This is a genomic window from Vibrio sp. K4 (assembly GCF_051122595.1).
In the GTDB taxonomy this organism is placed as follows: Bacteria; Pseudomonadota; Gammaproteobacteria; order Enterobacterales; family Vibrionaceae; genus Vibrio; species Vibrio owensii.
Genome location: NZ_CP178577.1, coordinates 346,030 through 403,700, shown reverse-complemented (window position 1 = coordinate 403,700; position 57,671 = coordinate 346,030). Strand labels below are relative to the sequence as shown.

48 protein-coding genes and 2 tRNA genes (2 of these 50 only partly in view) are annotated in these 57,671 nt (G+C 45.5%); 18 read left to right on the top strand and 32 right to left on the bottom strand.

Going from position 1 to position 57,671, the window contains the following annotated elements; genetic code table 11:
- The 7 genes from ACLIIY_RS01945 to ACLIIY_RS01915 form a co-directional block, all read right to left on the bottom strand.
- On the bottom strand, positions 1 to 450 hold the start of the coding sequence (locus ACLIIY_RS01945) for a NupC/NupG family nucleoside CNT transporter (protein WP_005431894.1). Its footprint begins 834 nt before the window's first position; the window shows 450 of its 1,284 coding nt (coding positions 1-450); its start codon is at positions 448 to 450; its stop codon lies beyond the left edge, outside the window.
- 204 nt (positions 451 to 654) lie between these two features.
- A complete protein-coding gene (locus tag ACLIIY_RS01940) occupies positions 655 to 1,428 on the bottom strand; it encodes a TatD family hydrolase (RefSeq protein ID WP_434528040.1) in 774 nt (257 codons plus the stop codon).
- Positions 1,415 to 1,582 (bottom strand): DUF5363 domain-containing protein, encoded by a 168-nt coding sequence (locus ACLIIY_RS01935; protein WP_264403653.1) that lies wholly within the window; start codon positions 1,580 to 1,582, stop codon positions 1,415 to 1,417. The genes ACLIIY_RS01940 and ACLIIY_RS01935 overlap by 14 nt, the downstream gene beginning before the upstream one ends.
- A 123-nt stretch (positions 1,583 to 1,705) precedes the next feature.
- Complete coding sequence (gene prfC, locus ACLIIY_RS01930; RefSeq protein WP_434528039.1) at positions 1,706 to 3,295, bottom strand: peptide chain release factor 3; 1,590 nt, start codon at positions 3,293 to 3,295, stop codon at positions 1,706 to 1,708.
- Between the two features lie 118 nt (positions 3,296 to 3,413).
- Positions 3,414 to 4,481, bottom strand: coding sequence for a GGDEF domain-containing protein (locus ACLIIY_RS01925; RefSeq protein ID WP_434528038.1), 1,068 nt, complete (start codon positions 4,479 to 4,481; stop codon positions 3,414 to 3,416).
- A gap of 231 nt (positions 4,482 to 4,712) precedes the next feature.
- Entirely contained in the window at positions 4,713 to 5,171 is a 459-nt protein-coding gene (gene rimI / locus ACLIIY_RS01920; protein WP_020193893.1) for a ribosomal protein S18-alanine N-acetyltransferase, read from the bottom strand.
- Positions 5,172 to 5,183: 12 nt separating this feature from the next.
- Entirely contained in the window at positions 5,184 to 5,582 is a 399-nt protein-coding gene (locus tag ACLIIY_RS01915; RefSeq protein WP_005431900.1) for a DNA polymerase III subunit psi, read from the bottom strand.
- Positions 5,583 to 5,645: 63 nt separating this feature from the next.
- On the opposite strand from ACLIIY_RS01915, the gene ACLIIY_RS01910 reads away from it, so the two are divergent.
- Positions 5,646 to 6,098: a hypothetical protein gene (locus ACLIIY_RS01910; RefSeq protein ID WP_334442276.1), complete on the top strand. Its 453-nt coding sequence runs from the start codon at positions 5,646 to 5,648 to the stop codon at positions 6,096 to 6,098.
- An 84-nt stretch (positions 6,099 to 6,182) separates the two neighbouring features.
- Here the strand turns inward: ACLIIY_RS01910 and ACLIIY_RS01905 are convergent, their stop codons facing one another.
- Together ACLIIY_RS01905 and ubiT are read right to left on the bottom strand one after the other, a co-directional pair.
- On the bottom strand, positions 6,183 to 6,686 hold the full coding sequence (locus ACLIIY_RS01905; RefSeq protein ID WP_009707522.1) for a GNAT family N-acetyltransferase: 504 nt from the start codon (positions 6,684 to 6,686) through the stop codon (positions 6,183 to 6,185).
- Positions 6,670 to 7,197, bottom strand: a complete 528-nt coding sequence (gene ubiT, locus ACLIIY_RS01900) for a ubiquinone anaerobic biosynthesis accessory factor UbiT (RefSeq protein WP_005431915.1) — start codon at positions 7,195 to 7,197, stop codon at positions 6,670 to 6,672. The genes ACLIIY_RS01905 and ubiT overlap by 17 nt, the downstream gene beginning before the upstream one ends.
- A 265-nt stretch (positions 7,198 to 7,462) precedes the next feature.
- Here ubiT and ACLIIY_RS01895 point away from each other — a divergent pair, with 265 nt between their 5' ends.
- From ACLIIY_RS01895 to ACLIIY_RS01885, 3 genes are all read left to right on the top strand, one after another.
- Positions 7,463 to 9,502: a sensor domain-containing protein gene (locus tag ACLIIY_RS01895; protein ID WP_005439475.1), complete on the top strand. Its 2,040-nt coding sequence runs from the start codon at positions 7,463 to 7,465 to the stop codon at positions 9,500 to 9,502.
- Positions 9,503 to 9,651: 149 nt separating this feature from the next.
- Positions 9,652 to 10,665 carry a ubiquinone anaerobic biosynthesis protein UbiU gene (ubiU, locus tag ACLIIY_RS01890; protein WP_005439474.1) on the top strand — a complete coding sequence of 338 codons (1,014 nt, stop codon included), beginning with the start codon at positions 9,652 to 9,654 and terminating at the stop codon, positions 10,663 to 10,665.
- Between the two features lie 20 nt (positions 10,666 to 10,685).
- Positions 10,686 to 11,564: a U32 family peptidase gene (locus ACLIIY_RS01885; protein ID WP_009707523.1), complete on the top strand. Its 879-nt coding sequence runs from the start codon at positions 10,686 to 10,688 to the stop codon at positions 11,562 to 11,564.
- Between the two features lie 69 nt (positions 11,565 to 11,633).
- On the opposite strand, the gene vmrA is transcribed toward ACLIIY_RS01885, so the two are convergent.
- From vmrA to rlmE, 17 genes are all read right to left on the bottom strand, one after another.
- Positions 11,634 to 12,980, bottom strand: coding sequence for a sodium-coupled multidrug efflux MATE transporter VmrA (gene vmrA, locus ACLIIY_RS01880; RefSeq protein ID WP_434528037.1), 1,347 nt, complete (start codon positions 12,978 to 12,980; stop codon positions 11,634 to 11,636).
- Between the two features lie 57 nt (positions 12,981 to 13,037).
- A complete protein-coding gene (locus tag ACLIIY_RS01875) occupies positions 13,038 to 13,451 on the bottom strand; it encodes a MarR family winged helix-turn-helix transcriptional regulator (protein ID WP_005439471.1) in 414 nt (137 codons plus the stop codon).
- Positions 13,452 to 13,548: 97 nt separating this feature from the next.
- Positions 13,549 to 14,472, bottom strand: coding sequence for a lipoprotein NlpI (gene nlpI, locus ACLIIY_RS01870; RefSeq protein WP_005439469.1), 924 nt, complete (start codon positions 14,470 to 14,472; stop codon positions 13,549 to 13,551).
- A 184-nt stretch (positions 14,473 to 14,656) separates the two neighbouring features.
- The gene (gene pnp / locus ACLIIY_RS01865) at positions 14,657 to 16,789 is read right to left on the bottom strand and encodes a polyribonucleotide nucleotidyltransferase (protein WP_009707524.1); all 2,133 of its coding nucleotides are present in this window, start codon (positions 16,787 to 16,789) and stop codon (positions 14,657 to 14,659) included.
- A 314-nt stretch (positions 16,790 to 17,103) separates the two neighbouring features.
- Positions 17,104 to 17,373 (bottom strand): 30S ribosomal protein S15, encoded by a 270-nt coding sequence (rpsO, locus tag ACLIIY_RS01860; protein ID WP_005380094.1) that lies wholly within the window; start codon positions 17,371 to 17,373, stop codon positions 17,104 to 17,106.
- 150 nt (positions 17,374 to 17,523) lie between these two features.
- Positions 17,524 to 18,468 (bottom strand): tRNA pseudouridine(55) synthase TruB, encoded by a 945-nt coding sequence (truB, locus tag ACLIIY_RS01855; protein ID WP_020193888.1) that lies wholly within the window; start codon positions 18,466 to 18,468, stop codon positions 17,524 to 17,526.
- Entirely contained in the window at positions 18,468 to 18,875 is a 408-nt protein-coding gene (rbfA, locus tag ACLIIY_RS01850) for a 30S ribosome-binding factor RbfA (RefSeq protein WP_005431935.1), read from the bottom strand. The genes truB and rbfA overlap by 1 nt, the downstream gene beginning before the upstream one ends.
- A 109-nt stretch (positions 18,876 to 18,984) precedes the next feature.
- Positions 18,985 to 21,669, bottom strand: coding sequence for a translation initiation factor IF-2 (gene infB, locus ACLIIY_RS01845; RefSeq protein ID WP_009707526.1), 2,685 nt, complete (start codon positions 21,667 to 21,669; stop codon positions 18,985 to 18,987).
- A 21-nt stretch (positions 21,670 to 21,690) separates the two neighbouring features.
- Positions 21,691 to 23,178: a transcription termination factor NusA gene (nusA, locus tag ACLIIY_RS01840; RefSeq protein WP_434528036.1), complete on the bottom strand. Its 1,488-nt coding sequence runs from the start codon at positions 23,176 to 23,178 to the stop codon at positions 21,691 to 21,693.
- A 36-nt stretch (positions 23,179 to 23,214) separates the two neighbouring features.
- Positions 23,215 to 23,670 carry a ribosome maturation factor RimP gene (gene rimP, locus ACLIIY_RS01835; RefSeq protein ID WP_005439455.1) on the bottom strand — a complete coding sequence of 152 codons (456 nt, stop codon included), beginning with the start codon at positions 23,668 to 23,670 and terminating at the stop codon, positions 23,215 to 23,217.
- A 232-nt stretch (positions 23,671 to 23,902) separates the two neighbouring features.
- Positions 23,903 to 23,979 (bottom strand) — tRNA-Met (locus tag ACLIIY_RS01830).
- A 56-nt stretch (positions 23,980 to 24,035) separates the two neighbouring features.
- A tRNA-Leu gene (locus tag ACLIIY_RS01825) sits at positions 24,036 to 24,119 on the bottom strand.
- 18 nt (positions 24,120 to 24,137) lie between these two features.
- A complete protein-coding gene (secG, locus tag ACLIIY_RS01820; protein ID WP_005439454.1) occupies positions 24,138 to 24,476 on the bottom strand; it encodes a preprotein translocase subunit SecG in 339 nt (112 codons plus the stop codon).
- A 225-nt stretch (positions 24,477 to 24,701) separates the two neighbouring features.
- On the bottom strand, positions 24,702 to 26,042 hold the full coding sequence (gene glmM, locus ACLIIY_RS01815; protein ID WP_122067033.1) for a phosphoglucosamine mutase: 1,341 nt from the start codon (positions 26,040 to 26,042) through the stop codon (positions 24,702 to 24,704).
- A 10-nt stretch (positions 26,043 to 26,052) separates the two neighbouring features.
- Positions 26,053 to 26,892, bottom strand: coding sequence for a dihydropteroate synthase (gene folP / locus ACLIIY_RS01810; RefSeq protein WP_054824029.1), 840 nt, complete (start codon positions 26,890 to 26,892; stop codon positions 26,053 to 26,055).
- A gap of 69 nt (positions 26,893 to 26,961) precedes the next feature.
- A complete protein-coding gene (ftsH, locus tag ACLIIY_RS01805; protein ID WP_009707529.1) occupies positions 26,962 to 28,941 on the bottom strand; it encodes an ATP-dependent zinc metalloprotease FtsH in 1,980 nt (659 codons plus the stop codon).
- A gap of 108 nt (positions 28,942 to 29,049) precedes the next feature.
- Positions 29,050 to 29,679: a 23S rRNA (uridine(2552)-2'-O)-methyltransferase RlmE gene (gene rlmE, locus ACLIIY_RS01800; RefSeq protein ID WP_005439450.1), complete on the bottom strand. Its 630-nt coding sequence runs from the start codon at positions 29,677 to 29,679 to the stop codon at positions 29,050 to 29,052.
- A 138-nt stretch (positions 29,680 to 29,817) separates the two neighbouring features.
- Here rlmE and yhbY point away from each other — a divergent pair, with 138 nt between their 5' ends.
- A complete protein-coding gene (gene yhbY / locus ACLIIY_RS01795) occupies positions 29,818 to 30,114 on the top strand; it encodes a ribosome assembly RNA-binding protein YhbY (protein WP_005425257.1) in 297 nt (98 codons plus the stop codon).
- 92 nt (positions 30,115 to 30,206) lie between these two features.
- On the opposite strand, the gene greA is transcribed toward yhbY, so the two are convergent.
- A complete protein-coding gene (gene greA, locus ACLIIY_RS01790; RefSeq protein ID WP_005439449.1) occupies positions 30,207 to 30,680 on the bottom strand; it encodes a transcription elongation factor GreA in 474 nt (157 codons plus the stop codon).
- 537 nt (positions 30,681 to 31,217) lie between these two features.
- Here greA and ACLIIY_RS01785 point away from each other — a divergent pair.
- Both ACLIIY_RS01785 and dacB read left to right on the top strand, forming a co-directional pair.
- Complete coding sequence (locus ACLIIY_RS01785) at positions 31,218 to 32,222, top strand: porin (protein ID WP_009707530.1); 1,005 nt, start codon at positions 31,218 to 31,220, stop codon at positions 32,220 to 32,222.
- A 117-nt stretch (positions 32,223 to 32,339) separates the two neighbouring features.
- Entirely contained in the window at positions 32,340 to 33,764 is a 1,425-nt protein-coding gene (dacB, locus tag ACLIIY_RS01780; RefSeq protein ID WP_045418513.1) for a serine-type D-Ala-D-Ala carboxypeptidase, read from the top strand.
- Here the strand turns inward: dacB and ACLIIY_RS01775 are convergent.
- Both ACLIIY_RS01775 and tyrS read right to left on the bottom strand, forming a co-directional pair.
- Positions 33,743 to 34,588 (bottom strand): magnesium transporter, encoded by an 846-nt coding sequence (locus ACLIIY_RS01775; RefSeq protein ID WP_041058704.1) that lies wholly within the window; start codon positions 34,586 to 34,588, stop codon positions 33,743 to 33,745. The two genes, dacB and ACLIIY_RS01775, sit on opposite strands and share 22 nt — an antisense overlap.
- 423 nt (positions 34,589 to 35,011) lie before the next feature.
- Entirely contained in the window at positions 35,012 to 36,199 is a 1,188-nt protein-coding gene (gene tyrS, locus ACLIIY_RS01770; protein WP_005439437.1) for a tyrosine--tRNA ligase, read from the bottom strand.
- Positions 36,200 to 36,329: 130 nt separating this feature from the next.
- Here tyrS and ACLIIY_RS01765 point away from each other — a divergent pair, with 130 nt between their 5' ends.
- Positions 36,330 to 37,619 (top strand): peptidoglycan DD-metalloendopeptidase family protein, encoded by a 1,290-nt coding sequence (locus ACLIIY_RS01765; RefSeq protein WP_180824590.1) that lies wholly within the window; start codon positions 36,330 to 36,332, stop codon positions 37,617 to 37,619.
- A gap of 38 nt (positions 37,620 to 37,657) precedes the next feature.
- On the opposite strand, the gene ACLIIY_RS01760 is transcribed toward ACLIIY_RS01765, so the two are convergent.
- From ACLIIY_RS01760 to erpA, 3 genes are all read right to left on the bottom strand, one after another.
- A complete protein-coding gene (locus ACLIIY_RS01760) occupies positions 37,658 to 40,792 on the bottom strand; it encodes an efflux RND transporter permease subunit (RefSeq protein ID WP_434528035.1) in 3,135 nt (1,044 codons plus the stop codon).
- 9 nt (positions 40,793 to 40,801) lie between these two features.
- Positions 40,802 to 41,917: an efflux RND transporter periplasmic adaptor subunit gene (locus ACLIIY_RS01755; protein WP_434528034.1), complete on the bottom strand. Its 1,116-nt coding sequence runs from the start codon at positions 41,915 to 41,917 to the stop codon at positions 40,802 to 40,804.
- Between the two features lie 114 nt (positions 41,918 to 42,031).
- Positions 42,032 to 42,373 (bottom strand): iron-sulfur cluster insertion protein ErpA, encoded by a 342-nt coding sequence (erpA, locus tag ACLIIY_RS01750; protein ID WP_005439421.1) that lies wholly within the window; start codon positions 42,371 to 42,373, stop codon positions 42,032 to 42,034.
- Between the two features lie 246 nt (positions 42,374 to 42,619).
- On the opposite strand from erpA, the gene hemL reads away from it, so the two are divergent.
- From hemL to ACLIIY_RS01700, 10 genes are all read left to right on the top strand, one after another.
- Positions 42,620 to 43,915: a glutamate-1-semialdehyde 2,1-aminomutase gene (hemL, locus tag ACLIIY_RS01745; protein WP_009707535.1), complete on the top strand. Its 1,296-nt coding sequence runs from the start codon at positions 42,620 to 42,622 to the stop codon at positions 43,913 to 43,915.
- Between the two features lie 358 nt (positions 43,916 to 44,273).
- Complete coding sequence (locus tag ACLIIY_RS01740) at positions 44,274 to 45,359, top strand: AI-2E family transporter (RefSeq protein WP_009707537.1); 1,086 nt, start codon at positions 44,274 to 44,276, stop codon at positions 45,357 to 45,359.
- Positions 45,360 to 45,435: 76 nt separating this feature from the next.
- A complete protein-coding gene (gene rsmC, locus ACLIIY_RS01735) occupies positions 45,436 to 46,461 on the top strand; it encodes a 16S rRNA (guanine(1207)-N(2))-methyltransferase RsmC (RefSeq protein ID WP_434528033.1) in 1,026 nt (341 codons plus the stop codon).
- Between the two features lie 228 nt (positions 46,462 to 46,689).
- Positions 46,690 to 50,076, top strand: a complete 3,387-nt coding sequence (locus ACLIIY_RS01730; RefSeq protein ID WP_434528032.1) for a response regulator — start codon at positions 46,690 to 46,692, stop codon at positions 50,074 to 50,076.
- 835 nt (positions 50,077 to 50,911) lie between these two features.
- Positions 50,912 to 52,594, top strand: coding sequence for an ABC transporter substrate-binding protein (locus ACLIIY_RS01725; RefSeq protein WP_009707539.1), 1,683 nt, complete (start codon positions 50,912 to 50,914; stop codon positions 52,592 to 52,594).
- A 170-nt stretch (positions 52,595 to 52,764) separates the two neighbouring features.
- Complete coding sequence (locus tag ACLIIY_RS01720; protein WP_005425282.1) at positions 52,765 to 53,751, top strand: ABC transporter permease; 987 nt, start codon at positions 52,765 to 52,767, stop codon at positions 53,749 to 53,751.
- Between the two features lie 2 nt (positions 53,752 to 53,753).
- A complete protein-coding gene (locus ACLIIY_RS01715; RefSeq protein ID WP_409378867.1) occupies positions 53,754 to 54,779 on the top strand; it encodes an ABC transporter permease in 1,026 nt (341 codons plus the stop codon).
- A gap of 2 nt (positions 54,780 to 54,781) precedes the next feature.
- On the top strand, positions 54,782 to 55,765 hold the full coding sequence (locus ACLIIY_RS01710; protein ID WP_005439411.1) for an ABC transporter ATP-binding protein: 984 nt from the start codon (positions 54,782 to 54,784) through the stop codon (positions 55,763 to 55,765).
- 48 nt (positions 55,766 to 55,813) lie between these two features.
- Positions 55,814 to 56,809, top strand: a complete 996-nt coding sequence (locus ACLIIY_RS01705) for an ABC transporter ATP-binding protein (protein WP_005439409.1) — start codon at positions 55,814 to 55,816, stop codon at positions 56,807 to 56,809.
- Positions 56,810 to 56,880: 71 nt separating this feature from the next.
- A protein-coding gene (locus tag ACLIIY_RS01700; RefSeq protein WP_434528031.1) for a glycoside hydrolase family 9 protein crosses the window boundary here: on the top strand, positions 56,881 to 57,671 show its 5' portion. 949 nt of this gene lie beyond the right edge of the window; the window shows 791 of its 1,740 coding nt (coding positions 1-791); it begins with the start codon at positions 56,881 to 56,883; its stop codon lies beyond the right edge, outside the window.

Here is a 57,671-nt window from a genome sequence, read left to right as displayed (position 1 = left end):
AATGTTAGCTGCTGCAGACATTGATTCCGCACGAGAAGTGCCAAGCGCTTTTTGTAGTGCACCACCAAGAATCTTGATAACCCACTGCATTACGCCAATGTAGTAAAGAACTGAAATCAGTGCAGAGAAGAAGATCAGTGTAGGAAGAACGCGGAATGCGAAGATGAAGCCGCCGCCGCCGAATACTTCGAACATCTTGTCAGAAACAAGACCACCGAATAGGAAAGATGAACCATCGTTACCGTAGTTGATAACGTTAGAAACACCAGTAGAGAAACCGTTTAGTAGATCACGGCCCCAAGGTACGTAAAGAACAAATGCACCAAGGATGAATTGGATAGCAAATGCGCCACCCACAGTTCTAAAGTTGATAGCTTTGCGGTTAGATGAGAATGCAAATGCAATAGCAAGAAGCACTACCATACCGACTAGGCTCATAAACAGGCTCATAGTTTATGACTTCCTTATAAGTTATTTATTGGCGTGTTACAAAATGGAGCTATAAAGCGGGGGCAATTATACTCATGCAGAATCAATTAAAGTAATGCCACCCTCACACTTTCTTATAAGATTCATCATTGATTCACTCCCGTTTGTGAGTTATCTCACAATAAGAAGGAAAACGTTTTCGCTTTTAAACACCATCTTTAGATTTTATTCACATATAAAGAAGGCCGAATTGCTATTTTCCCATAGCTGAGAGGCAATCGATTGCTTACTTTCTGTGCGCAACAGATCCAGCTCATTCAATACATGAATCAGTTTTGAAGGGTGATTGGGCTCGCCCTGATAGCCAATTATAGGCATATCCGGAGCGTCCGTTTCTAAAACGATATTCTCAAGTGATATTCTTTGAATCGCGTCGCGAGTTTTATTAGCTCGTGGGTAAGTAATTGTGCCCCCGACTCCGATAAGAAAACCTAATCGAATCCATTCCATTGCTTGCTGATAACTGCCAGAGAACGCGTGCAATACGCCACCTTTAGGAAGCTTGGCAGCTTTGACCAGTTGGATGAGACGATTATGTGCTTTTCGGCTGTGTAAAATAACAGGCAGTTCGAACCGTCTTGCCAGTTCGAATTGCAACTCAAGCGCCTGCTCTTGAAGCTCGACAGGCACATCTATTGCGAAGTCCAAACCGCACTCTCCTATCGCAACGCATTGTCGCTTGGACGAGGAAAGTAATGCTTCCAGCTCGGGAGAAAACTGCTCAAACTCTGGTTGCAGAAAATAGGGATGAAAGCCCAGCGCGTAATAAAGGTGAGAGTATTGATTGGCCAGCGCTTGAATACGAGCCCAGTTACTCGGCCCGACAGAAGGAATCAAGATACGCTCTACTCCTTGGTCACGCGCAAGCTCAACTTGATGTGCAAAGTCATCCTGGAAGACATCGAAGTCAAAATGGCAGTGGGTATCAAATAGCTTCATTGTTTGGCTTCTCTTGCTCTGCTTTTTTAGCAGGCTCGTCTTCATGAACTGGGTCTTGTTTATACGGCACACAACTGCGCTTTTGATCAGGCGTCAGCCCCATCTCTTTACACCAATCGTCGTAACGCTTGAGTCCTTTCTTAAACCAGTTCATTGCAACCTCTTCTGTTTAACAAACAAAAACCGAGTTTCACCAAATAAAAAACCGCCGTTAGCTAAGTGTATAGCTAACGGCGGCTTATGATCTAGTACGCGATATAAAGCGAGTTAGATTCGATTAGTGCTCACGAGTCGCACGGAAATCGATATCAGGGAAACGCTCTTGCGCTAGGTTTAGGTTAACCATAGTTGGCGCGATGTACGTTAGGTTATCACCACCATCCAATGCTAGGTTAGTTTGGTTCTTACGTTGGAACTCATCCAGTTTCTTCGCATCGCCACACTCAACCCAACGCGCAGTTGCTACGTTAACGCCTTCGTAAATCGCTTCAACGTTGTATTCTGACTTCAAGCGAGCCACAACCACGTCAAACTGAAGCACACCAACCGCACCAACGATCAGGTCGTTGTTTTGCAGTGGACGGAATACCTGTACCGCACCTTCTTCAGAAAGCTGAACCAGACCTTTCAGTAGCTGTTTCTGTTTCAATGGATCTTTTAGACGAATACGACGGAACAGTTCCGGAGCGAAGTTTGGAATACCCGAGAACTTCAGCGCTTCACCTTGAGTGAAGGTATCGCCAATTTGGATAGTACCGTGGTTGTGTAGACCAATGATGTCACCCGCGTAAGCGTGTTCTGCACGAGAACGGTCACCCGCCATAAAGGTAACCGCATCTGAGATACTTACTTGCTTGCCAAGACGAACGTGGTTCATCTTCATGCCTTGTGTGTAAGTACCCGATACGATACGCATGAATGCGATACGGTCACGGTGTTTTGGATCCATGTTTGCTTGGATCTTAAATACGAAGCCAGAGAACTTGTCTTCTGTCGCTTCCACATCACGCTCTACCGCTTGACGAGTTTTCGGCGCTGGCGCCCACTCAGTCAGACCGTCTAACATGTGGTCAACACCAAAGTTACCCAATGCAGTACCGAAGTAAACTGGCGTTAGTTCACCAGTAAGAAAAGCGTCATGATCAAATTCAGGACAAGCGCCCATCACAAGTTCAAGCTCTTCACGAACGCAGGCTGCTAGGCTCTCACCTACTTTCTCATCAAGCTCTGGGTTGTCTAGACCTTTGATGATGCGAACTTCTTGAATCTCATGACCGTGGCCTGATTCGTACAGAATCGTTTCGTCGCGGTGGATGTGGTAAACACCTTTAAACTCTTTACCACACCCAATTGGCCATGTGATTGGCGCACACATCATGCCTAACTCGTTTTCTACTTCGTCCAACACTTCCATTGGATCACGAACGTCACGGTCAAGTTTGTTCATGAAGGTTACGATTGGCGTGTCACGCAGACGCGTTACTTCCATCAGCTTACGAGTACGGTCCTCAACACCTTTCGCCGCATCGATAACCATCAGACAAGAGTCAACTGCCGTTAGAGTACGGTAAGTATCTTCCGAGAAGTCTTCGTGTCCAGGAGTATCAAGTAGGTTTACCAGACAATTGTTGTAAGGGAACTGCATTACAGAAGTAGTAACCGAGATACCACGTTCCTTTTCCATTTCCATCCAGTCTGATTTTGCGTGCTGTGCGTTACCACGACCTTTAACCGTACCTGCTTTTTGGATCGCGTTTCCGAATAACAGTACTTTTTCAGTAATGGTGGTTTTACCCGCATCCGGGTGAGAAATAATAGCGAACGTTCTGCGCTTAGAAACTTCGCCTAGAAAAGGTGTATTTGACATGAAACTGGTCTTCTTTGATGTCTGATCGCTTGCTCAAAATTCAAACAAGCTTTATTCGATTCAATATTGCGCGGTATTCTCGCTTATTATTGCTTTAGGGGCAACTTTCCTAGCATGTTTAAAGGAAGTGACCTTGCTGAACTTCATCTTGCCAATCCAACACTTCTGGCTCAACAGTAGTCGTTGACGCCACCACAACTTGGTCGCGCCCGTTTTGCTTTGCATCGTACAAAGCAATATCCGCACGTTTCAACCACAGATCGGGCGTATCGCCTTCCAATAAACACTCCGCCACACCTACGCTTAGCGAGACATGTGCATGACGCACAAAGTGCTTCGAACGAACCTTGTCGCTGATGCTGCTCATCATAAAGTGCGCCGTTTGTTCAGAAAGCCCTTCAAACAGGAGTAGAAATTCATCCCCGCCTAAGCGAAACACTAAATCGTATTCTCGCGAATAGTCATTAAGAATGGTCACGGTTTGGTTGATCACCTCGTCGCCTACATCATGCCCGTACAAATCATTGACCTGCTTGAAGTGATCGATGTCGATCACGGCGATCGTCGACGCTTTCCCTAGTCGTTTGTCATCCAATGCTCGATGTAAAAACGCTTCTAGTTGACCACGATTCAGCGCTCCGGTCATGGAGTCCCGTGTGGACAGGAACGTCAATTTATCTTGCAGCTCTAGGATTTTATGTACGGCGACATGCGCGACGATCGCGCAGCAAATCACAGCAAGAACAAAACGCAAAGTCACGTTCCATTCAAGTTGGTGCCAAGCAGAAATCGTACAACCAACAATGATCCAACCATTAGTGACCAAGGCATCTTTAGTCGGAATAATAAATACCAGCGCGACAATCACAGGGAACACCCAATACGTCGCAATGATGCCAAAGATGTGCACACTCAGAACCACCGACAACCAGAGCAAAAACAATGGAATGCGATAGCCTATCTTGCTTTCTCCCAGAATAAAGAGCGCCGCCAGTTCAATAATGAAGCTGAGTTGGAAGGTAAGCAGAACAACACCAAGGAAAGTCTCCCCGATGATTAGATTCTTGATACCAAGTGGCACAAACGTTGCCAAGGTGACCAACATTAAAACTTTAAGAACGGTTCCCCTGCTTTGCTCATCGAACAGTTGAGCGACAGGAGTGTCGAATTTTTGCGGATACGGCATCGTAAATCCTTCCTCCTGTTCAGATCTTGTTTCATATAATTTATAAACTTATAACTTGTATGGTAATAAAGCGAACAAAAATAAGCTCAACAAATATGTCAAAAGAATGAATTCGGAAGAGAGAAAGCCATGTTTTCAGATGGGAAAAAGTAAAAAGCCCCGGAAATTCCGAGGCTTGTTGATTTTGCTTAACGTCCTGAGAGCGATGCACTTTGTTGGTCACAAAGCACTTTATTCGTTAAAGAACAGATAGCTCATAATAATGGCGTCTTCCTTACCATTACCGGTTTTCGCTGGGTAATAGTTGTAACGACGATCCACTTCATTAAAACCCGCTTGTTCATAAATATGGATAGCGGGATGGTTGCTTTCACGCACTTCCAACCAAGCACTCTCAGCTTTGGCTTGTTCACAATGCTCGATGAATGCATCCAGTAATTTTTGCCCTAACCCTTTGCCCTGTTGAGAAGGCGATATGGCAATATTCAATAGCGTCACTTCTCCGACAATATTCTGTCCATAGAAGTAACCAACCACTTGAGCGTCTTCAAGCATCACATGATGACAAGCGCCGCGACTGGATAAGTCACGAACTAAAGATTCAGCCCAAGGGTGAGAATGCGCTTGTTGTTCGATTTGCCAAACTTGGTCGAGGTGCTCAGCACGCATCGGCGTAATTTCAATTGTCACGCGGTCGCTCCGTTAAGAGTACGAACAGATTTGTTGCCACAATGCGCGGCGTTGTTCGTTATTGCCATCAATATCTTGTAATAGCGGTGAAGTCAGTTGCTTGGCGTTGATGCTGGCGTCCGCCTCACAACCTGCGAACCACACCCACTCTAGTTGATGTTCACCCAACATGGATAAACGCTCAGGCTCTAGGTGCAGTGCGTCGTCGAGCGTGAGCTTAATGCTTTTTAATACGCGCTCAAACATCAAAGCTGTCTCGTTTTCTGGACACATTGGCGATACCAATAGGAGTTTACAAGAACTTTGCAAATCCAATAATGGCGATTGATAGCCTTCCAGCCTTTCTGGGTGACTCAGCTCCCAAGTGCTGATCCCCATTTCATGTAAATATTGTTTCTCGTTAATTGACATCTTTTGTCACCTATTTGAACGAGGCGATCCTATCAAAATTTCGCATTTAAAGTCAGAGGTGTTATGAAGCTTTTCCAATCACTCGCTATTACGTTACTTATCGCCACCACCAGCTTTACCGCTTTCGCTAAGGATAGCAACGATGGCTGGGAGCTGATCGCCGAGAAAACCGTAAACTTCCAAACAGAGACCGACACGGTAGAGCCAAATGGTCTGTTCAAAAATCGTAAGTTCAGCAAAATCAAAATCAAATGTACTCAAGGCACCATGAGCATTAAGAACATGAAAGTGACTATGACCGATGGTAGCGAGAAAAAGCTCAAAACCCTGGTTGGAACACTAACGAATGGTATGTCGACACGCGCTTGGACACTACCAGGTTCTGAAGATGCGAAGTTCAAACGTCTAGAGATGGAATACAAAAGCTGGGGCAACATGACATTGAATGCAGCTGGTATGAGTAAAAAGGCAAAAATCGAAGTTTGGGGCAAAAAACGCATCCAAGAACAGGATTAAACCACTTTTGCTCTGTACGACTCACTAAGATCTCAAAAACAAAGCCCGCTTTTTACAGCGGGCTTTGTCATTCAATATTGGCGATTATAGCTCAGAAAATTCTGGAGAATAATCGATGCGACCAGAGCGTCCGTCACACTGACCTTCGACCAATTCTGCTACGCGGAACGCACCTTGCGGCACTTCCCATGCACAGTCGAAGCCCATATCTTCAGCAGCGGTAAAGCCTTGGCGCGCGTAGTAATCTGGCTCACCTAATACCACACACACTGGGTAACCAAAGTCACGAAGCGAATCAAAACCTTCTTTGATTAGCTCAGCAGCAATACCTTGGCGGCGGTAGTCTTCATGCACAGCCAAAGGCGCAAGACCTTGCCAAGATAAATCTTCACCATTCAACGTCACAGGGCTAAACAGCGCATGACCAACCACTTCACCTTCATCAGTACAGGCTACCAAAGACAAAGTGAGCTTGCCGTTTTCACGCAAACGCATCACTAGGTTGGCTTCCGCATCTGTTGGGAAAGCGTGTTTTAATAAGCGGTCAATGGTGAGAATGTCCGCAGGGGCTTCAGTTCGAATAAGCATTCGCTACTCCGGTTTCTTGTGCAGGCGCTTGAACCCCTTTCTGAACAAAGTCAGCCAGTTGGTTCAGTGCTACTTGCATCGCTTTTGGTAACTGCTCTAAGTCAACACTGTCCATCAGGTTTTTCACTTCTAAGCCAAGCTCAGTATCGCCCTCGATAGAAAGGCGACGTTGGAAGAACAGTGTATCAGGGTCTTCTTTACGACCAGCAATAAGTACTAGGTCGTTAAGGTTACCACTAAAACTCACATCTTCCTGAACCGGTTTCTCTGCTACCACTAATTTTTCATCTTGGTAGCTGATGTACCATGCTAAGTTCAAGTCTTTAATCGCAACTTTCAACCACTTGTCTTCAAGGAACTCAAAATCACCATCTTCTAGGGCTTCTTTGAACACCATTTTCAAACCTTCTAGCAAGGCTTTTTTCTGAACAGTTTGTGGCAATAACTGGACTGGAGATCGCAAAATTGATGCTGCGTTCTTTACTAGTTGACTGCGAATCTTGTTTAACACGCTAATTATCCGTTACTTTGTCATAAGGTTGTCTATCTTACGCAATAGAGTAATACCTGTACCTGTTATGTATCAATAAATCTGTTTGTTTTAGAAGTAGGCGGTTTACTCACTCAAACGTCGTTTTTTTGACCTTACGTGTATTATTGACGCTAAGTCGTGGATAAACGCTTTAATAACGGTATGTTCAAAGTTATAGTTATCAAAATAGCGTTTTTATTACACGGACGAATAATCAGGCTCATTGGAGATCGGTAACACCTTAATGCCTTCCCAGCAATTACAACATTGGTTTGCAACGCTTACCTCAAATAGCCCATTCTTTTTTGCCATTCTTGATAAGAAACACAATTATCGAATGGTGAGTGATCGCTATTGTGACATTGCAGGCTTAGGACACGACGAGATCGTTGGTCTGAACGACAGCCAAGTACTGGGAGAGCAGTTCTATAAGAAGCTCGCGCCCTACTACCAACGCGCGTTCAAAGGTGATCATGTTGAAGCGGAAATTACACTCGACGAAACCGATCTTGAAACCAGCCTTCATTTCAGCCTTTCTCCCGTTCATGAAGAAAACGAAATTCGCTTTGTGGTTTTTCATGCCATCGACACGTCTGAAAAACAGATTCTGGTTCGCTCGTTAGAAGAGTCCGAAAGCAAGTTCGCCAAGCTGACTCAGCTGTTGCCCGACGGTTTGCTGTTGGTCGAAGATGACATCATCATTTCTGCCAATCCAGCCTCCGCACGTTTACTCGGGTTAAACTCGCCTCATGAGCTACTCGGAGAAGAGCTGACTCGTCTGTTTATCGATGAAAACAGCAAAAAAGTCTTCACTCATCGCATCAGCACATTACTCTCTGAAAAACCTTTTGTGTGTCTGACCAGTGCTCGTTGTGGCTTCGAACGTAAAGTTCAATTGCATGCCGATACCACAGCCATTCTCGGCAGTGAATCTCAAATCATTTTGATCCAAGACGCCGACGATGCGCCCAAGCTGCTTTCTTCCAATTCCAATGAAGATGCGCACATTGATTCACTGACCAAGCTGTACAATCGCTTCGGCTTTACGAAACGATTAGAGCAACTGATTAAGAGCCAGACGCCGTTGCTGGTTTTTTACCTCGACATCGATAACTTTAAGAATATCAATGACTCACTTGGTCATCACATCGGTGACAAAGTGATTCAAGAAGTTTCCGCTCGTCTAAAACGTTCTTTGCCAAATCAAGCAATTATTGGCCATTTAGGCGGCGACGAATTTGGCATCATTCTACCTGAGCCAGAAAACACTCGCATGGCAGAGATATTATCTGAGCGCATTATTTCTCTGATCAACCAACCTTTCGATCTGCATCATTTCAGTAAGCGCCTAGCATGCTCCATTGGTAGTGTTCGTTACCCAGAAGACGGGCAAGATGCGCGCATTCTGCTGCAAAATGCTGATACCGCGATGTATGAAGCAAAAGATCGTGGTCGTAACCGCCTGATTAAATTTAACGATCAGATGAACAAAGAAGCGCGTATGCGTTTGTGGTTGGAGATCGAGCTACAAAAAGCATTGCAGCAAAACGGTTTGGAAGTGTGGTACCAACCAAAAGTTAACGCCCGCGACTTCAGCATTAACGGAGCCGAAGCATTAGTACGTTGGAAGCATCCGGTCGAAGGTTACATCAGCCCAGGGGCATTTATCCCTGTAGCTGAGCGTGCAGGCTTGATTGAACACCTTGGTCGCGTGGTCATGCGTGATGTGTTTAACACAGTAAAACGCTGGAAACTGCAAGGCATTCTACCGGGACGCGTGGCGATCAACCTCTCTCCAGAGCAATTCGGTAACCCACAACTGATCGACTACATGGAGAAGCTACTGCGCACCACCGAACTTGACCCAAGCTGCATTACCTTCGAGCTAACAGAAAGTGCGGTAATGAGCGACAGCGAACACACGCTACAAATGCTTAATGCGATCAAGAAGCTTGGTTTCGCATTGTCTATCGATGACTTCGGTACGGGTTACTCTTCCCTTTCCTACTTAGCACGCTTCCCTATCGATGAGCTAAAAATCGACCGCGCGTTTATCAACGACATCGATACACTCCCGAAACAGGTAACAGTGATTGAGAACATCATCAACCTTGGTAAATCATTGGATTTGACCGTGGTCGCCGAAGGTGTGGAAACCCACCAACAAGCAACACTGCTATCAAACCTGCAATGTAACTCGATTCAGGGCTTCCATTTTTACCGTCCTCAACCTAAACACGAAGTTGAAGAGTTGTTTGCGCAAAACCGCCGTCATAAGAACTGATCTCAACTGCAACAAAATCTGAGTGTTACCCCTTACTCTCAAGGGGTAAATCTCAACTTTATTGAGCTAAACCTAACTTAGGTCAATTTCGCTATTCATAATTCTTCATAAAATGCGGGCACCTTTTTATTCTCTATGATTGTGAGCATATGGAACTCTTGTGTCCTGCGGGTAACTTGCCTGCGCTAAAAACCGCGATTGATTGCGGTGCAGACGCCGTATACATCGGCTTTAAAGACGATACCAACGCTCGTCACTTTGCTGGTCTGAACTTCAACGGCAAGAAGCTTGAAAAAGCGGTGCAATACGTTCATGACCGCAACAAAAAGATCCACGTTGCATTAAACACGTTTGCCCACCCAAATGGTTTCGAGCGTTGGACAAATGCGGTCGACAATGCCGCAGCCTTGGGTGTAGACGCACTTATCGTGGCTGACATTGCGGTACTTGAGTACGCTGCTCGCAAATACCCAGAACTCGAACTACACCTTTCTGTACAAGCATCAGCGACCAACGTTGCTGCGGTAGATTTCTACAAGCAAAACTTCAACGTAAAACGCGTTGTACTGCCTCGCGTACTGTCTATCCATCAGGTAAAACAGCTTTCTCGCAACATCACCAGCGATGTCGAGCTGGAAGTCTTTGCTTTTGGTAGCCTGTGCATCATGTCAGAAGGTCGTTGCTACCTGTCTTCTTACATGACTGGCGAATCACCAAACACAGTTGGTGCGTGTTCTCCGGCGAAATACGTTCGCTGGCAAGAAACAGAAAACGGTCTGGAATCTCGTCTTAACGATATTCTGATCGACCGCTACAGCGCTGGTGAAAACGCAGGCTACCCAACTTTGTGTAAAGGTCGTTTCGAAGCTGAAATTGAAGGCGAGAAAAAACGCTACCATGCACTGGAAGAGCCAACCAGTTTGAACACCCTTTCTATGTTGCCTGAGCTGTTTGCGGCAAATGTGGCTTCCGTAAAAATTGAAGGTCGCCAACGTAGCCCTGCTTACGTAGAACAAGTAACGCGTACGTGGCGTGCAGCGATTGATCGTTACCAAGCAAATCCAGAAGCTTATCAAGTTGAAGCAGCTTGGAATGCAGCATTGGCAAACGTATCTGAAGGTACGCAAACCACACTTGGTGCTTACCACCGTAAATGGCAGTAGAGGTTAAGATGGATAACTCAATGAAATACGCACTTGGTCCACTGTTGTACTTCTGGCCAAAGCAAGACGTTGAAGCGTTTTACGAACAAGCGAAATCAAGCTCTGCGGACATCATCTACCTAGGTGAAACCGTGTGTTCAAAACGTCGTGAAATGAAACCTGCACATTGGTTCGATATCGCGAAAGAGCTGTCTGCATCTGGCAAACAAGTCGTGCTTTCTACGATGGCACTATTAGAAGCGCCAAGTGAAGTGAACATCATGAAGAAGTACATCGACAACGGTGACTTCGCGATTGAAGCCAACGACGTTTCTGCAGTTCAATTGGCTTCTGAGCATAAAGTGCCTTTCGTCGTTGGCCCTGCGGTTAACACTTACAACGCGCACACACTTAACTTGTTCCTAAAACAAGGCATGATCCGCTGGTGTATGCCTGTAGAGTTGTCTCGTGAATGGCTCAGTAATACCTTGGTTCAATGTGATGAACTTGGCATTCGCAATAAGTTTGAAGTGGAAGTTTTCAGCCACGGCTATCTGCCACTGGCTTACTCGGCGCGCTGCTTTACCGCTCGTGCAGAAAACAAAGCCAAAGACGACTGCGAAACTTGCTGTATTAAGTACCCAACGGGTATCCAAGTAAGCAGCCAAGAAGGCCAAGAAGTGTTTAACTTAAACGGCATCCAAACTCAGTCTGGTTACTGCTACAACCTGATCAACGATCTACCAAGTATGGAAGGTCTGGTTGATGTGGTTCGTTTAAGCCCACTTGGTCTTAGCACCTTCTCTGAGCTAGACCAATTCCGTTCAAACGAGAAAGGCACCAATCCAGGCAAAATCCAAGACCGCCAATGTAACGGTTACTGGCACCAACTTGCAGGTCTAGAAGTGAAGAACATCTAATCCCTGCTTAAGGTTTCAAAGCAATAAAAAGCGAGGTACTGACCTCGCTTTTTTTACATCTTTTCGTCGTTAAGATGCTTGAATACTTGGCTCTGCTGAACTCTCGTTCATTAGCTTCTTAATATCACGCCACAACATCGTCATCACCACTAAACTCAAGGCGATGTTAGACAGTGGGAATGCAATCCAAATACCCGTTACGCCTAGAAGTTTCGGCATGATGAACAAGAACGGCAATTGAATTGCCATATTACCAATGGTCACAAACATCGCTTTGCTGCCTTTGTTCACCGATTGGTAGTACGCCGCAGCAACCACTAAGAAACCATCCAAGAACAATGCAAACATATGGAGACGAATACCCACCACCGTCGCATCAATCAGGTTTTGGTCGGCATTGTTGAACACTGAAACAAACTCGTATGGGAAGATGTTCATCAAAACAACAAACGCGACACCACCGAGTACTGACGTGCCCATTGCGACCTTCAACAGCTTACGAATATTGTCTTGATTACGTGCACCATGGTTATAGCTCACTAAAGGCTGCATACCATTCGCGATGCCTTCCGCGATCAAGTAATAGACCGTCACGATATAACCCAAGATGGCGTAAGCACCAATCAACAACGCACTACCGTACTGGGCAAACAGCGCGTTGTGCAGAGCGACCATCATCGAGCCATATGCGTACATAAAGAAGCTTGATGTGCCGATCATGACGATTTTAGGGATCACATCAAATTGCATCTTAAGATCGCTGATGTTCAAACGCATCTTCGCTCTTGAAGTAAAGAAATAACCCACACCAAGAATGGTGACCACCATCTGTGCTAACGCAGTCGCAATCGCTGCACCTTCAAGCTCCCAACCAAGCCAAGCAATAAACAGGTAATCAAGCACGATATTAATAACGGCACCAATCACCATCAAGATAGTGGCTAAGTTCGGGCTATCGTCGTTACGCAGCAAAAACGGCACTGCAATTGAACCAAGCGAGAACACACAAGCCACGCTTAAGATGTGCAGGTACTGCAAACCAAGTTCGTACACTCGCCCTTCTGCTCCTTGCCAACGAATAAAGTCATCAGCGAAGAAGAACAAAGTTGTCGCTACAACAGGCATCAAAGCAACTAAAAGCAAAAGACCGGTAGAGAGAATGCGTTTAGCACCTTCACTGTCTTTTTCACCTTGTTTGATAGAGGCGAGTGCGCCCGTACCTACACCCACCATCATACCGATACCAAGTATCGAACCAATGATCGGCCACGCGACGTTGATCCCGGCTAATCCGTCAGCCCCCACATAACGACCAATAAAGATACCATCCACGACTTGGTATAAGCCGTTGACCAACATGGCTGCGACGGTCGGAATTGTGTATTTCCAAAACTGTTTGTATATAGAGTTTTGCATGACTACCACCAATAGTTAGCAAAGCTAACTAAATAGATAAAAGAATAAAATGTATGTTTAGTTTCCGAGCGCTTTATCCAGTAGCGCTTTCAGTTGCTGTGCTTCTTGCTTATCAAGTTTACGCACGAGTTGTTCAGAAATATCCTTGTAAACCACCTGTTCAAGGGACATCTCTGCTATCACTTCTTCCGTTAGCAAAACACGCTTTGAACGCGCATCTTCGTTACAAGCGATGCGTCTAACCAACCCCTTTTTCTCCAAACGAACCACCATATTTGAAGCTGAAGGTTTGGTGACTTGCAGCTCTTCCGCCAAGTCTGTAATACGCACACCTTCTGGATGAAGCTGAATCACTCGTAAGTAATCGAACTCATTAAAGCTCAAATGTGAAAGCGGATCTTCCTTGGCATAAACACGCCACGCTTTGGCACAAAATCGTTCTAACTCAATCAGGCTTTTTTCTAGTGCCATTGTGTTTTGCTCATTTAGTTAGCAAGGCTAACTATTTTAGAGAAGCTATCCAAATTCTTCAAGCACAAAAAAGCCGCTCTAGTTGAGCGGCTCATGGTTATTTTTCTTCTTGTTGCTGTTGCTCGGCTTTGAGCTTAGCAAGTTGTTCTTGCTGCAACTGATCGTAGATTTGCGCCAGTTCCAAGAAAGAGTAACGGTGTTCTACGTATTCATAAACGTTGAAAGAGATTGCTAGCTTGTACAGTGAAATCGCATCAGCAATATCACCCTCTAGTTGGTAACGCTTACCAAGGTAGAAGTAAGTTTCTGTTAAACGTTCAGCAAGACGGTAGTTTTCACGCGTACCATCCATGATGGCTTTAAGCGCAGCATCATCAGACACGTCACGCAGCATGATGGCAACTAAAACCCAGCCCCACTCCTCACTGCGGTCACGTTGGTAACGTTTCTCTAAGTTCGCTTTTGCTTGCTCTGGGTTTTGTTCAGCTTCAATGATGTAAAGCCATAGTGCACGAAACGGGTCACTCGGCATTTCTTCATAATGCTTAGTCATGTCTTCCAGAGCAAGGTCGATGCGACCGCCGTAATACAGGGCAATTGCACGGTTACGCTCTGCGTATGAATTCTGTGGCGCGAGCTCAAGTGTTGAATCAAATGCTTCGTAAGCGGCATCAAATTCGCCTACTTGGGTAAAGTAAACACCCAATAGGTTGAAGATATCTGGTTGAGCAGGGTTCAGTTGTAGCGACTGATTAAAGTCCAAACGAGCCAAATCACGCAGGCCCACACTGTCGTAGTAGTTCCCACGCTCGTAGTGCATCTTAGCACGAACTTCATCGCTCAAGTCTGGACGCTGTAAAAGCTGGGAAAGACGTGCAATCTGAACTTCTTGCTGAACGCTTGGCTGTAGCGGTACCGCCATCGGAGGATAGATCCACTTTTGTGCCGAATGTTGAGAGGTATTAGCACAACCGGTCAGCGCGATAGCGACACATAAACTTGCGGTTTGAAACCATTTCACTAATTGGTACTCCTGTTTGGACCGCTCTGGGTCTGTTTCTCTTTATGCACTATAGGATATATAACTTCGCTTGAGGCTAAACTTGTCGAAACAGGCCAAAAAAAAAGGGGAGCGAAAATGCTCCCCTTTTATAGCATGCTTTCAGTCTCTTAAGCTAATAAAAGACCAAAAGTCGAAACTTAGATTACTCGCCTTTTGCTTCAGAAGCGTCGTTTGCTTCTTCTGCTGGCTTCTCTACTGCTTCTTTCATACTTAGACGTACACGGCCTTGGCGGTCGATTTCAAGAACTTTAACTTGAACTTCTTGACCTTCAGTTAGGTAGTCAGACACTTTCTCAACGCGTTTTTCAGCGATTTGAGAGATGTGTACTAGACCATCTTTACCTGGAAGAACCGTTACGAATGCACCAAAGTCAGCTAGACGTGCAACCTTACCAGTGTAGATACGACCTACTTCAACTTCAGCAGTGATCTCTTCGATGCGGCGGATAGCTTCTTTCGCTGCTGCACCTTCAGTTGCTGCAATCTTGATAGTACCGTCGTCTTCGATTTCGATAGTTGTACCAGTCTCTTCAGTTAGAGCACGGATAACTGCACCACCTTTACCGATAACGTCTTTGATCTTCTCTGCGCTGATCTTCATTGTGTGAATGCGAGGAGCGAATTCAGAGATGTCTTCACGAGCACCAGAGATAGCTTCATCCATTACAGATAGGATGTGCTTACGTGCACCTTGAGCTTGGTTAAGCGCAATTTGCATGATCTCTTTCGTGATACCTTCGATCTTGATGTCCATTTGAAGTGCTGTGATACCAGTGTTAGTACCCGCTACTTTAAAGTCCATGTCACCTAGGTGGTCTTCGTCACCAAGGATGTCAGAAAGAACAACGAAGTCGTCGCCTTCTTTAACAAGACCCATTGCGATACCCGCAACAGAAGACTTGATTGGCACACCTGCATCCATAAGAGCAAGAGAAGTACCACATACAGAAGCCATTGAAGAAGAACCGTTAGATTCAGTGATTTCCGATACAACACGTACTGTGTATGGGAATTCATCAACAGAAGGCATTACTGCTGCGATACCGCGTTTAGCCAGTTTACCGTGACCGATTTCACGACGCTTAGGAGAACCTACAAAACCAGTTTCACCAACACAGTATGGAGGGAAGTTGTAGTGTAGTAGGAAGTGATCTTTACGCTCACCAGTTAGCTCGTCGATGATTTGAGCATCACGCTGCGTACCTAGAGTCGCAGTTACTAGAGCCTGAGTTTCACCACGTGTAAATAGTGATGAACCGTGTGTACGAGGAAGAACACCAGTACGTACGTCTAGCGCACGAACCATGTCTTTTTCACGACCGTCGATACGTGGGTTACCAGCGATGATGCTACGACGTACAACTGTCTTCTCTAGATCGTGGAAGATAGTGTGGATTTCTTTTGTGTTCGCTTCTGGATCTTCAGCAAGTAGCACTTCGTTTACTTCACCAGCGATCTCGTGGATGCGGTCGTAACGAGCCATCTTCTCAGTGATTTGGTAAGCTTCAACAAGCTTAGCTTCAGCCAGTTCAGCGATCTTGTTTACAAGTGCTGTGTTCTCTTCTGGAGCAACCCAATCCCAAGCAGGAGTCGCAACTTCAGCAGCAAACTCGTTGATTGCGTTGATCACTGTTTGTTGTTGGTCGTGGCCGTAAACAACCGCTGATAGCATTTCTTCTTCAGTTAGGTTGTCAGCTTCTGACTCAACCATTAGTACTGCAGATTCAGTACCCGCAACAACTAGGTCTAGCTTAGAAGCTTCTAGTTCAGTGTTGCTTGGGTTAAGTACTAGTTGACCGTCGATGTGACCAACACGTGCAGCACCGATAGGACCGTTGAACGGAATACCAGAGATAGCTAGCGCCGCAGAAGTACCGATCATAGTTACGATGTCTGGTTGAACATCTGGGTTAACAGATACTACTGTTGCGATAACTTGTACTTCGTTTTTGAATGCATCTGGGAAAAGTGGACGGATTGGACGGTCGATTAGACGAGCCGTTAGCGTTTCACCTTCAGATGGACGACCTTCACGCTTGAAGAAACCACCAGGGATTTTACCTGCAGCGTATGTACGCTCTTGGTAGTTAACTGTTAGAGGGAAGAAGTCTTGACCTTCAACTGCTTCTTTTTTACCAACTACAGAAACGAATACTGCTGTATCGTCCATAGTTACCATAACGGCTGCCGTAGCTTGACGTGCGATAACGCCAGTTTCTAGAGTAACTGTGTGGTTACCGTACTGGAACGTTTTAACAACTGGTTTTTCGAACATTGTTATTCCTTGTTTCTAAGCGCATCGATGGACTTGCTCAGAGAGTATTGATTGATACTCAAGACATTACGAATCGCGACTAGTGAAAACAAACTGACATGGCGTGCAATTCGCTTTTAATAGTCGCGACCTTTTGGTCGACGTGGTTGACTGTAATGCAATGAGTCTTTGTGAAAATCTCAAAACGAGATTTAGCCGCGTGTAGTATAACGGCATAAGTTTGATTTGGCTAAGCCATAGCAGTGAAAATAAGTAACGGGCAACAAAAAAGGGGCATAAAGCCCCTTTTAGACAAACTGCTATGCAGTCGCTGATTAGCGACGTAGGCCTAGACGCTTGATTAGGTCTTGGTAGCGAGCTAGATTTTTACCTTTTAGGTAATCTAGAAGCTTACGACGACGAGAAACCATACGTAGAAGACCACGACGGCTGTGGTGATCGCCTTTGTGTGCTTTGAAGTGACCTTGTAGGTGGTTGATAGAAGCTGTAAGTAGAGCTACTTGAACTTCTGGTGAACCTGTGTCGCCTTCGCCTTGTGCGTATTCTGCAACGATTGCTGCTTTAGTTTCTGCATTCAGAGACATAATTCTCTCCTAATAAGAGTAGGTTTAAAGTTGTAGCAGCCAATCTCTGATTCAGCCGCTACGCGAAGCGCGAATTATAGGGAAGTTTCCTCACCCGCGCAATATAAAAATACCGGCATTAGAGCCGGTATTTTCTAGAGCTTGATTAAGTTACTCTTCGTCGCGGAAAACCACCAAACGTTTTGGTGCCACTTTTCCATCGTCGTTCACTTCAGCAACGCCAATAAACAGCTTATCTTCACCAGAAGTCATGCGAATTGGCGTCCCTTCTGGCGCGCCAAACACTTGTACTGGCATACCATGCTGTACCAAGTTGGTTAGCTCTGCGTTTAGGTTTACCTCAGGTAAATCTTCAACGGCAGTATCCATTGGCAACAGCAGTGGATCAAGCAACTCTTTTGGTGCGACTTCGTCACGATGCGCTTGCTCTAACAACTCATTAAGTTGCTCTAGCGTCACCATTTTTTCGTATGGGTACTTAGCAACACCAGTACGACGAAGCATGGTCACGTGTGCACCACAACCAAGCATTTCACCTAGGTCATCAACGATAGTACGGATGTAAGTGCCTTTCGAGCAGTGTACTTCCATCTCAACTTCGTCACCTTCAAAGCGGTGAAGTACGATTTCGTATACGGTGATCTTGCGAGATTCACGTGGCACTTCAATGCCTTTACGAGCGTACTCATACAATGGCTTACCTTGGTATTTCAATGCAGAGAACATTGAAGGTACTTGGTCTGATTCACCACGGAACGTGTCGATGCACGCTTCTAACTTCTCAAGGTTCACGTCAACTGGACGCGTCTCTACCACTTCGCCATCAGAGTCAGACGTATCAGTACGCTCACCCAACTTTGCGATTACGCGGTAGCGCTTGTCTGAATCCAACAAGAACTGAGAGAACTTGGTCGCTTCGCCTAAGCAGATTGGCAACATGCCCGTCGCTAGTGGGTCCAATGCACCCGTATGACCCGCTTTTTCAGCAAAGAAAATACGTTTTACTTTTTGCAGTGCATCATTTGAAGAAATACCTGTTGGTTTATCCAACAAGATAACGCCATTAATTGGACGACCTTTACGACGACGAGCCATTACTCTTCCCCTGCCTGATCTTCTTCGCGACCTGAATCTTGCTGTTTACGTTTATCTTCGTTAACAACTTCAGAAACTAGGTTCGACATACGCATACCTTCTACTAGTGTGTTGTCGTAGTAGAAACGAATTTCAGGCGTTAGACGTAGGCGAATACGCTTACCAAGCATCATACGGATGTGCACTTCGTGCTCACGTAGTGCTGCTAGGCATGATTCTGGCGTTTGCTCACCCACACATAGGAAAGTAACGAATACTTTTGCGTAAGCAAGATCGCGTGATACTTCTACATCAGAAATCGTAACCATGCCTAGGCGAGAGTCACGAACTTCACGTTGAAGGATCATCGCAAGTTCTTTTTGCAGCTGCTGTGATACGCGCTGCGTGCGGCTAAATTCTTTTGACATATTCATTCTCTTAAATAGAAAGAATGGGGGGATGGTCAAGCCAGCCCCCCATGGTGTATTCAACAACCAATTACTATTTGTCTTTCAGACGTTTAGTAATTTTAGTCAATTAGTCTAGAGTACGTTTGATTTCAACGACTTCGAATACTTCGATCTGGTCGCCAACGCGAACGTCGTTGTAGTTCTTAACGCCGATACCACACTCGTAGCCATTCTTAACTTCTTGAACGTCATCTTTAAAGCGACGAAGTGACTCTAGTTCACCTTCGTAGATAACAACGTTGTCGCGTAGAACGCGGATTGGGTTGTTACGCTTAATTAGACCTTCAGTAACCATACAACCAGCGATTGCGCCCAGTTTCGGTGACTTAAATACGTCACGTACTTCAGCAAGACCAATGATTTCTTGCTTGAATTCTGGAGCAAGCATACCGCCCATTGCTTGTTTAACTTCGTCAATCAATTGGTAAATGATTGAGTAGTAACGTAGGTCAACGCTTGCTGCTTCAATTGCACGGCGAGCAGATGCATCCGCACGTACGTTAAAGCCAAGGATGATTGCGTTTGAAGCTTCTGCAAGAACTGCGTCAGTCTCAGTAATACCACCAACACCAGAACCAACGATGTTCACTTTAACTTCGTCAGTAGACAGTTTCAGTAGAGAGTCTGCGATTGCTTCTACAGAACCTTGTACGTCAGCTTTCAGTACTACGTTTAGTTCAGCAACTTCACCAGCAGTCATGTTAGAGAACATGTTCTCTAGTTTAGATTTCTGCTGACGAGCAAGTTTCACTTCACGGAACTTACCAGCACGGTAGTTTGCTACTTCACGCGCTTTACGCTCGTCACGTACTACTGTTGCTTCGTCACCTGAAGATGGTACGCCTGAAAGACCTAGGATCTCTACAGGGATAGATGGACCAGCTTCTGTGATTTCTTGACCTAGTTCGTCACGCATTGCACGAACACGACCGTATTCTTGGCCACAAAGAACGATGTCGCCTTTGTTTAGCGTACCTGATTGAACAAGTACTGTTGCAACTGGACCGCGACCTTTATCTAGGCGAGATTCAACAACAACACCAGATGCCATGCCTTCAGCCACAGCGGTAAGTTCAAGAACTTCAGACTGAAGAAGGATTGCTTCTAGAAGACCATCGATGTTTGTACCCTGTTTAGCAGAGATGTGAACGAACATGTTCTCACCGCCCCATTCCTCAGGGATTACGTCGTATTGAGCTAGCTCATTCTTAACGTTGTCTGGGTTCGCGTCTTCTTTATCGATCTTGTTCACAGCAACAATTAGAGGAACGCCTGCCGCTTTCGCGTGCTGGATCGCTTCAACTGTTTGTGGCATTACGCCATCGTCTGCTGCAACTACAAGAACAACGATATCTGTCGCTTGAGCACCACGAGCACGCATTGCAGTAAACGCTGCGTGTCCAGGAGTATCAAGGAACGTGATCATGCCGTTGTCAGTTTCAACGTGGTAAGCACCGATGTGCTGTGTAATACCACCCGCTTCGCCTGAAGCAACGTGTGTACGACGGATGTAGTCAAGTGTTGACGTTTTACCGTGGTCAACGTGACCCATGATAGTTACAACTGGCGCGCGTGGTACTGCTTCTGCGTTTGTATCACGATCAGATAGTACTGCTTCTTCCAGTTCGTTCTCTTTACGAAGAACTACCTTGTGACCCATTTCTTCAGCAACAAGCTGTGCTGTTTCTTGGTCGATCACTTGGTTGATAGTCGCCATAGCGCCCATCTTCATCATTACTTTGATAACTTCTGTCGCTTTAACCGACATCTTGTTAGCAAGTTCAGAAAGAACGATTGTTTCACCGATTACTACGTCTTGTTTTGCTACAGTCGCAGACTTATCGAAACCGTGTTGCATTGAAGTAGGCTTAGCAAGTTTGCCTTTGTTACGGCCTTTGCCACCACGTTGGTTACGACCACCGCGTGATTGCTCTTCTTTTGCTGGCTTCTTCTTCTTACGACGAGCACCGCCTTCTTCTTTACGGTCAGCTGCATCTTCAGCTTCACGAGCGTAACGAGAAGTGGTTACGTGGTAGTCAGAGTTTTCAAGTTCTTTCTTCTTAGACTCTTCTTCAGACCAACGAGCTTCGTTCTCTTCTGCAAGTTTACGAGCTTCTTCAACAAGCTTCGCGGCTTCTTGCTCAGCTTTACGTTGGGCTTCTTCTTCCTGACGACGCTTTAGCTCGTCAGCTTCTTTCTTCGCTTGCGTATTAGCATCCGCATTTTTTGCATTCATGTCTTTCTTAGCCTTTTCAGCTTGTGCGCGTTTTGCCTTTTCTTCAGCTTCACGTTTTGCATCCGCTTCACGTTTCGCTTTCTCATCGGCTTCGCGCTGTGCTTTCTCTGCAGCTTCACGTTTGGCTTGTTCTTCTGCCTCACGCTTCGCAAGCTCTTCAGCTTCACGCTTTGCTGCTTCCTCAGCCTCACGTTTTGCGTCGTCTTCGATAGTGCTGCGCTTCACATATGTGCGCTTCTTACGCACTTCTACTTGAACATCCTTACTTTTGCCGCCACCTGCTGCAACACTTAGCGTGCTACGAGTCTTACGTTGAAGCGTCAGTCTAGTAGGTTCAGATTCGCCCGACTTATCGCCGTGCTCTTTCTTCAGGTGAGAGAGAAGCTTTTGCTTCTCTTCATCCGATACATGGTCAGAACTCGCTTTGTTCATGCCAGCGTCAGCAAGTTGTTCCATTAAGCGGTCGACTGGAGTACCAATCTCTTCACTCAGAGCTTTAACTGTTAATTGTGTCATGCCGCTTCCTCCTTGCTGATATTATGCTTCTTCGCCGAACCAACAGATGTTACGTGCAGCCATGATAAGCTCACCTGCGCGTTCTTCTGTCAGGCCTTCAATACCTTCTAAATCGTCGATACCTTGGTCGGCTAGATCTTTTAGTGTTGCTACACCTTTTGCTGCCAACTTGAATGCCATCTCACGCTCTAGACCTTCAAGGCCTAGTAGGTCTTCAGCAGGCTCTAGACCTTCAAAAGACTCTTCTTGCGCTAGGGCAATTGTCGTTAGTGCGTCTTTCGCACGGCTACGAAGCTCTTCTACAAGCTCTTCGTTTAGGCCGTCTACGTCTAGCAGTTCGTTAACTGGAACGTATGCGATTTCTTCTAGCGTTGAGAAACCTTCTTCAACAAGTAGTTGAGCGAAGTCTTCTTCAATGTCTAGGTACTTCATGAAGTTTTCGATAGACGCTTGAGATTCTTCAGCGTGTTTCTTCTGAAGATCTGCCACAGTCATTACGTTCAGTTCCCAACCAGTTAGTTGAGATGCTAGACGTACGTTTTGACCGTTACGACCGATAGCTTGCGCTAGGTTGTCAGCTTCAACTGCGATGTCCATTGAGTGTGCATCTTCATCAACGATGATAGAAGCAACGTCAGCTGGCGCCATTGCGTTGATAACGAATTGAGCTGGGTTATCGTCCCAAAGAACGATATCGATACGCTCACCACCAAGCTCACCAGATACTGCTTGTACACGTGCACCACGCATACCAACACACGCACCTACAGGGTCGATACGTTTGTCATTTGTTTTAACAGCGATCTTAGCGCGAGAACCTGGATCACGTGCAGCACCTTTAAGCTCGATGATTTCTTCAGCGATTTCTGGTACTTCTACACGGAATAGTTCTGCCAGCATTTCAGGCTTAGAACGTGTAATGAACAGTTGGAAACCACGCGCTTCTGGAGCAACTTTGTACAGAAGACCACGAACACGGTCACCTGGACGGAAGTTTTCACGAGGAAGTTGGTCATCACGTAGGATTACCGCTTCTGCGTTGTTACCTAGATCCATTACAACTGTTTCACGGTTTACTTTCTTAACAACACCAGTGATTAGATCACCTTCGTTGTCGATAAACTGTTCTACGATTTGTGCACGCTCAGCTTCACGTACTTTTTGTACGATAACTTGCTTAGCAGTTTGAGTCGTAATACGGTCAAATGTAACCGATGGGATATCGTCTTCTACGAAATCACCTAGTTGAATGTCTGCATCTTCATACTGTGCAGCTTCTAGAGAGATTTCTTTTGTTGGGTTTTCTACATCTTCTACAACCAACCAACGGCGGAAAGTTTCAAACTCACCCGTTTTACGGTCGATAGCGACACGTACATCGATTTCGATTTCGTATTTTTTCTTTGTAGAAGTTGCTAGAGCAATCTCAAGAGCTTCAAAGATACGCTCACGAGGTACCGCTTTTTCGTTCGATACCGCTTCTGCTACCGCTAAAATTTCTTTACTCATTGTATTTAGCCTCTAAGCTTCAAATTTTTTAGGGAACTAAAATTTAGGGATCAGGTTAGCTTTTGAAATGTTACTTAGAGCAAACTCTTCTTGTTGCCCATCAACAGTAACTGCAATTGTCTCACCATCTACGCTGTGGATAATACCTGCCCACTTACGACGGTTTGCAACAGCCATTTTCAAAACGATGCTGACCTCGTGACCAATAAATTGCTCGTAATGTGCTGCTTTGAAAAGTGGTCTTTCTAAGCCTGGAGAAGAAACTTCTAGGCTGTAAGCAACAGAAATTGGATCTTCAACGTCTAGTACTGCGCTAACCTGATGGCTTACTTCTGCACAAGCGTCTACATTGATGCCATTTTCGTGGTCGATGTAGATACGTAACGTTGAGTGCGCACCCGCACGAATAAATTCTAATCCAACCAACTCATAGCCTGATGCCTCTACTGGAGCTTCAAGCATTTCAGTAAGTTGTCTTTCTAAACCAGTCATTTGAACCACTCCAGAAACAAAAAAAGGGCTCAGAGCCCAATCAAAAAACCAAGCAGTGATCCGAGTTAAATTACAAAAACTCAGATAACAAAAAACCCCGAAAGTCGGGGTTTTATGCTGCTGGACCCTGATACGTTAAGAATAGCCAAAAATTTGCTTTTCTTAACTCACAGTGTGGTTAGCACTGTGCAAACTTGCCAATCGAATCATTCTTTCCAATGAAAGAAGAGATTGGTTGCGGGGGCCGGATTTGAACCGACGACCTTCGGGTTATGAGCCCGACGAGCTACCAAGCTGCTCCACCCCGCGTCCGACTTGCTGAGCATTATACGCTCAACTAAGTGATTTACAAGTTTGTAAATTCATGGTGCCGAGAGAGGGACTCGAACCCTCACACCAAAGGCACTAGCACCTCATGCTAGCGTGTCTACCAATTTCACCATCTCGGCTACATAAACCTTTACAGCTTATTGTGGAATCTCATCACCTGCTGGTGCTGGAACTTCACTTGCTGCATCTTTAACTTGTTCTACAACTGGCTGACCTAGTGTTGGGTCTACCCATTGTGACTCAGTCTTGTGCGTAGACATACGGCCAAGTAACAAGCTAATGATAAAAAATACGGTTGCTAAAATAGCAGTTGTTCGGGTTAAGAAATTACCTGAGCCGCTTGCACCAAACACTGTGTTTGAAGCACCTGCACCGAACGAGGCTCCCATATCTGCGCCTTTACCTTGTTGAATCAACACAAGGCCAATCACACCAAGCGCCGCCAACAGGTAAATCACAAGTAGAACTGAAAACATTTTTTTCCACCTATGTTCCAAATTGTTGAGCCAGCGCCGTTCAAAAACAATAATATTTATTTATGAACAAGGCTAGCGACCTCCTAACGGGAGGCGGAGCAATACTAGCGAAAGCCAGTAACGCTGACAAGGGAAAATTAGCAAAAAGTCAGCGCTAACGCATTAAGCGCTCAAAAAAAGGGCAAAAGATGCCCTTTTCTCTCTCAAAATAGGTTAACGCAATGATTAACAACTTGCTTTTACTGCATCTGCAATTTTAAGCGCAGAGCTTTGAACAAGCTCGGCATCTTCACCTTCAACCATCACTCGGATCAGAGGTTCAGTGCCTGATTTGCGAAGCAGCACGCGACCTTTGTCACCAAGCTCAGCTTCAACCGCTGCTACTGAGTCTAGTACAGCTTGAGCTTCAAGTGGGTTGCTTTCACCAGCAAAGCGCACGTTTTCTAGCACTTGTGGGTAAAGCGTCATCCCTTGAGATAAGTCATGCAGCGACATATCACTGCCAACTACAGAAGCAAGAACTTGCAACGCGGCAACAATTGCATCACCCGTTGTGACTTTGTCTAGCAAGATAACGTGGCCTGAGTTTTCCGCGCCAATCTTCCAGCCTTTCGCAAGTAGCTGCTCCATTACGTAGCGGTCACCTACTGCTGCACGTACAAATGGAATACCTAATTGCTTTAAGCCATTTTCCATACCTAGGTTTGTCATTAGCGTACCAACAACACCACCTTTTAGTTCACCACGACGCAATGCATCGCGTGCGATGATGTAAGCGATTTGGTCACCGTCGATCTTGTTACCTAAATGGTCAACCATGATGATACGGTCACCATCACCATCGAACGCTAGGCCAAGATGAGCTTGCTCTTCTACCACACGCTTTTGTAACGCACGAACGTCAGTCGCGCCCACTTCAGCGTTGATGTTAGTGCCGTTTGGCTCAACACCCATTGCGACAACTTCTGCGCCTAACTCTTTGAATACGTTAGGAGCAATGTGGTAAGTCGCACCGTGTGCACAGTCAACAACAATTTTTAGGTTTGCAAGGCTCAACTCAGAAGGGAAAGTGCTCTTACAAAATTCGATGTAACGACCTGCTGCATCGTTTAGACGAGTCGCTTTACCTAGTTCAGCAGATTCAACACATTCGATGTCTTTGTCTAGCTCAGCTTCAATAGCAAGCTCGATATCATCAGGAAGCTTAGTACCTTCAGACGAGAAGAACTTAATACCGTTGTCGTAGTAAGGGTTGTGAGACGCTGAAATAACGATACCCGCTTCCGCACGGAAGGTTTGCGTTAGGTAAGCAACTGCAGGGGTTGGCATTGGCCCCGTAAAGGTAGCTTTCAGACCAGCTGCTGCAAGACCGGCTTCAAGAGCAGATTCAAGCATGTAACCAGAGATACGCGTATCTTTGCCGATAATAACTTTCTTTGTACCTTGTTTTGCTAGTACACGACCAGCTGCCCAGCCAAGCTTTAGTACGAAATCCGGAGTAATCGGGTATTGACCAACTTTACCGCGCACACCGTCAGTACCAAAATAACGTCTTTTATCAGACATAAAACTTTCCTTAATTCTTTTTGATATTTTTGTTCGTCATCTCAACCACCTTCATTGCTTCAATGGTTTCTTCAAAGTCATGAACTCGAATGATCTGCGCACCTTTCATTGCAGCGATAGTCGCACAGACCACGCTTGCATTAGTACATTCCGCTGCTGGTTTATCCAACAACTTAAAGATCATTGACTTACGCGACATACCAGCAAGTATTGGTAAACCGAATTCATGGAACTTATCGAGATGAGCGAGCATATGATAATTGTGTTCTATGGTTTTGCCAAAGCCAAAACCTGGGTCTAGGATAAGTTGAGACTTATCAATACCCACCGCTTCACAAGCAGCAATGCGTTCTTTGAGAAATTCTGAGACATCTTCCATCAGATCATCATACTGTGGATTTGCCTGCATCGTTCTAGGTTGACCTTTCATGTGCATCAAGCAAATTGGCAATTTAGCTTCTGCTGCTACCTCTAATGCTCCTGGCTCTTGAAGTGCACGAACATCGTTAATGAGGTCAGCACCAGCAGCAACCGCTTGGCGCATCACTTCAGCTTTACTGGTGTCGACAGAAATCCAAACATCGTATTTTTTGCGAATCGCTTTGATAACTGGAATGACGCGTTGTAGTTCTTCCTCGAGCTCAACATCTGGGGCGCCAGGACGCGTCGACTCGCCACCGATATCGATAATACTGACGCCAGCAGCAATCATTTTCTCAGCTTGGGCAAGCGCAAGATCGAGTGAGTTGAACTTACCGCCATCGGAGAAGGAGTCAGGGGTTACATTGAGAATCGCCATGACGTGAGGGCGAGAAAGGTCGAGAGATTTGTTGTTTGCTTTAATAATCATAGCTTTAATAATCACAACATATACAAAAACCCCGAGCTTAACTCGGGGTTTATTATCAAAGGCTACTCTTTATTCAGAGTCTTTCTTTTCTGGCGCTTCGCTTGAAGTCGCTTCTTGAGAAGCAGGTTGCTCTACTGGTTTTGTAGGCTCTTCTGATTTCTCTTCAGCTTTTACTTCAGGTTTCGCTTGAGGCTTATCGTTGTCTTCTGGTTTGTTTGCAGGTTTGTCACCCCAACCAGCAGGCTCACGAATGTCCGTCTTACGCTCCATCAGGTCATCAATCTGGCCAGCATCAATGGTTTCATACTTCATTAGCGCGTCTTTCATCGCATGCATGATATCCATGTTGTCTTGCAAGATTTGTTTCGCACGGTCGTAGTTACGGTCGATGATCTTGCGAACTTCATCATCGATTAGCTTCGCTGTGTCATCAGACATGTGTTTAGTCTGAGTCACACTACGTCCTAGGAACACTTCACCTTCTTCTTCCGCATACAGTAGCGGACCAAGTTTCTCAGAGAAGCCCCACTGCGTAACCATCTTACGAGCGATGTCTGTTGCACGTTCGATATCGTTCGATGCACCTGTCGATACTTTGTCAGCACCGTAGATCAGCTCTTCCGCTAGACGACCACCGTACAAGCTAGAAACCATTGACTCTAGGTGTTGGCGAGACATACTCACACGGTCTTGCTCAGGTAGGTACATAGTCACACCCAACGCACGACCACGTGGAATGATAGACACTTTGTACACTGGATCGTGTTCAGGAACCAAGCGACCAACAATTGCGTGCCCTGCTTCGTGGTATGCTGTTGATTCTTTCACTTCCTCAGACATCACCATTGAACGGCGCTCTGCACCCATCATGATTTTGTCTTTAGCCAGTTCAAACTCAACCATAGAAACGTTGCGCTTGTTGCCGCGTGCAGCAAATAGAGCCGCTTCGTTAACTAAGTTTGCTAGGTCTGCACCAGAGAAACCCGGAGTACCACGTGCAATTAGAGATGGCTCTACGTCACCCGCTAGAGGCACTTTACGCATGTGTACTTTAAGAATTTGCTCACGACCACGTACGTCTGGAAGACCAACAACGACTTGGCGGTCAAAACGGCCAGGACGCAATAGCGCAGGGTCAAGTACGTCAGGACGGTTAGTCGCAGCGATAACAATGATACCTTCGTTACCTTCAAAACCATCCATCTCTACAAGCATTTGGTTTAGTGTTTGTTCACGTTCATCGTGACCACCACCAACACCTGCACCACGTTGACGACCAACCGCATCGATCTCATCGATAAAGATGATACAAGGTGCCGCTTTCTTCGCTTGTTCAAACATGTCACGTACACGAGATGCACCAACACCTACGAACATTTCTACGAAGTCAGAACCAGAGATAGTAAAGAATGGTACTTTTGCTTCACCAGCAATGGCTTTCGCTAGTAGCGTTTTACCAGTACCAGGAGGACCAACCATTAATACACCTGTTGGAATCTTACCGCCCAGTTTTTGGAAGCGGCTTGGATCACGCAGGTAGTCCACCAATTCTTTTACGTCTTCTTTTGCTTCGTCACAGCCTGCAACGTCCGCAAAAGTTGTCTTGATCTGCTCTTCGCTCATCATACGAGCTTTGCTCTTACCGAAAGACATAGCGCCTTTACCGCCGCCGCCTTGCATTTGACGCATGAAGAAAATCCATACACCAATCAATAAGATCATTGGGAACCAAGAAATGAAAATAGTGCCTAGCAGGCTTTGCTCTTCAGGAGGCGTACCTTGCACTTTCACGTTTTGATTAATTAGGTCATCTAGAAGCTTTTGGTCATACACAGGCATGTAAGTGACCATTTTGGCACCGCCGCCGCGACGAACAAAGCTAATCTCACCGTCTTTAAAAGTTGCTTCTTGAATCTGGCCTTGGCCAACTTCCTGTACAAACGTGGTGTAATCCACGGTTCTGCCATTGCTCTCTCCAGGGCCAAAGCTCTGGAATACCGACATCAATACGACAGCGATAACAAGCCACAGAATTAAATTTTTTGCCATGTCACTCAAGGTGTCAGCCTCTCGATAACTAATTGTAATTAAAGGTAGGGTACTACAGTTCATTTCCTGTAGCTATAGTGTTAACCATGCTCTAAACGAGCGAAATAGTTAACCTTTGTAACCAGTGGCTACAACGAAGACTTCTCGGGAGCGAGCTCGCGATGAGTCTGGTTTTCTGATTTTTACGACTTTAAACATGTCTCGGACTTCTTTCACAAATTGATCGAAGCCTTCACCCTGGAAAACCTTTACGACAAAGCTACCATTAGGTGCTAGAACTTGTCGACACATATCTAAAGCCAATTCAACTAAATACATAGCTCGTGGCTGATCTACAGAGTTATTACCAGCGATGTTAGGAGCCATATCAGACATTACTACGTCAACCATCGAAGGTTGGATTCTTTCTAATAGAGCATCTAAAACCGCCTCGTCACGAAAGTCACCTTGCAGGAAGCTTACACCAGCGATTGGATCCATAGGCAGTAAGTCACACGCAATGATTTGACCCTCTTCACCTATTATCTTAGCAGCATATTGAGACCATCCACCTGGAGCTGCACCTAAATCGACGACAGTCATCCCAGATTTCAACAATTTATCTTTCGTTTGGATCTCTTCGATTTTGAAGTAAGCACGAGAACGGTAGCCTTTTTTACGAGCTTCGTTTGCGTATTTATCATCAAAGTGTTCTTTCAACCAACGACCAGAACTAGCCGAATGTTTTTGTTTACTCATTTTAATCCCAACAAGGCGTAATTAGGAGCTATTGTTTTAATAGGCTCAACCTATTACTCAATAAATTATAGTCTTCAGCAATAGATGGCGTTAAAATAGCTTTTTTCAACCCTTATTTTAAAGAAAATTGGCCGCGTAATGAACCTAAGCACCAAACAAAAGCAGCACCTAAAAGGCCTGGCTCACAGTTTAAAACCTGTTGTGCTAATGGGCGCAAATGGACTTACAGAAGCCGTGCTAGCAGAAATTGAAATCGCTCTTGACCACCACGAACTGATCAAAATTAAAGTTGCATCAGAAGACCGTGAGACAAAACAGCTGATCATCGACGCTATCGTACGTGAGACGGGCGCTGAAAAAGTTCAGACAATTGGTAAAGTACTTGTGCTATACCGCCAGTCTGAAGAGCGTAAAATCGAAATCCCACGTAAGTAATCCCTACTTACGCAGAGGAAGAAGAAAAGGTCGCCATGGGCGACCTTTTTTGCATCTACTATTTAAGCCTAATTAAAACAGACTGGTTTTAATTAGATATATTCAACGCTATCGATTTCGAAGTCTTTCGCACCGCCTGGGGTTTGAATAACGACTTCGTCACCTTCCATCTTACCGATCAAGCCACGTGCGATTGGAGAACTGATTGAAATGCGGCCGGCTTTGATATCTGCTTCATCGTCACCAACGATTTGGTACGTTTTCTCTTCTTCTGTATCACAGTCAATTAGAGTAACCGTTGAACCAAAAATCACTTTACCAGTGTTGTCCATCGTTGTTACGTCAATGACTTGAGCTACAGATAGCTTGTATTCAATGTCACGGATTTGTGCTTCACAGATACCCTGCTCTTCACGAGCTGCGTGGTATTCTGCGTTTTCCTTCAAGTCGCCTAGTTCACGCGCTTCTGCGATTGCTTCTGAAATTTGTGGGCGAAGCTTTAGTAGACGATCTAGCTCAGTACGTAGCAATTGTTCGCCACGCAGTGTCATTGGAACTTTTTCCATTATATAACCTCAAGGCCAAAGGTGTCTTTGGACAAAAAAAGCCCACCCAATCATGGTGACTGGGTAGTACGTTCAAAGATTCTGTTTTGATTAGTTTAAACAAACTAGGGTATGAAATCACCCTAATTCGATTTTGCTGCTTAGTTGTGTGGTTAATAACACGCCATCAATTGTTTTTAGATTTAACCATCATCGCAATTTATTGAAAAACAACACTGTTCATTACATAAAAAACCTCAAGAAAGATAAAAACAAATCAATGTCAGACCAATGTCATGCCAACATAAAGCATTAAAATACAATCACTTGAGGCAACCAACAATATAATTGAACACTGTTCATTAGTTGGATTTATATCATTTTACTAACTCATAAGGAAACTTTAGCAGTAAAACATGTCCGGCAAGTTGTTACGTCATAGCTTTTTCGAATGTGGGCGATTCTCACGAGTGAAACTATACGCACAACAACAACTTGTGAGAGATAACCTCTCCCCCATAAAACAATGATTATGGACAGCTAACTAGGACAAATAAGATGAAAAAGACTCTAATTGCTCTTTCTGTATCTGCAGCAGCTATGGCAACTGGCGTTAACGCAGCTGAGCTTTACAACCAAGACGGCACTTCTCTAGAAATGGGCGGCCGTGCTGAAGCACGTCTATCTATGAAAGATGGCGACGTAGCGGACAACTCTCGTATCCGTCTAAACTTCCTTGGTACTCAAGCAATCAACGACAACCTATACGGTGTTGGTTTCTGGGAAGGTGAGTTCACTACAGCTGAAAACGGCGGCGTAGACGGCAACAGCAATCTAGACACTCGTTACGCATACGCTGGTCTAGGCGGTGCTTTCGGTGAAATGACTTACGGTAAAAACGACGGTGCGCTAGGCGTTATTACTGACTTCACAGATATCATGGCTTACCACGGTAACTCTGCTGCTGACAAACTAGCTGCAGCTGACCGTTCTGACAACATGTTCTCTTACAAAGGCCAATTCGAAAACCTAGCTGTTAAAGCTAGCTACCGTTTTGCTGACCGTGAAGAAGTAAACGGCGAATACAAAGACAACGGCGAAGATGGCTACTCTCTATCTGCAATCTACACTCTAGGCGACACTGGTCTTGACCTAGGTGCTGGTTACGCAGACCAAGCTGACGCTAACGAATACATGCTTGCTGCTTCTTACACTATGAGCGACCTATACTTCGCTGGTGTATTCACTGACGGCGAAAAAGAAGCTGACTTCAAGAACACTGTAGACTACACAGGTTACGAACTAGCGGGTGCTTACACTCTAGGTCAAACTGTGTTCACTTCTACATACAACAACGCAGAGACAAACGGCGAAACTTCAGCAAACAACTTCGCTGTAGACGCGTCTTACTACTTCAAGCCTAACTTCCGTGGCTACGTATCGTACAACTTCAACCTAATTGATGCTGGCGATTCAATGGGCTCAACTACTGCTTCTAACTACAAAGCTACTAAAGCTGATGCAGAAGACGAGCTAGCTCTAGGTCTACGTTACGACTTCTAATTAAGTCTTAAGACTTGAAGATAAAATGCTCGCACTATGCGGGCATTTTTTATATCCAGAATTCTGCGATTTTTCGGTATATACTCAATTGCATAACTAACCTCACGAACTGTCACTATGCGCTTACCTTGGTCTTTATTACTTTTTTCTAGTCTCGCCCCACTCACATCAATGGCTTATCCTCATCAAGAGGTTTTGCCAGAAGGTTCTCGTGTCAGCTTGATTGCTGAAAAGCTCAACGACCAAAGCGAGCTAACTGGTATTCACCCAACCGATCAGTATTTCCCACCAGCCAGCACCTTAAAAGTGGTCACGGCTTTAGCGGCAAAACTTGAACTGGGGAATAGCTTCGCATTTCGTACCACATTAGAAAGCTCGAGCTCAGATGCTGTACTTACCTTCTCTGGCGACCCAACCCTGCTCACTCAAGATCTAAAAACGATGCTGACGCGAGCAAAGAAAAATGGACTAAGCCAAATTAAAGGCGATCTTTGGTTAGATAATAGCGCCTTTACTGGGTACAACCGCGCTGTAGGCTGGCCATGGGATATTCTGGGGGTTTGTTATAGCGCGCCAGCGTCCGCAATCACTCTAAACGACAACTGTGTTCAAGCTTCCATCTACACTAAGAAAAACGGCTCAACACGGGTTTATGTCCCTGAACATCAACCAATTAATGTCAGCACGAGTGTAAAAACCGTCTCTAGAAGCGTTCAGAAGAGCCGTCACTGTGATTTAGACCTTATTGCTAACCCAGACAACAAATATGAACTAACCGGCTGTCTGGTCGACCGTGGCGACAAGCCCCTTCCTCTTAAATTCGCCGTGCAAGATCCTGAGCGCTACACCAGCCAAAAAGTGCAAAAACTCCTCAAACAAGTTGGCATTTCATTAAAAGGGAATGTCCTTATTGGTAAAGCTCCGGAAAAGCAGCGTAAATTGCTTGCTGTGCACAAATCTAAACCGTTACCGCAATTATTGGATCAGATGCTCAAACGCTCAGACAACTTGATTGCTGATACGTTGACTAAAACACTTGGCGCGAAGTTTTTTGTTCAACCGGGAAGCTTTACTAATGGCACAGAAGCCATCAAACAGATCATCTTTGCCAATACAGGTATCGATATTCGTAATGCAAGATTAGAAGACGGCTCTGGCTTATCACGCAACAACCGAATTTCAGCCACTTCTATGGCGGCTATTTTGCGTTACATTTGGCAGCATGAGAAGGAACTTAACCTGATCGCAATCATGCCTAAGTCTGGTGAGTCAGGGACCTTGCAATACCGCAAAAGTATGCGTAAGGCGCCAATTAAAGGACAATTGATTGCGAAGAGCGGTTCACTTTACGGAACCTACAACATGGCTGGGTATGGATTAGATAAGAATGGCAAACCAAACACGGTCTTTGTTCAATTTGTCTCGGACTATTTCCCAGAAAAAAGGGACGATAACAAACCTGTTGTCGCCCCTATTACTCAGTTTGAGAAATTGTTCTACCAAGACATTGTGAGCTTTAGTCAGGCAATGCCTAAGAAGTAGTTCACCACAGTAAAGTAGATCCACATCCCTGATATATCGACAATCGATGCTAAAACTGGGCTCACCAATACGGCTGGGTCCAGTTTACAAGCTCGAGCAATAATAGGCAGTAATCCGCCTAGCGTGGTTGAAATGGTCACCTGAATAAACAACGCGACGGCAATCGCCAACGCGATATCCTCAAGCGCAAAGCCTCCTGTCGATTGCCCACCACTAAATAGCATGATGCGACCTACCATAACGATAGCAATTGCTAACGCGATAAACAAAGCGACGCGGCTTTCTTTCCATAGCACTTCCAACCATTGTCGCTTCTTAAGCTCACCTGTTGCTAGAGCTCGAATCACCAAGGTTGCTGCTTGCGTTCCTGTATTACCACCAGCAGCCGCGATAACCGGCATGTAAACCGCTAGCAATACAAGCTGGCTCAATGTGTCTTCATACTGAGCGATGATTAAGCCAGACACAATTCCGAGCAGCGCAAGCGCAATGATCCAGCCAATACGCTGTTTCACATGCCCCAGCACGCTCGTAGAAAGATAACCGTCTGGCGTATCAACCTCAGACATGTGCAGACCTAATTGGTGAGCATAATGACGCGCACGTTTGTCATGTCCTGCTTGTTCAAGTTGAGCGATCAGGCTATTCACATAACCTACCGAGCAATGCTGCAAAATACCCACCGCCTCATCAATAGGCATAACCGTGAGTAAATGCAGTTGTTGCTCTTGCTCGTATCGCAAAAAAGCATTACGAGCGGCACCAATTTCTACTTCTGAGAAGTTTGGTGTTGTTTCAATAAAAGTGTTGTTCATTACCGTCATGGCGAATCTCCCGATTGGCATTGGTAACGACCATCGACAACGCGCGCAAATAGCCTTAGGCACAATCCATTACGTGTATTAGAAACACTGGATGCACGAAAACATCAATGCAAAAGCACTGTCTATTCAGAATTTATGAAGGGAAATAACAAGAAGGAAAAATTAGAAAAGATGCCTCACCACTCAGGTAAGGCGGAGATCGCCAATACCGAAGCGGGTTATTTCGCTCCCTTAATCTTACTCACCCAGCAACTGGGAGGATGGTCGGTATTGTTCATGTAAATCTCCGATAAAGCTACTCATCTAGCAGCGCGCGTATAGTAGCAAAAACGAGTCACTTTTACAGTCAATCTCTTGCGGATTCGCCAAATTTTCATACAAAAAAAGCGCCCAGTAGGCGCTTTCATTTTGAACAGTTATTGATTACTTAATAGTAATTCGTGCGAATTTACGTTTACCAACTTGGAATACGTAAGTACCTGCTTCAGGTGCAAACTTCGCATCAGCAACTTTCTCGCCTTCGATCTTAGCTGCGCCTTGCTTAACCATGCGCATTGCTTCAGAAGTTGAAGCACATAGACCGGCTTCTTTCAGTAGGTTTGCTACTGGTGTACCCGCTTCAAAATCAAACTCAGGCATTTCATCTGGAATTTGGTTCTTAGCAAAACGGTTCACGAATTCTTGCTCTGCCGCATCGGCATCCGCTTCACTATGGAAACGAGCAATGATTTCTTTCGCTAGCAGTACTTTGATATCGCGAGGGTTCTTACCTGCTTCTACGTCAGCTTTGAACTGTGCAATTTCTTCCAATGGACGGAAAGACAGTAGCTCGTAGTAGCTCCACATTAGATCGTCAGAGATAGACATGATCTTACCAAACATTTCGCTTGGCGCTTCGCTGATACCAATGTAGTTGCCTGAAGATTTAGACATCTTCTTCTCGCCATCTAGACCAACTAGAAGAGGCATCATCAGTACAACTTGAGGTTTTTGACCGTGAGATTTTTGCAGCTCACGCCCCATTAGCAGGTTGAATTTTTGGTCAGTACCACCAAGTTCAACGTCCGTTTCCATTGCTACTGAGTCCCAACCTTGAAGTAGCGGGTACATGAACTCGTGGATAGCGATTGGTTGACCACCAGCGTAACGCTTTTTAAAGTCATCACGTTCTAGCATACGAGCAACAGTTTGGTTCGCAGCAAGACGAATCATGCCTTCTGCGCCAAGCTCAGATAACCACTCAGAGTTGAACTGAATTTTTGTCTTAGCTGGATCTAGGATTTTGAACACCTGCTCTTTGTACGTTTCAGCGTTGCGTAGAACGTCTTCACGACTTAGTGGTGGACGAGTTGTGTTCTTACCTGTTGGGTCACCAACCATCGCAGTGAAGTCACCGATTAGGAACGTCACTTCATGACCTAGTTCTTGGAACAAGCGAAGCTTATTGAAAATAACCGTATGGCCTAGGTGAATGTCAGGTGCTGTTGGATCGGCGCCCAATTTAATACGTAGAGGACGACCTTCTTTTAGTTTTGCGATCAGCTCTTCTTCTGGAATCAGCTCTTCAACACCGCGCTTAATCTCGGCTAATGCAGCTTCAATGCTCGCCATTCTTGTTCACTCCCACAGATTTGGCAAAAATATAATAGCTGAACATCTTACTTGAATAGCGATGCATTTTGAAACACGTTAGACTAGGTAGTTGTCAATTTTTACGTTTAATTTAGTAATCAAGTACCTCATGCATTCGATTTTTGTCCGACTACCACTCTTGCACAAAGTACTGATCGGTTTTTTTAGTGCGCTTATCATTGTCGCGCTGTTTTTCTTACCCGATCCGCAAGACCTCGATCCGCAGCAAAGCCGACTCAAAGTTGGTGAGCATTATTCGGTACCGATTTCCGTAGAATCACCCGAGCGCAGCACTTCTTCTAACCTCCCTTCTGTTTTGCGCTGGGAAACGTATAAAGTCAAAAATGGTGAGAGTGCTGCGGTTCTGTTTCAGCGCGTTGGTCTATCTCCTCGCCTTTTGCATGAACTGATTACTTCCGATAAAGAAATCAAACAACAGCTCACTCGACTTCGTCCTGGCGATAGACTCCAGTTTGGCTTTGATGAAAACAACGACTTTATTCAACTTAAACGTACACTCAATGCCTTCGAAACTTTCCGTATCAAACTGCAAGGCAGCAAATACATTTCTGAAGTGGACAAGAAAGAAGTCGATTACCAATTCAACTACGCAGAAGCGACCATCAAATCCAACTTCTGGAATGCAGGCATCTCATCAGGCTTGAATGCGAACCAAATCATGGAATTAGCCGGCATCTTTGGCTGGGACATCGACTTTGCTTTGGACATTCGTAAAAACGACACCTTCCGCGTGCTTTATCAAGAAGAAGTCGTCGAAGGCGAAGTCATTGGGCGTGGCAAGATTATCGCCGCGGTCTTTAAAAACCAAGGTGATACCTTCACTGCGATTTTAGATGAGAAGAGTGGTAAGTACTTCGATGAAAATGGTCGAGCGATGAAGAAAGCGTTCTTGCGCGCTCCTCTGGATTTCCGCCGTGTGAGCTCTAACTTTAACCCTCGTCGTTTACACCCAGTAACAGGCAGAGTTCGTCCTCACCGAGGCACCGATTACGCTGCACCAGTTGGTACGCCAATTTGGGCAGCTGGTAATGGTGTGGTACAAAAGTCAGCTTATAACAAATTCAACGGCAACTACGTGTTTATCAAACACAGCAACACCTACATCACTAAGTATCTGCACTTGACGAAACGCACAGTGAAAACAGGGCAACGAGTGAAACAAGGGCAAACCATCGGTACTTTAGGCGGTACTGGCCGTGTAACCGGTCCACACCTGCACTACGAGTTCTTGGTTAACGGTGTTCATAAGAACCCAAGAACCGTGAAGCTGCCGCAATCGAAGTCCTTGACGGGTAAAGCGAAGCAAACCTTCATGGCGAATGCAAAAATCAGCATGGCGAAGCTGGATCGCTACAGTAAGTTACTCGCGATGAAGTAAAAAAACATGATTGATTAGAACAACACCCAAGAGGCAGCTTAAGCTGCCTCTTTTGTTTCTGGTTCTTTTTCATCAAGGTTGTGTTCACGACCAAGCATGAGAAGACAAGGCGTAAGCACCAGCGTCAACACCGTGGCAAAAGCCAGACCTCCAGCAACTGCGGTTGCTAATTGAGACCACCATTGCGTACTCGGCGCACCAAATTCAATCTTCTGATTCACTAAGTCGATGTTCATCTCTAACACCATTGGCAGTAAGCCAAGAATGGTAGTGACCGTGGTTAACAGCACAGGACGAAGACGCTGCACCCCAGTACGTAAAATCGCATCTGATTTCTCTAAACCACGTCTACGCATTTGGTTGTAAGTATCGATCAGTACGATGTTGTTGTTTACAACAATTCCAGCCAGCGCAATCACCCCAATCCCCGACATAATAATACCGAAAGGCTTCTGGAAAATAAGCAAGCCAGCAAACACGCCAACCGTAGAGAACAGAACTGCGCTTAAAATCAAAAATGCTTGGTAGAAGCTGTTGAATTGAGTAATCAGGATCAAAGCCATCACACCGAGTGCAACCATGAAAGCACTTTGTAAAAACGCAGAAGAGTTTTCTTGCTCCTCGTTTTGACCGCGAATTTTAAACTCAATACCAGCAGGCAAGCCCAACTGCTCTACTTCTGCAGTTATCTTTGGTAATTCAAGGGCAAGGTTATAACCTTCAACCATGTCTGCTTTGATGTTCACCACGCGTCGACCATCAACACGTCGAATTGTATCTTGCTTATGGTCCGGCTTAATCTGCGCAAAGTTAGTGATCGGAACTAAGCCAGCCGCCGTTTTTACGCGTAATTGATCAAAGCGCCCGATATCCCGCTTATCTTGCGGATAACGCACTAAGATGTCGACTTCTTCATCGGCATCATCTGGCAAATAATCACCAATCTTCAAACCGTTAGTCACAAACTGGACAGTGTTACCAACCAGAGTCGCATCAGCGGCAAAGCGAGAAGCATCGTCTCTGCGGATATCAATCTGCCAATCAATCCCTTCTTTATTAGTGGTATCACTCAAGTTAGTTAAAGCTGGATTACGATCAGCCCAGTAACGAACCATTTTGGCTGCACTGTCTAACTGGTCAATGCTTGAATTTTGCGCCGACATTTCAATAACGAGATCATGCTCTACTGGCGGACCAGCATCGGGGAATTTGTACTCCAACTCCACGCCTGAGAATTGATTGGTAGTCTGTTTGAGCTCTTCAATGATGTCTTTCACTTTGCGGCGATATTGCCAATCGACAGGCGTAATCTGAATCTGACCAATCTCATCACCATCATTTGAATCCGTTCCGGTACGCGTGTAGACACTTTCAAACTCATCGTGTCCTAGCATGACTTTTTCGATCTCTTTCATCACGACGTCTTTTTCGTTGATCGATAAGTCACCGTAAGAACGCACCTTGACGGTAAAGAATGCAGGGTCAACTTCTGGGAAGAATTCAGCTCCTAAACCCGCTTTGCTATAAGTAAAGCCAACACCACCCGCGAGCAAAATCGCACTGAACAATACTTTTAACGGGTGACGAATCGCAATCGAAAGCGTCTTGTAATAGAGCTTGGTGATGCCAGTGGCTTTATCAAACTCACCGTTATGCAGATCAACCATCTCTTGCTGGCTTTTGGGATTCACAACTTGAGGCTTACCAATAATCCCACCAATCACCGGAACAAACAGCAGCGCCATCATTAATGAAGCGGTCAGTGTTGCGATCAACGTTAACGGCAAGTACTTCATGAATTCGCCAGTAATATCAGGCCAAAACAGTAAAGGGGCAAACGCAGCAAGGGTCGTCGCAGTCGATGCCGTAATAGGCCAAGCCATACGTTTTGCCGCGTCTCGATAGGCTTCTTTACGTGGCGTACCTTCTTGCATCCGTCTATCAGCAAATTCGGTCACTACGATAGCGCCATCCACCAGCATACCTACCGCCATAATCAGAGCGAAGAGCACCACTATGTTGACCGTTAAGCCAAACACAGACAGCACTAACAAACCTGTAAGGAAAGAACCCGGAATCGAGATACCAACCAAGAGAGCGGTTCGCACACCAAGTATCGCGATGATAACAATGACGACAAGAATGATGGCAGAGAGAATGTTGTTTTGCAGATCGTTGAGCATCAGTTTGACGTCATCAGACTGATCCCAAGTGTATTTGACTTGTAGGTTATTCGGCCACTCTGAACGCTTTTGAGCCTCGAGCATCACTTGTTTGACTAACTCAACCGTTTCAATGATGTTTTCACCCGCGCGCTTTTTTACGTTGAGTACAACAGCAGGGTTACCATCTAAGCGAGCAAAACTCTCAGGATCTCGAAATGCCCTACGCACCGTCGCGACATCACCAAAGGTAATCACCTCTTTACCATTCACCTTGATAGGTAGCTCTAGTACGTCTTTAAGAGAGTCAAACACAGAAGGAACTTTAACCGAGAAACGACCATATCCCGTATCAACAAAACCCGCAGCCACAACTCGGTTGTTGAGAGCAATCAAGTTGTAGATGTCAGCTTGATCTAAGCCATAGCTTTCCATCAACAGCGGATCGACCACGATCTCTACGATATCCTCGCGATCACCTGCAATATCGACTTCGAGCACCTGACGATAGCTTTCTAACTTATCACGCAGTGCACGAGCGATTTGTACCGTAGTGCGCTCGGGGACTGTTCCATACAAGACCACTGTCAAAACCGGCTCTTCTGATGCGAACGTCACTTCATTTACGGTTGGCTCATCACTGTCTTCGGGCAATTTAGGTTTGGCAAGATCCACAGCATCGCGCACATCCGCCATGGCTTCGGCCAGATCGACACCTACACTAAACTCAAGCGTGACCGAGGCATGACCTTCTGAAGCTACAGCAGTCATTTCTTTTACGCCTTCAATCGAACGCAACTCCTGCTCTATTGGGCGCACCAATAAGCGTTCTGCATCAGTTGGCGAAATGCCTTGGTGCCCAACGGAAACATAAATAATTGGGATGGTGATGTCAGGGCTCGACTCTTTGGGGATCGTGATGTAGGTGATCACACCAGCAATCAAAATCATCACCAATAAGGTGAGCATGGTACGTGCACGCGATAACGCAGCATCAATCAAAGCAAACATATTGCCTCCTTACTGCTGATTCGCGGCTTCGATGGCATCATCCACCTTGGTCGCCATCACTAAATCACCATCACGCGCAAAACCTTGTCCGAGTACAATGATGTCCACTTGGTCGCCTAATCCAGACAACCAAACGCCATCTTTTTCGGCTTTCACAAGTTGAATAGGAACAAAATGGACATGCTGATCGCGTAGTGTCTTGATGCCAAGGTTGCCTTCTTCATCGAGCGCGAGCATGGCTGCGGTCACTTTTACAGCCAACACTTCGCTCAAAGACAACACGACTTCGGCACTGATCCCCGCCGGCATTGCACTCTCACGGTTATCAATTTCAATCTCAATGGGGAACGTATTGGTTAAAGTAGAAGACACACGTCCGATATAACGAATTGTGCCTTGGTGATGAAGGTTGTTGATAGTGCGAACGTCAGCGGCTTGGCCTTCTTTTAAATACTGAATGTGACGCTCGCTCACATCCGCTTCGATGACTAACTTTTCAAGGTCAATAACGGTGGCAATCGGATCGCCAACACCAACAAAGTCACCAACTTCAACGAATCTATGGTCAAGAATGCCATCGAAAGGCGCTCTTACTTTGGTGTTTTTGAGTGCAGTTTCAACGTTACTTAGATTTGCTCGTGCATCAACCAAGGCAGCTTGCGCTGTGGCAAACGCAACTTCACCCTGTAAGCCTCGATTTTTCAGAGACTCTGCGGCTTTAAACTCTTTTTCTTTAACACGCAGCATCGCTTTGGCGCGTTTAAGCTGAATATCGAGGTCACGCTCATCAATATTGGCAATCACCTGCCCTTGCTTTACTCTTTGCCCTTTTTGCACATTCAAACTGATGATCTTACCTGCGACCTCAGCCCCTAGACGAGCTTGTCGATTTGGCGCAGTACGGCCGTACAGTTCAATGGTTTTGCTGGTTGGTTGGGCGGTAAAAGAGTTGAACATCACCTTAGCAACAGGTGTGTCTTCAGATTGAGAGTTTGAAGGAGAAATCGTTTCGTCTTGTGCTTTAAGTTGACCCATTGCGAGCCAAGCAGCTAAAGCGATCACAAGCGTTAGAGAGACTAGCCATGGACGCTCTACAATACGACGTCCAAAAGAAGATCCAGACATACAAAGTCCTTTTTATTTTTAACTCGCAGCTCTCTTTGGAACTGGGAGTGCGTTTACGTGACTTCCTGCTACGTAAAACTCAGGCAGCCAATTGGCTGCCTGTTGTCGTGTTAATTAAACACTGAATGATGCACCACAACCACAAGTTGTCGTCGCATTTGGGTTATTAACGAAGAAGCGAGCTCCTTCTAAACCTTCTGTGTAATCAACCACGCCACCGATTAGGTATTGCAGGCTCATTGGGTCTACAACCAGTGTTACACCACTGTTTACGATTGTTGTGTCGCCTTCATTTACGTTCTCATCAAATGTGAAGCCGTATTGGAAACCACTACAGCCGCCACCAGTAATGTATACGCGTAATTTCAGCGCTGGGTTTTCTTCTTCCGCAATCAACGTTTGAACGCGAGATGCCGCGGCATCAGAAAAAGATAATGGTACGTTTACTTCGCTCACGAAGACCTCTCTCACTCGTGTAATGCGTCAAGCCTGAAGCAAGACGTCAAATTTGTGCTAATTAGAGCGATTATCCAATACCTGACCAACTCGTTCAAGTATTCACCGCCGATTCTTTATATCCGATGCTGATATGTAAGATTACAACGCCAGACTACACATAAATTACCCAAAACGTTTCTAACTTGAGTTTAGCTAGGTACAATGCGCTCCACTTGGTCCGAGCAATCAAAAGAGGATAACCCCATGACCAAATCATCAGAGCTATATCAAAAGGCTCAGCAAACCATTCCTGGCGGTGTGAACTCACCAGTTCGTGCATTCAACGGCGTTGGCGGTTCTCCGCTATTTATCGAACGAGCAGACGGTGCCCTGATTTTTGATGCCGATGGTAAAGCGTACATTGATTACGTTGGCTCTTGGGGTCCTATGATTCTAGGTCATAACCACGCAGTAATCCGTGAAGCGGTTATCGATGCAGCACAACGCGGTCTAAGTTTCGGTGCACCAACTGAGATGGAAATTGCGATGGCTGAGCTCGTATCTGAGCTAGTGCCATCAATGGAACAAATCCGTATGGTGAGCTCTGGTACAGAAGCGACCATGAGTGCTATCCGTCTTGCTCGTGGCTTCACTGGTCGTGACAAGATCATGAAATTTGAAGGTTGTTACCACGGCCACGCTGACAGTTTGCTAGTAAAAGCAGGCTCTGGCGCACTAACTTTAGGTCAACCAAGCTCTCCTGGCGTTCCTGCAGATTTTGCTAAGCACACGCTAACAGCAACATTCAACGACCTAGATTCAGTACGTGAACTATTCGCAGCAAACAAAGGCGAAATCGCATGTATCATCGTTGAGCCAGTTGCGGGCAACATGAACTGTATCCCACCAGTAGAAGGTTTCCACGAAGGTCTTCGTGAAATCTGTGACCAAGAAGGCGCGCTACTGATTTTTGATGAAGTAATGACAGGCTTCCGCGTAGCACTAGGCGGCGCACAAGCACACTACAACATCAAACCAGATCTAACGACCCTAGGTAAAGTGATCGGTGGCGGCATGCCAGTGGGCGCTTTCGGTGGTCGTAAAGAAGTAATGCAATACGTAGCGCCGACAGGTCCTGTTTACCAAGCTGGTACGCTTTCAGGTAACCCTGTGGCGATGGCTGCGGGCTTTGCATGCTTGAACCTTCTAAAAGAAGAAGGCAACGAGAAACGTCTTGCGGCGAAAACAAAACAGCTTGCTGAAGGCTTCAAAGCACTTGCTGAGAAACACGGTATCCCAATGGTAGTAAACCAAGTGGGCGGCATGTTTGGCTTCTTCTTCACAGACCAAGAAACCGTAACGTGCTACGAAGACGTGACTAAGTGCGACGTTGAGCGCTTCAAACGTTTCTTCCACCTAATGCTAAAACACGGTGTATACCTTGCACCATCAGCATTTGAAGCAAGCTTTACTTCACTTGCTCATGGTTCAAAAGAAATCGACGCAACACTAGAAGCTGCAGATCGCTGTTTCGCGATTCTGGCAGAAGAAGCTAAGTAAGCTTTTTACTCGCACACCAAAAGCAAAAAAGGACCTTCAGGGTCCTTTTTTATTATCTGAACTATGCTTGCCAATTAAAAATTACGAGAATAGCGAGTACGCCAATAACAATACCAAACCACGGTATGCGTTTGTTTTTCTTCTCACTCTGACACTTCTTGTCACCGTTACAACAACCCATTTTTCTATCTCTTGATTGATAACTGCCTGATTTGTGGTCATTATAACAAGGTCCGTTGCACCTTCCCAATTCGGCTATGTCATAAGCTTGAAAGAATCGTCGGTGCAAAGTAATAAAGGTTTGACGCTGTGGTATAAAGCGCTAGCCGTAACATCATCCGTAAGTTGGATTAATCCCATGCCGAACAATGTAAAAATCACGTCGAGTCACCGAGTGTTAGTTGTTGCACTACTCGCCGCTGCTTTTGCCTGCTATTTATTGGTTGAACCCTACGTAAACTCAATCGTAATGGCCTTTATTATCTCACTACTTATGTTCCCAATACACGAGTGGTTTGAGAGCAAAATGCCTAACCATAAAAACTTGGTCTCACTACTCTCTTGTGTAGTTCTAACCTTTATTATTGTGATTCCATTGTTGTTTGTCTTTGCTGCCATCGTTCAGCAAGGTTCCGTCTTTTCTCAAAATACCTATAAATGGGTGACCAATGGTGGTATCCAAGATATCTTCCAACACCCTTGGGTAGTCAAAGGTTTAGCGCTGGTTAATGAGTACTTACCTTTCGATAAAATAGAACCTCAAGCTATCGCAGAGAAGATTGGTCAATTCGCCACATCATTTGGTTCAAACCTTGTTGCTATCAGTGCAAAAATCCTTGGTGATGCGACGAACTTCCTGATGGACTTCTTCCTGATGCTGTTTGTGTTGTTCTTCCTGTTGCGTGATCACGATAAGATCATCTCAGCAATGCGCCACATCTTGCCGCTTTCTCGTAGCCAGGAAGACAAGATTCTGACCGAGATTGAACAAGTATCGAAATCTGCAGTTATGGGGTCATTTTTGACCGCAATAGCTCAAGGTTTTGCGGGCGGTATTGGCATGTGGTTGGCTGGCTTCCCTGGCCTGTTCTGGGGCACCATGATGGGCTTCGCATCTTTCATTCCGGTCGTTGGTACCGCGTTAATTTGGATTCCGGCAGCCGCTTACTTATTCCTAACTGGTGATACCACTTGGGCCATTTTCCTAACGGTGTGGAGCGTTGTCGTGGTTGGCTCTATTGATAACCTGTTGCGTCCGCTGCTAATGCAAGGTAGCGCCGGCATGAACACCCTTATGATCTTCTTCTCATTACTGGGTGGTCTGCATCTGTTTGGTTTGATTGGCCTTATCTACGGTCCATTGATCTTTGCCGTGACCATGGTGCTGTTTAATATCTACGAAGAAGAGTTCAAAGACTTCCTCAACCAACAAGACAACAGCTAGTCATCGCTTAAGCACTTCAAGCTTGGGGCAGATTGTGCGAAAATCTGCCCCTAATTATTTCTAATGAACCTAATTTATGTCTGCTTACATCGCACCTAGCCAAATTGCTCAGCGCCAACTTGAGTATTTCAACGGAAAACACGTTTTAGTCGCAGGAGAAGTTGAAGACTTGTTCCCGCTAGAGTTAGTGGAGCATTGCGAATCTGTAGAAGTGTTTACTTCCAACTACAGTTACTATCGCCAAATTCAAACCTCTGACAAAGTGAAAAGTCATTTTGGATCTGAGTTTGACGTTGAAACACAAGCAGACATGGTCCTTTTGTACTGGCCAAAAGCTAAAGCTGAAGCGGAATATCTGCTAGCGATGTTGATGGCTAAGCTCGGCATCAATACAGAAATCGTTGTGGTTGGTGAAAACCGTTCAGGTGTAAAGAGCATCGAGAAGATGTTCAAAGAGTACGGTCCCGTGAAGAAGTACGACACCGCTCGTCGCTGTTCATTTTACTGGGGAACTTGCCTTAACCAGCCAAAGCCTTTCAATCAGGCCGACTGGTTTAAATCTTACGAAATTACACTCGGTGAACAATCACTTACCGTTAAGAGTCTACCTGGCGTATTCAGCCATGGTGAGTTTGACCTAGGCAGTCGTCTTCTGCTGGAAAACTTACCGAAACTTTCAGGCAAGGTACTCGACTTTGGTTGTGGTGCTGGTGTGCTAGGCGCATTTATGGCTCAAGCAAACCCAGAGATCGCGATTGAGATGTGTGATATCAACGCTTATGCCATTACCTCTAGCCAAGCAACACTCGAGGCGAATGGGTTGTCAGGTCGTGTTTTTGCCTCAGATATCTACTCAGACACGGCTCAAGACTACCGTTTTATTGTCAGTAACCCTCCATTCCATAGTGGCTTAGACACCAACTACAACGCAGCAGAAACTCTTTTAGGTCAAGCACCAAAGTATATGACGGCCAATGGTGAGATGGTCATTGTGGCGAACAGTTTCTTGCAGTATCCGCCAATTATTGAGAAAGCATTCAATAATTGCGAGACGCTAAATAAGACCAATAAATTCTCTATCTACTACGCTAAAAAATCGTAACACTCCCTTGCGCAGGTGAATTCCTGCGCAATCCATTGCTGAATTTTACACAACTCAAAGAAAAACTGCGTCGCTACCCACGCTTTGCAATCAACTTTCTTGTCAAAGAAAAAAAACTCGTTAATTTTGTTAATTCTATCGAATTTAACTTCTTGCCCGTTTTTAACGGGAACCTTGGCAAGCGCCAACCAATCGGTCGCTGCCCTTTAACGAGTTGTAATCTTATCCATGTTTAAATTCTACAAAAAGCAGAAATTTAAGCGCCTGCAAAGCACGCTAATGACCGCATTTTTGGTTCTTAGTATTACGCCCCTGACGATCACTGCGATTTTCTTCCTGCAATCACACAGTAAAGATCTCCAAGAGCAGAGTACATCGCACCTACTCTCTGTTCGTGATACTAAGCAACAGCAGATCATTGACTACTTCGCTGCGCAAGAAACGGAAGTGATGGGCTTCGTACGCTCAGAACTTGCCTATGCCAGTGGCGGACGCTTCTACGGCTTGGTCAACGCATTTAGCCGTTTAGGGCACGATATTGACGAAGCGAGAGAAAACGCACAGCACCGCTACATCAAAGGCAGTGGCGATCAAATCAAAACGTCGATTTTGCCGGAGTCGTCCAACTATGTTGGTAGTGAACGCTACCGCCTACTCCACAAACGCTACCATTGGGCGTACCTAGAACTGCTAAAACGTTCTGATTTCAATGATATTTTGTTGGTCGACATTGACGGTAATGTCACGTACTCCATCAATAAAGATGACAACTACGGCACAAACCTACTAACCGGTCGCTATAAAGAGACGGCGTTAGGTCGTACCTTTAAACGTTTATCAGAAGACGTCAGTGCACGCCGAAAAGTCAATGAAGATTACACCCCAGTGGTCGTGTCTGACTTTGATATCGAAAACGGAAAGCAAGTTGCTTGGTTAGGTGCGCCTATTGTTCAGCAAGGCTACCTCCACAGTTACGCAATGTTCCGTTTGCCAAATAACGGCATTACCAAGCTTATTGCGGAAATTAACCGTGATTCATCCATTGAAACCTTGCTCGTTGGTAGTGACCACAAACCTAGAACGATCAATACCAAACAAGAAGATATCCAAAACAGCTTAGAAATCGTGGATAAAGCGTTGGCTGGTGACACTGAAGTAGGTACTTACAGTAACCGCTTAGGTGAAGAGATGATTGCGGCGTTTTCGCCAATTGAAACTCGTGGCCTAACTTGGGCGCTAGTCGTGCAACTTCCGGAAAAAGAAGCCTTTGCTCGTGTCCACCAACTTGAAAAACTGTTTGTGATTGCGATGTTAATTGCCATCGTATTGGTAGTTATCGCCTCACATTACTTATCGAACTTCATCACTTCACCACTGCTAAAACTGACTTGGGCAGCAGAGAAAGTGTCTGCAGGCGATTTGGATGAAACGACCTTTAACACCGAGCGAAAAGACGAGATTGGGCGTCTTGCGATCAGCTTTGAGCGTATGCAACGCTCTATTCGTGAAAAGATTCAAACCATCAAGCAGCAAAATGAAGAGTTAGAAAGCAACATCAAGCTGATCCAAAAGCAAAACGAAGAATTACAGCTGGCTGATAAGCTGAAAGATGAGTTCCTCGCGACAACCTCCCATGAACTTCGCACGCCATTACACGGCATGGTTGGTATTGCAGAAACCTTGGTATCTGGCGCAAATGGGGCTATTCCGGCTAGCCAGAAATATCAATTGGACATCATCATCAAGAGTGGTCAACGCTTAGCGAACCTCGTTGATGACTTATTGGATTACCACAAGATGCGCTATGGCAGCATGGATATCCAAAAGTCAGCAGTGAGTTTAGCCAGTGCCACACGCTTAGTATTAGAGCTTTCCGGTCACCTATTGGGTAACAAGACTATCCGCATCATTAACCAAGTGCCTGCGGATTTGAAAGCTGTCTCAGCGGATCCTCAGCGCTTAGAACAAGTGCTGTACAATTTGATCGGTAATGCCATCAAGTACACCTCTGAAGGTAAGATCGTCATTTCAGCAATGGTTGTTGACGATCAAGTTCGAGTGCAAGTCGTGGATACAGGTCAAGGCATCCCTGCAGAGCATCTAGAACATATCTTCGAACCTCTGATTCAAGCAGGCCAAGACGCAAGCCGCTACCGTCAAGGTGCAGGACTGGGTCTATCAATCAGCCGTCAACTTATTGAGTTGATGGGCGGGTCATTGTATGTGAGCAGCCAACCTATGGTAGGCACCACATTCAGCTTTACCCTGCCGCTGGCAAGTGAAGAAGAGATCCAAGCTACACAGAGCCTTGCCGCTCGTGGGCACTTCCAAATCCCTGAGGCAAATTTTGAGAACAACGATGACTTGTCTCTGCCAGAGAACCCAGACGGTCCATTGCTTTACGTTGCCGATGATGAACCAGTTAACTTGCGTGTTCTAGAAAGCTTCCTAAGGTTGGAAGGCTATCGCGTTCGTACAATTTCTGATGGTCCAGAAACGCTGGCGCTGATTGAACAAGAAAAGCCAGAATTGCTTTTATTGGACATCATGATGCCGGGGATGAGTGGATACCAAGTCTGTAGCGAGCTTCGTAAAACTTACGATCATGCAGAGCTGCCAATCATCATGTTAACCGCATTAAGCCAAACAGAGGACCGAGTGAGAGGCTTTGAAGCGGGCGCGAATGATTACCTGACAAAACCATTCAACAAACAAGAGCTAGCGGCACGTATTCAGGCGCACCTAACGGCAAGTAAAGCGGAAATGCGACACATCGAAAACAAGTTATTAGAGTCGGAACTGCGCCAACGTGCAGAAGTCGAAGCGAGCTTGTTGGAGACCCAAGGCCGATTACTAGAGCAACTAGAATCTGCACCAGAAGCCATTATTTGTCTTCGTGAAGATCAACGCATTCGCTTTGCTAATGAAGCGGCCTGTAAGCTGTTTAAACGCAGCTTAGAACAGTTGAAGCGCTCTTCAGCAGACGAATTGATCGCACCTAAGTTCTTGACGGTTAAGCAGCCTCACTACTGTGGCAAGATTGATATCTACATTGAAGATATTCGCCAAAACATCGAAGCCGACATTCTAAAACTTCCAGAAGGCTCTGGTTTGGATGTAATGTACATCTTTAATGTCGGCGGCGGTGCTAACGCTGCTCGTATCCACAACCTAGAGACGGCTGTTGAAGTGCTTTCATGCTACGCATTCGATGGCGACAAAGACCAACTTCAGAAGCTAAAAGAGCTTGGCGGAGAGTTTACACGCTTGGCAGATAAAGCTTTGGGTAACAAGAAAGACAAACAAGAGCTTCTTCGTGAGGTTCTTGTCGATACCATGACCCATGCATTGGAATACTGGGAGTCTGTTACCGGAGAAACCAAGTTTGCGTTTGCTGAGCAAAGTGGCTTGTGGCGTGTTTACCTAGACCGCAGTACCTTGCAGACCCGTACCCTAGATAAATACATGCGTATCGAGACATTACCTAAAACACCACGTTGGAGAACGGTATTAAGCTCGATTGAGTTTATCTTGGAGCACTGTAAAGAACAGAGCCCAGAACGTGCATACATTGAAGCTCAGCGCGACAAAATGCAGAGGCTTTTAACAAGCTAGCTACACAACACACAAATGACAGCCCCGCATTTAGCGGGGCTTTTTTATATTCGACCAAAACTCACGCTTACCGACTTAGATAGCAAGACGCCCACTCAAGCTCTAATCTATATCTACTCAGTCACTCACATATCCCACTTAGCTCATCTTTTATCAGTTCATGTAGAGTTGGAAGCAAGCTATCAAAAAAGCCATTCTAGACACCCTCTACGTACGAATTTGAGCGGCTACTTTCTGGATAATTACAAACGGAATTTATTACCCTAAAGTCCTCTAAAAACACTTCCTTTCCCTCATAAAAAAAGCATAATCAGCAGCCAAATTTTGCTGTTAAAAACCTCTATTTTTTACTCAGCAAGGGAAATTAGGCCAACATTTGATGGAGATTGCGAAGTCAATCACAACAGAACGGCAGATTAAATTTCACCTAGTTAATTAACAAAAAAATCGTGTGTGAGCCAGATCGCCAAAGCATTACAAGCCCACAAAACCATTAAGTTAAAAGAGATTAAGAGTAAGTATACACTAACACACAAAGTTAAAGTGGATATAAACTGCGACGCATATCAACGTTTACTTTTTAGCCTCACCAGGCTTAAAAACGAACAAAATGACGTTTATGACGGAGTTGGTGCAGTTTTTAACGTTTTTAACGGGAATCGAGTTTGATTATTTTGTGGATAAGGTGTTTTCTTACTCCTGCCTAAGGCCTACAGGCCACTCTTAGAGCGAAACAAATTTAATGTGGAGCGAAGAGGTGGGCCTTGGAGAGTGTTTATCAATTGATGACATTCAATTCCATTAGTGAAATGAAAGCAAATAGTAAGGAACAGCTATGCTTGCCAATATTAAAAAAACAGCACTAGCAACAGCAATTATTGCAACGGCTACTACAGGTTTTGCATCAGTAGCTACAGCCGCTGAGCGCAGTGAACTGACTATCCACCCTAAAGAGTTTACAACTTTTGTTCGTAACTTTAACCCTTTCTTGGGTGCAACAAACCTGCACACAACTACTGACTTTATCTACGAGCCACTAGTTGTTTTCAACGAAATGCACGGTAACACACCGGTATTCCGTCTAGCAGAAAACTTCCAAATGTCTGACGACCTAATGAGCGTAACTTTCGATATTCGTAAAGGCGTAAAATGGTCTGACGGCGAAGCGTTTACCGCTGATGACGTTGTTTACTCTTTCAACCTAGTTAAAGAGAAGCCAGAGCTAGACCAATCTGGTATCAACTCTTGGGTAACTGGCGTAGAGAAAGTTAACGATTACCAAGTTAAGTTCCGTCTAAGCGAAGCAAACTCAAACGTTCCTTACGAAATTGCTAAAGTACCAGTTGTACCTAAGCACGTATGGAGCAAAGTGAAAGATCCATCAACATTCACTAACGAAAATCCAGTAGGTTCTGGCCCATTCACAGTAATCGACACTTTCACTCCTCAACTGTACATCCAGTGTGAAAACCCGAACTACTGGGATGCAGCTAACCTAGACGTTGACTGTCTGCGTGTTCCTCAAATAGCGAACAACGACCAGTTCCTAGGTAAGATTGTTAACGGCGAAATGGACTGGACTTCTTCATTCGTTCCAGACATCGACCGCACTTACGCAGCAGCAAGCCCTAAACACCACTACTGGTACCCGCCAGCAGGTACTCAAGCGTTCGTAGTAAACTTCAAGAACCCAGATGCAGCGAAGAACGAAGCACTAACTAACGTTGACTTCCGTCGCGCATTCTCTATGGCTCTTGACCGTCAAACTATCATTGATATCGCATTCTACGGCGGCGGTACTGTGAACGACTTCGCATCTGGTCTTGGCTACGCATTCGAAGCTTGGTCTGACGAGAAGACTCACGACAAGTTCAAGGGTTACAACTCTTACAACGCTGAAGGCGCTAAGAAACTTCTAGCGAAAGCTGGCTTTAAAGATGTAAACAAAGACGGTTTCGTTGATACGCCATCAGGTAAGTCTTTTGAGCTTCTAATCCAATCTCCAAACGGTTGGACTGACTTCAACAACACTGTACAACTTGCTGTTGAGCAACTTGCTGAAGTAGGCATCAAAGCACGTGCTCGTACACCAGATTTCTCTGTGTACAACCAAGCAATGCTTGAAGGTACTTACGACGTCGCGTACACCAACTACTTCCACGGCGCAGACCCATACACTTACTGGAACAGTGCTTACAACTCAGCGCTACAATCTGGTGACGGTATGCCTCGCTTCGCGATGCACTTCTACAAGAACGAGAAACTAGATGGTCTTCTAAACAGCTTCTACAAAACAGCTGACAAGCAAGAGCAGCTAGAAATCGCTCACGGTATTCAGCAAATCATCGCTCAAGACCAAGTGACTATCCCTGTGATGTCTGGTGCTTACATGTACCAATACAACACAACTCGCTTCACTGGTTGGTGGAACGAAGAAAATCCTAAGGGCCGTCCAAACATTTGGGCTGGTATCCCAGAGCGTCTACTTCACGTACTGGACCTAAAACCAGTTAAATAAGTAGAAGTTCATGTCTAGCGGCGCACATCCCGTGTGCCGCCTATAAAAATCCCCTTGTTACTAAACCAACATATGGCGCTCGTCGTCAGGGGATTTTTCGCTCTAAATTTTGCTAGGAGCGACCTGAAACCAGAAACAGGGAAAAAATCTGGGTGAGTAAGGTGTGAGTTATGGGTTATTTTTTAAGACGTTTGTCGTTCTATCTTGTCGCGCTCTTGGTTGCAGCGACGTTAAACTTCATTATTCCGCGAGCAATGCCTGGTGACCCAGTTACCATGATGTTTGCTAACGCATCAGTACAGGTAACACCAGAGCGAATCGCAGCAATGAAAGAGCTGCTGGGTTTCGTAGATGGTCCAATCTACATTCAGTACCTGTCGTACATCAAAAACATTCTAAGCTGGGAGCTAGGTACTTCTATCCAGTTCTACCCGCTTTCAGTTAACTCTCTTCTAGGTGGCGCATTCGGTTGGTCATTGTTCCTAGCAGGTACTGCAGTTGTACTATCGTTCTCGATTGCTTCTGTACTAGGTATCTTCGCAGCTTGGAAACGTGGTAGCCGATACGATGCATTCGTAACACCGGGCACACTGATCATTCAAGCGATTCCACAAATGGTTATCGCGATGCTAGCGCTGTTCATCTTTGCCATCGGTCTTAAGTGGTTCCCATCAGGCTACGCCTACACCCCGGGTACTGTGCCAGATTGGACAAGCTGGGAGTTTCTAAAAGACGTGGGTTACCACGCTATTCTTCCATTGTTCTGTGCGACGATTGTTCAGATTGGTGGCTTCCTAGTAAACATGCGTAACAACATGATCAACCTTCTTGCTGAAGATTACATCACAATGGCAAAAGGTAAGGGTCTGAGCGAAAACCGAGTAGTATTCAACTACGCAGCTCGTAACGCACTTTTACCAAGTGTAACCGCACTTTCAATGTCTCTAGGTATGGCAATCGGTGGTCAGCTAATCATCGAGATGATCTTCAACTACCCAGGTCTAGGTACGGTTCTTCTAAACGCAATTCACGCACGTGACTACCAAGTACTTCAAGGTCAGCTAATCATCATGACGATGTTCATGCTGTGCTTCAACCTAATGGCTGACATGCTGTACATGATTCTAGACCCTCGCCTACGTAAGGGAGGCAAATAATCATGAAAGAACTATTAAAACTGATTTTAGGTAACGCGTTCGCACGTGTTGGTTTGGCAATTATCTCGGTATTCATCTTTGTAGCAGTAGCTGCACCTTTGATTACTCAACATGCGCCAGATAAGCGCACTGGTAACCCACATGAATACCCTGGCTTTGTTGTAAAACAAGCACAAAGTAACCCTGATGGCTGGGTTGCAAAAAACCTAGCAGATGATCGTCGCACGCTGCTGATGTCGAAAAAAGCAGACCACGTTCTAGGTACATCTCGTATGGGGCGTGATATCTGGTCTCAAGTTGCTTACGGCGCTCGAGTATCTCTAGGTGTGGGTTTTGGTGCGGGTGTTATCGTGTGTTTCTTAGCAACGGTTATTGGTATCTCAGCAGGTTACTTCGGCGGCCGTGTCGATGACGTACTGAGTGCTGCAATGAACATCATGCTGGTTATTCCACAGTTACCACTCCTGTTCGTACTCGCTGCATTTATCGGGGAGGCAGGGCCGCTCACCATTGCCTTGATTATCGCCGGTACTTCCTGGGCTTGGGGTGCACGTGTTGTGCGAGCTCAAACCATGGCACTACGAGAAAAAGAATTCGTTAAAGCTGCAGAAGTACTGGGTGAATCACCAATTCGCATCATCTTCGTTGAGATTTTGCCAAACCTAATCCCAATCGTTGGTGCAAGCTTCATCGGTTCAGTAATGCTAGCAATCAACACGGAAGCGGTAATTTCATTCCTAGGCCTAGGCGATGCAAACACCATCAGTTGGGGCATCATGCTGTACAACGTACAGACTTCATCAGCGATGCTTATCGGCGCGTGGTGGGAAGTTCTAGCACCTTGTATTGCACTAACTCTATTGGTTACTGGCCTTGCTCTACTGAACTTCGCAGTCGATGAAATTGCTAACCCGCAGCTTCGTTCACACAAAGGCATGAAGCGCTGGAAGAAAATGGCAGCACAAGACAAGAAAGAACGTGAGCCAGAATTGGCACCACAAAATGCACTATGGAGCGGAGATAAATAATCATGACTGCACCACTAATTTCTATCCGTAACCTATGCGTAGACTACATTACAGATGCGGGCGATGTCCGCGCCTGTAACAACGTCAGCTTCGACATTGCACCAGGCGAAGTATTTGGCCTAGCAGGTGAATCTGGCTGTGGTAAATCAACCGTTGCATTCTCGCTAATGCGCCTTCATAAGCCGCCAGCGTTTATCACTGGTGGTGAGGTTATCTTCAATGGCGAAGATATCCTTCAATACAGCGATGAGCGTATGCAGTCGTTCCGCTGGAGCGAAATGTCGATGGTATTCCAAAGTGCGATGAACGCTTTGAACCCAGTACTAACGATGGAAGAGCAGTTCTGTGACGTAATCATGCGTCACACCAACATGACTCGCGCTCAAGCGAAAGTTCGTGCAGAAGGCCTATTGGAAATCGTTGATATCCACCCTAGTCGACTAAGCGATTACCCACACCAATTCTCTGGTGGTATGCGTCAGCGTCTGGTTATTGCTATCGCTTTGGCTCTGAACCCAAAAATGATCATCATGGATGAACCTACAACGGCACTAGACGTGGTAGTTCAACGTGAGATTCTGCAAAAAATCTATGCACTTAAAGAAGAATTTGGCTTCTCGATTCTGTTCATCACTCATGACTTGTCATTGATGGTCGAGTTCTCTGACCGCATCGGCATCATGTACTCAGGTGAACTGATTGAAGTCGCTCCTTCTAAACAAATTCTGGAAAGTCCTTACCACCCTTACACAAAAGGTTTGGGTAGCTCTTTCCCTCCACTAACTGGTCCTAAGACCAAATTGACTGGTATTCCAGGCAACCCTTTGAACCTATTAGAAGTTCCTCAAGGTTGTCGATTCCAAGCTCGTTGTGACCGTGTCCATGAAGCTTGTACGCGAGTACCAACTCAGCTGCGTCAAATTGAACCTGGTCGTCTCTCAAACTGCCACTTGTATGGCGACACGATTGCTCAAGCTAAGGTTTAACAACAAAAAATAACGCTAGCTAAGAAGAAAATTACACTGGAGAGAATTATGAGCAAACAATTCGGCGAATTGCTGGTTGAAGGTAAAAATGTCGTTAAGGACTTCCCTTTAAACAGTAACTCAATCAAACAATCTAAGATGCGTGCAATCAACGACGTATCTTTCAAAATGTACAAAAGCCGCGGTTTATCCGTAGTAGGTGAGTCTGGCTCAGGTAAATCTACTACCGCAAAAATGATTGCGAAAATGTACGCACCAACGGATGGCATCATCGAGTACAAAGGTCGTGATATTCAAGACATCACTTCTCGTCACGATTTGATGACTTACCGTGAAGGCGTGCAAATGGTATGGCAAGACCCGTTTGGCTCGCTAAACCCAACACACAACATCTTCCACCATATTGCTCGTCCTCTTCTGATCCACAAGAAGGTTTCTCCGGGCAACAAGAAGGAACTGGAAGAGCGCGTGTATGACCTACTAGAACAAGTTGGCCTGATTCCACCAAAAGAGACGGCGCAGAAGTTCCCGCACCAACTTTCTGGTGGTCAACGTCAGCGCGTGAACTTGGCTCGTAACATTGCGGTTGGTGCAGAAGTGGTACTGGCTGACGAACCAACATCCATGCTTGACGTATCGATCCGTGCTGGTGTTCTTAACCTGATGGAAGAGATGAAGTTTGAGAAGCAAATGTCTCTTCTTTACATCACTCACGACATCGCGACAGCGCGTTATATTGCTGAAGATCTTGCGGTTATGTACGTGGGCCACATGGTTGAGTGGGGTGACACAGAGGAAATCATTCACGATCCTCAACACCCATATACGCAACTACTGGTTTCAGCCGTGCCAGATCCATCAAAGTCAATTCACGAGAAGTTGAAAGGCAACAAAGGTGAGATCCCACTTTGGACGCCTGAATCAGTCGGTTGTCCATTCGCAGGACGCTGTGTTCATGCCACAGAAAAATGTCGCGAGCGACTGCCTGGTGTGACGCAACTGTCTGATAACCACTTTGTTCGTTGTTACTTATTCGAAGATTAATCATAACGAGGGTCAGGTATCAACCTGACCCCTTTTTCCCTTTATATTTTATTGTTTCCCGGAGAGATTGAATGCTGCTACTGACTAACCACATTGGTTACGAGCGTCTGGGCCCTAAGAAAGCGATCATCCAGACGAGCCGACCACGCCTGTCTTCTTATACGGCTTTGTTGGTTTGTGCCGATAGCCATCAAACCGTTGCAACCTTGACGGTAGAAAAGCAAGGCAAAGTAGCGAACTGGCATCAAGGTCATTTCTACCTTATCGACTTTTCTTCATTTAACACTCCAGGTAACTATTACCTTCGTTTCGACCATTTGCGTTCATCTCACTTTGAGATCGGCGAACATATTCTTTTCGATCGCACGCTTTCAGATGTGATCCATTATTTTAAATCTCAGCGCTGCGGAGGCATTTTCGATCAGCAAGATCGTCAGGCTCCACTGCTAAATTCCGACGAAACCGCAGATGTTCATGGCGGTTGGTATGACGCTTCAGGCGATGTCAGCAAATATTTGAGCCATTTGTCATACGCAAACTACCTAAACCCACAGCAGACCCCTATGGTGGTGTGGAACATGTTGAAAGGTTTGTCCCTGCTAGACGGCAACGACAAACTGGCTAAATTCACTGCTACTCGCCTTATTGAAGAAGCCCTGTTCGGTGCAGACTTCCTTGTTCGTATGCAAAACGAAAAAGGTTTCTTCTACATGACCGTGTTCGACAAGTGGAGTAAAGACACAGCTCAACGTGAAATCTGTGCCTACGAAACACAACTTGGTCATAAGTTTGATGACTACCAAGCTGGTTACCGACAAGGAGCTGGCGTTAGCATTGCGGCATTAGCTTCAGCAGCACGTTT

Excerpts from the sequence above, each read along its gene's own strand:
- ACLIIY_RS01940 (WP_434528040.1), bottom strand. The coding sequence starts at position 1,428 with ATGAAGCTATTTGATACCCACTGCCATTTTGACTTCGATGTCTTCCAG.
- ACLIIY_RS01935 (WP_264403653.1), bottom strand. The coding sequence starts at position 1,582 with ATGAACTGGTTTAAGAAAGGACTCAAGCGTTACGACGATTGGTGTAAA.
- prfC (WP_434528039.1), bottom strand. The coding sequence starts at position 3,295 with ATGTCAAATACACCTTTTCTAGGCGAAGTTTCTAAGCGCAGAACGTTC.
- ACLIIY_RS01925 (WP_434528038.1), bottom strand. The coding sequence starts at position 4,481 with ATGCCGTATCCGCAAAAATTCGACACTCCTGTCGCTCAACTGTTCGAT.
- ACLIIY_RS01915 (WP_005431900.1), bottom strand. The coding sequence starts at position 5,582 with ATGTCAATTAACGAGAAACAATATTTACATGAAATGGGGATCAGCACT.
- ACLIIY_RS01910 (WP_334442276.1), top strand. The coding sequence starts at position 5,646 with ATGAAGCTTTTCCAATCACTCGCTATTACGTTACTTATCGCCACCACC.
- ACLIIY_RS01905 (WP_009707522.1), bottom strand. The coding sequence starts at position 6,686 with ATGCTTATTCGAACTGAAGCCCCTGCGGACATTCTCACCATTGACCGC.
- ACLIIY_RS01895 (WP_005439475.1), top strand. The coding sequence starts at position 7,463 with ATGCCTTCCCAGCAATTACAACATTGGTTTGCAACGCTTACCTCAAAT.
- ubiU (WP_005439474.1), top strand. The coding sequence starts at position 9,652 with ATGGAACTCTTGTGTCCTGCGGGTAACTTGCCTGCGCTAAAAACCGCG.
- ACLIIY_RS01885 (WP_009707523.1), top strand. The coding sequence starts at position 10,686 with ATGAAATACGCACTTGGTCCACTGTTGTACTTCTGGCCAAAGCAAGAC.
- vmrA (WP_434528037.1), bottom strand. The coding sequence starts at position 12,980 with ATGCAAAACTCTATATACAAACAGTTTTGGAAATACACAATTCCGACC.
- ACLIIY_RS01875 (WP_005439471.1), bottom strand. The coding sequence starts at position 13,451 with ATGGCACTAGAAAAAAGCCTGATTGAGTTAGAACGATTTTGTGCCAAA.
- pnp (WP_009707524.1), bottom strand. The coding sequence starts at position 16,789 with ATGTTCGAAAAACCAGTTGTTAAAACGTTCCAGTACGGTAACCACACA.
- rpsO (WP_005380094.1), bottom strand. The coding sequence starts at position 17,373 with ATGTCTCTGAATGCAGAAACTAAAGCAGCAATCGTTGCAGAATACGCA.
- truB (WP_020193888.1), bottom strand. The coding sequence starts at position 18,468 with ATGGCTCGTCGTCGTAAAGGTCGTCCAATTAATGGCGTTATCTTGTTG.
- rbfA (WP_005431935.1), bottom strand. The coding sequence starts at position 18,875 with ATGTCAAAAGAATTTAGCCGCACGCAGCGCGTATCACAGCAGCTGCAA.
- infB (WP_009707526.1), bottom strand. The coding sequence starts at position 21,669 with ATGACACAATTAACAGTTAAAGCTCTGAGTGAAGAGATTGGTACTCCA.
- nusA (WP_434528036.1), bottom strand. The coding sequence starts at position 23,178 with ATGAGTAAAGAAATTTTAGCGGTAGCAGAAGCGGTATCGAACGAAAAA.
- rimP (WP_005439455.1), bottom strand. The coding sequence starts at position 23,670 with ATGACTGGTTTAGAAAGACAACTTACTGAAATGCTTGAAGCTCCAGTA.
- secG (WP_005439454.1), bottom strand. The coding sequence starts at position 24,476 with ATGTTTTCAGTTCTACTTGTGATTTACCTGTTGGCGGCGCTTGGTGTG.
- glmM (WP_122067033.1), bottom strand. The coding sequence starts at position 26,042 with ATGTCTGATAAAAGACGTTATTTTGGTACTGACGGTGTGCGCGGTAAA.
- folP (WP_054824029.1), bottom strand. The coding sequence starts at position 26,892 with ATGATTATTAAAGCAAACAACAAATCTCTCGACCTTTCTCGCCCTCAC.
- ftsH (WP_009707529.1), bottom strand. The coding sequence starts at position 28,941 with ATGGCAAAAAATTTAATTCTGTGGCTTGTTATCGCTGTCGTATTGATG.
- rlmE (WP_005439450.1), bottom strand. The coding sequence starts at position 29,679 with ATGAGTAAACAAAAACATTCGGCTAGTTCTGGTCGTTGGTTGAAAGAA.
- yhbY (WP_005425257.1), top strand. The coding sequence starts at position 29,818 with ATGAACCTAAGCACCAAACAAAAGCAGCACCTAAAAGGCCTGGCTCAC.
- greA (WP_005439449.1), bottom strand. The coding sequence starts at position 30,680 with ATGGAAAAAGTTCCAATGACACTGCGTGGCGAACAATTGCTACGTACT.
- ACLIIY_RS01785 (WP_009707530.1), top strand. The coding sequence starts at position 31,218 with ATGAAAAAGACTCTAATTGCTCTTTCTGTATCTGCAGCAGCTATGGCA.
- dacB (WP_045418513.1), top strand. The coding sequence starts at position 32,340 with ATGCGCTTACCTTGGTCTTTATTACTTTTTTCTAGTCTCGCCCCACTC.
- ACLIIY_RS01775 (WP_041058704.1), bottom strand. The coding sequence starts at position 34,588 with ATGACGGTAATGAACAACACTTTTATTGAAACAACACCAAACTTCTCA.
- tyrS (WP_005439437.1), bottom strand. The coding sequence starts at position 36,199 with ATGGCGAGCATTGAAGCTGCATTAGCCGAGATTAAGCGCGGTGTTGAA.
- ACLIIY_RS01765 (WP_180824590.1), top strand. The coding sequence starts at position 36,330 with ATGCATTCGATTTTTGTCCGACTACCACTCTTGCACAAAGTACTGATC.
- ACLIIY_RS01760 (WP_434528035.1), bottom strand. The coding sequence starts at position 40,792 with ATGTTTGCTTTGATTGATGCTGCGTTATCGCGTGCACGTACCATGCTC.
- ACLIIY_RS01755 (WP_434528034.1), bottom strand. The coding sequence starts at position 41,917 with ATGTCTGGATCTTCTTTTGGACGTCGTATTGTAGAGCGTCCATGGCTA.
- hemL (WP_009707535.1), top strand. The coding sequence starts at position 42,620 with ATGACCAAATCATCAGAGCTATATCAAAAGGCTCAGCAAACCATTCCT.
- ACLIIY_RS01740 (WP_009707537.1), top strand. The coding sequence starts at position 44,274 with ATGCCGAACAATGTAAAAATCACGTCGAGTCACCGAGTGTTAGTTGTT.
- rsmC (WP_434528033.1), top strand. The coding sequence starts at position 45,436 with ATGTCTGCTTACATCGCACCTAGCCAAATTGCTCAGCGCCAACTTGAG.
- ACLIIY_RS01730 (WP_434528032.1), top strand. The coding sequence starts at position 46,690 with ATGTTTAAATTCTACAAAAAGCAGAAATTTAAGCGCCTGCAAAGCACG.
- ACLIIY_RS01725 (WP_009707539.1), top strand. The coding sequence starts at position 50,912 with ATGCTTGCCAATATTAAAAAAACAGCACTAGCAACAGCAATTATTGCA.
- ACLIIY_RS01720 (WP_005425282.1), top strand. The coding sequence starts at position 52,765 with ATGGGTTATTTTTTAAGACGTTTGTCGTTCTATCTTGTCGCGCTCTTG.
- ACLIIY_RS01715 (WP_409378867.1), top strand. The coding sequence starts at position 53,754 with ATGAAAGAACTATTAAAACTGATTTTAGGTAACGCGTTCGCACGTGTT.
- ACLIIY_RS01710 (WP_005439411.1), top strand. The coding sequence starts at position 54,782 with ATGACTGCACCACTAATTTCTATCCGTAACCTATGCGTAGACTACATT.
- ACLIIY_RS01705 (WP_005439409.1), top strand. The coding sequence starts at position 55,814 with ATGAGCAAACAATTCGGCGAATTGCTGGTTGAAGGTAAAAATGTCGTT.